Genomic DNA, 57,671 nt, shown 5'->3' on the forward strand with positions numbered 1-57,671 from the left:
AATGCCGGCAACGGCCGCATCGGCATCGCCGCGATGATCGACGCCGGCATGGTCAAAAAGATGATCTGCTCCTTCCCGCGCTCTTCCGATCCGCGCGCTTTCACCGACCGGTATCTGGCCGGCGAAATCGAGCTGGAACTGGTGCCGCAGGGCACGCTTGCCGAGCGCATCCGCGCCGGCGGTGCCGGCATTCCGGCCTTCTACACCCCCACCGGCTTCGGCACGGAACTGGCTGAAGGCAAGGTCATCGCGGAATTCGACGGCCGGTCCTACGTGCAGGAACGCTGGCTGAAAGCCGATTTCGCCATCGTCAAGGCCGAGCTTGGCGATACCTATGGCAACCTCACCTACAACAAGGCGGGCCGCAATTTTAACCCGCTGATGTGCATGGCCGCAAAGACCACCATCGCGCAGGTCTCGAAGATCGTGGCCGCCGGGGAGATCGATCCGGAGCATGTCGTCACGCCCGGCATTTTCGTGAACGGCGTCGTGGAAATCCCCGATCCCCAACAGGAAGAAGTTCTCATTCGCGCGGGAGTAGCCTACGCATGACCCAGACCATCGACACCCGCGAAGACATCAAGCTTTCCAACGCCCAGATCGCATGGCGCGCGGCGCAGGACATCGAAGACGGCGCTTACGTCAACCTCGGCATCGGCTTTCCGGAAATGGTGGCGCGCTACCAGCCGCCCGGCCGTCAGGCGATCTTCCATACCGAAAACGGTATCCTGAATTTTGGCGAAGCGCCGCCGGAAGGCGAAGAGGACTGGAACCTTATCAATGCCGGCAAGAAGGCCGTGACGCTGAAGCCGGGTGCGGCCTTCTTCCACCATGCCGACAGCTTCGCCATGGTGCGCGGCGGGCATCTGGATGTGGCGATCCTCGGAGCCTATCAGGTGGCGCAGAATGGCGATCTCGCCAATTGGCGCGTTGGCTCCAAGGGCGTGCCGGCCGTCGGCGGCGCCATGGATCTTGTGCATGGCGCCAAGCAGGTCTTCGTCATCACCGAACATGTGACCAAGAACGGCGAACCGAAGCTCGTTGAAAAATGCGCTTTTCCGCTGACCGGCGTTGGCTGCATCACCCGCATTTATACCAGCCATGCTGTCATTGACGTGGTGGATGGCCGTTTCGTGCTGCGTGAAAAACTGCCGGCGATGACCTTCGATGAATTGCAGGCCATGACCGGCGCGCCTTTGGCGGTCGATGGCGAGGTTGCCGATCTCGTCGCCCCGGAACTTTGAGGAAAAACCGATGACCGACGCATTCATCTGCGACTATATCCGCACGCCCATCGGCCGCTTCGGCGGCGCGCTTTCTTCGGTGCGGGCCGACGATCTCGGCGCGGTGCCGCTCAAGGCGCTTGTCGAGCGCAACCCTTCCGTCGACTGGGAAGCCGTCGAGGATGTGATCTTCGGTTGCGCCAACCAGGCGGGTGAGGATAACCGCAACGTCGCACGCATGTCGCTGCTGCTCGCCGGCCTGCCGGTTTCGGTGACCGGAACGACGATCAACCGGCTGTGCGGTTCGGGCATGGATGCCCTCATCGCAGCCGCCCGCGCCGTGAAATCGGGCGAGGCGGAATTGATGATCGCCGGCGGCGTGGAAAGCATGAGCCGAGCGCCCTTCGTTCTGCCGAAGGCGGAGAGCGCCTTTTCGCGCAATGCCGAAATCTACGACACCACCATCGGCTGGCGTTTCGTCAACCCGCTGATGAAGGCGCAATATGGCGTCGATTCCATGCCGGAAACCGGTGATAACGTCGCCATTGACTATCAGGTCTCCCGTGAGGATCAGGACGCCTTCGCCGTTCGCAGCCAGCAGAAGGCGGCTGACGCGCAGGCCAATGGTCGTCTTGACAGGGAAATCGTGTCCGTGACCATCCCGCAGCGCAAGGGCGATCCGCTGGTGGTATCGAAGGATGAACACCCGCGCGCCACGAGCCTTGAAGCGCTGGCGAAGCTGAAGCCGGTCAACAGGCGCGAGGGCGCGACGGTGACGGCGGGCAATGCGTCCGGCGTCAATGACGGCGCGGCCGCACTCATCGTCGCATCGGCGGAAGCTGCGAAAAAATACGGGCTGACGCCGATTGCCCGCATTCTCGGCGGTGCCGCCGCCGGTGTGCCGCCGCGCGTCATGGGCATCGGTCCGGCCCCAGCATCCGCGAAGCTGCTGGCCCGGCTCGGGCTGAAGCAGGAGCAGCTCGACGTAATCGAGCTGAATGAGGCTTTCGCCAGCCAGGGCCTTGCGACGCTGAGGCAGCTCGGCATTGCGGATGACGATGCGCGGGTGAATGCCAATGGCGGCGCCATCGCGCTCGGCCATCCGCTCGGCATGTCCGGCGCGCGCATTGCCGGCACGGCGGCGCTCGAACTTTCGCTGACCGGCAAGCGTCTTGCCCTCGCCACCATGTGCATCGGCGTCGGGCAGGGTATAGCCGTGGCGCTGGAACGGGTCTGATTGTCTGGCGGCATTCGGCATCGCCAAAACGTTGCGAATGCCGCCGTAAAACGGTACGAATGCCCGCTGCCGCAGCTTCCTTACGTGTGACAGTGGCCATTCAGGTTACTCGGCAGGTGATTTTTCGCTCTGACACATCCCAGCCCCCTCATTCCTGTGCTTGTCACAGGAATCTAGCCGGCGCGCGTCTGCGCGGCGCAGAGGGTCTTTTCAGCCCAAGGACTTGGGCTGGCTGGATCTCTGTGACAAGCACAGAGATGAGGGAGGCAACGGCATTTTAAAATGCCGATCTCGCAAATGGCGCGCCTGCCTGATATTCACCTCCATAGCCTTCCCTAACGAAATCCTCCTGCACATGTTGGATTCCATCATAATCCGTGACATGTTTTGCGAGATATGACAGGAATCTTTCCGTCTACGGGGTGCCCGCATGAAACGTCCGACCATCACAGATGTTGCGACAGCCGCCGGTGTCAGCGTCGCCACCGTCGACCGGGTGCTGAACGGTCGCCTGCCGGTGCGGGAGGAAACCTCCCGGCGGGTGTTCGAGGCGGCGGAGAAGATCGGTTTCCATGCCACCAACATCATTCGCCAGCGCATGCTGGCCGATCTGCCCTCCTATAGTCTCGGCATCATCCTGCGCAAGGAACGGCACGCCTTCTACCAGACCTTCGCCGACGAGCTGGAGCTTGCGGCGCGCAACGTCCGGGATCGCCATCTCAATCTGCGCATCGAATTTGCCCAGTCGGGCGAGCCGAGCGAGCTTGCGGCCCTTCTGGCGGGCATGAAGGGCCGCGTGCAGGCCGTGGCGGCCACGGGGCCGGACCATCACGATGTCACCGCCGCCGTCGAGGCCCTGAAGGCGAAGGGCATTCCGACATTTTCGCTGCTTTCGGATTTCGCGCAGGGGGTGCGGGAAGCTTATCTCGGCGCCAACAACATGAAAGTCGGGCGCACGGCGGCCTGGATGATCTCTCGGTTGGCGCGCAGCAGGGGCAAGGTGCTTTTGCTGCTCGGCGGCCACCGTTTTCACGGTCACTCGCTGCGCGAAACCGGCTTTCGCAGCTATATGCGGGAATATGCGCCGGAATTCGAGGTGATGGATGCGCTGATCACGCTGGAAACCCGGCGGCTGACCTATGAGCTGGTGATGGACACCATCGCCAAGCACAAGGATCTGGTCGGCATCTATTGCATCGGCGGCGGCATGGAAGGCGTCATCGAGGCCCTGCAGCAGGAAAACCGGCAGGAGGCCATCGTCTGTCTTGTGAATGAACTGACGCCCGAATCCCGTCAGGCGCTGCTGGAAAAGCGTATCAGCGGCATATTCCAGACGCCGCTCCGTGAATTATGCACGGACCTCATCGCCACCATGGTTCACAGCATCGAACATGGCATGGCGGAAACGCCGGGACAGCGGTTTGTACCCGCCCATCTGTGGGTTCCTGAAAGCCTTTGATGGTTTGATAGATTCTATCATAAATTCGGCGTCTCTTTCTATCAGCCTTGATGGTTTCGGTTGCCGCTGACCCGTTGACGCCGGGCCGGGACTGGGAAATCTTGCCTGCGTGTGGAGCGGGCAGGAGGCTGATCCACGATAATAACGATGTTTCTGATTGCTTCAGGCTGCGGACTTGTCTTCGCGGCGACGGGTACTTTTTGCCGGCAAACGGTGGCGGCGCGATGGGCGCTGGACCGTGCAGCCGGTTCTTTTCAAGGGTTTTGGAGGAGAACGACATGAAAAGACATTTCGCGATTGCAGCGCTCGCCACCATGCTGGCGACGACCGCCTCGGCGGAAACCATCGGCGTTTCGATGGCCCTGTTCGACGATAATTTCCTGACCGTGCTGCGCAACGGCATGATCGATTATTCCAAGGGCATGAGCGGCGTTTCGCTGCAGATCGAGGATGCGCAGAACGATGTCGGCAAGCAGTTGAGCCAGGTGCAGAACTTCGTCGCCGCCGGCGTCGACGCCATCATCGTCAACCCGGTGGATACGGATGCGACCGTGGCGCTTTCGCAGGCTGCCGCTGCCGCCGGCATTCCGCTCGTTTATGTCAACCGCCAGCCGGTCAACCTCGACAGCCTGCCGGAAAAACAGGCCTTCGTTGCCTCCGATGAAAAGCAGTCCGGCACCCTGCAGACGCAGGAAGTCTGCCGCCTGCTGAAGGCCGCCGGCAAGGCGGAAGCGAAGGCGGTGGTGATGATGGGCGAGCTTTCCAACCAGGCGGCCCGCATGCGCACGCAGGATATCAAGGATGTGGTGGCGACGCCCGATTGCAGCTTCATCAAGCTTGTCGAGGAGCAATCCGCCAACTGGTCGCGCACGCAAGGCTCGGACCTGATGACCAACTGGCTTTCGGCCGGGGTCCAGTTCGATGCGGTGATTTCCAACAATGACGAAATGGCCATCGGCGCCATCCAGTCGCTGAAGGCGGCAGGCCGGTCGATGGACAGCGTCATCATCGCCGGCATCGACGCCACGCAGGACGCGCTTGCCGCCATGGCGGCGGGTGAGCTGGATGTGAGCGTTTTCCAGAATGCCGCAGGGCAAGGCAAGGGCGCGGTTGATACGGCGCTGAAACTGGCAAAGGGGGATGCGGTGGACAAGAAGGTTTTCGTACCCTTCGAACTGGTCACACCCGCAAACCTCAAGGACTATCAGGCCAAGAACTGAGGCCGTTCGGACCTGAGAACAACGTGACAGACCGAAGACGCTGGAGGCGGGGGGAGGATATTCCGGCTTCAGCGATATCAGTGCGATTGAACCAGCGGAGGTTTTCCGCGGGAGGAAAGACTTTGAAAAACCTGTTGATGGCGACTGCGCTCTGCATTTTCGCAACGCCTGCCCTTGCCGAGACCCGTGTTGCGGTCTCCATGACTTCGTTCGACAATCCGTTCCTGACGATTTTGCTGAACGGCATCAGGGCTGAGGCCGGGCGTGACAAGAACATCGAGCTTCTGGTGGAGGACGCCCAGCTCGATCCTTCGAAACAGCTCAATCAGGTGCAGAATTTCATCGCCAATGGTGTCGATGCGATCATCGTCAATGCCGTGGATGGCGATGCCACCTCGGCGATCACCAAGGCCGCATCCGCCGCAAAAATCCCGCTCGTTTATGTCAATCATCCGCCGGCAGAACTGGAAACCGGCCTGCCTGACGGCACGGCCTTCGTCGGTTCCAACGAACTCGATTCCGGCACGATGGAGGCGGAAGCCGCCTGCAAGCTGATGGGCGGCAAGGGCAAGGCCGTGATCCTGATGGGACCTTTGGAAAACCATGCGGCGCTGGTGCGCACCAAGGATGTGGAAACGGTGTTTGCCCGGCCGGACTGCAAGATCGAAATCCTCGAAAAGCAGACGGCGAATTGGAGCCGCACGCAGGCGCAGGATCTCGTTTCCTCCTGGCTGACGGCGGGCATCCAGTTCGATGCCGTCATCGCCAATAATGATGAAATGGCGATCGGCGCCGCGCAGGCGCTGAAGGCGGCGGGCGTTTCCATGAAGGATGTGGTCATCGCCGGCATCGACGCCACGCCGGACGGCCTTGCCGCCATGCAGGCCGGCGACCTCGATATCACCGTCTACCAGAATGCGACGAAGCAAGGCGAGGTCTCGGTTCAGACGGCGGTGAAGGCCGCTGCCGGGCAAGGCACCGAGAAGACGCTTTGGGTGCCCTTTGAACTCGTGACCCCGGAAAACATGTCCGCCTACGCCAAATAAGCGGGGGCTTCGACCCGGTCCATCTATCACTCCACTGGAAACAGCCATGAAACATACGCTCGATCCCCACATGTTCCGACACCTTTCGCTGGCCGAGACCTGCCGCAAGGTTGCCGAACTCGGTTATGATTACGTCGAACTTTCACCCCGTCCGGATTTCCTCTCCTGGTGGACCCGGCCGAAGGTCTATCCCGAACGCGTCGCCGAATTCAAAAAGGCGCTGAAGGACCATGGTGTCGGCCTTGCGACGCTGCAGCCCATGTATCGCTGGGCAAGCCCCTATCCGGACGAATGGGAGGTCGCGATCGACAACTGGAAACGCGCCATCGAGATTGCCGTTGAGATGGAATGCCCGATGTTCGTTTCGGAATTCGGCCGCGGCGGTTCGCCGGATCGCAGCCTTAACGACCGTTCCGGCCTGCATCGGCCGGAAACCTGCGAAGCGCAGTTCTTCCGCGCCATGGATATTCTGGTGCCGATCCTTGAACGGGAAGGTCTGGTGCTGTCGCTGGAGGCCCATCCAGAAGACTGGATCGAGGAGATCGCGCCGGCCATCGACATCATCAAGACCATCAATTCCAAGGCGGTAAAGGCCTCCTTCATCGCGCCGCACACGTTCTTTTACGGGCCAGACATGGTGGCTAACCTGCGTGCCACCGAGGGCCATCTGGTGCATGTGCGCCTTGCCGATACCTATGACCACAACAAGTCGTCGCAGCTGCGCTACATCGTTAATCCCCCCGGTTCCAAGGTCAGGGTGCACCAGCACACCGATTTCGGCCAGGGCGAGATCGACTGGGAAACCTTCTTTGCGACGCTCGCCGACATGAAATTCGACGGCGTGCTCTCGAACTGCGTGTTTGCCTGGGAAGATCGTGTCGATGAAAGCGCGCGGTTCATGCTCAGCGAAACCCGGCGATACGTCGCCAAATACTGGAAATGAGGTTTTTCAAATGACTGTCAGAATTGGTGTCGTCGGCACCGGCGCAATCGGGCGTGATCACGCTCGCCGTATCAACAAGGTTCTGGGCGGCGCGAAGATCGTTGCGCTGAGCGACGTCAACCGCGCCTCGGCCGAGGCGGTCAAAAACGACATCGCCCCGGATGCCGTCGTTTTCGCCACCGGTGAAGAGCTGATCGCATCGCCGGATGTGGATGCCGTGCTCGTCACCTCATGGGGCGCAACCCATGAGCAATATGTGCTGGCGGCAATCGCCGCCGGCAAGCCGTGCTTTTGCGAAAAACCGCTGGCAACAACGGCGGAAGGCGCAAGACGCATCGTCGACGCCGAGGTGGCGCATGGCAGGCGGCTGGTTCAGGTGGGCTTCATGCGCCGATATGACGCCGGTTACGTGGCGCTGAAACAGGCCGTCGATAGCAGGATCGGCGCGCCGATCATGGTGCACGCCGCCCACCGCAATCCCGCGGTTCCGGAGCAATATGTCACGCCCATGGCGATCCATGACACGATGATCCATGAGATCGACGTGCTGCGCTGGCTGCTCGACGATGACTATGTTTCGGCGCGGGTTCTCTTTCCCCGTTCGGCGGCCAGAAGCCATGCGCGGCTGAAGGACCCGCAGATCGTCATTCTGGAAACGGCGAAGGGCACGATCATCGACGTCGAAATCTTCGTCAATTGCCATTATGGCTACGATATCCAGTGCCAGGTGGTGGGCGAGGACGGCATTGCCAGCCTGCCGGAGCCGATGTCGGTGCAGACCCGCCTTGGCGCCAAGCTGCAGAACGATATCCTGACCGACTGGAAAGACCGCTTCATCGCCAGCTACGATGTGGAATTGCAGGACTTCATCCATGCGGCGGCGAAGGGCACGGCATCGGGACCCAACGCATGGGACGGCTACGTGGCCGCCGTCACCTCCGACGCCTGCGTGGCCGCGCAGGAAACGGACGGGGCAGCAGTTGAAATCAAGCTTCCTGCCCGTCCCGCCCTTTATCAGTGAGGTCTTTCATGCGTTTTGCCATCAACCACATTACCGCGCCGAAGCTTTCCCTCGAGGCGTTCTTTGCGACGGCCCGCGAACTCGGCCTGACAGAAGTCGAAATCCGCAACGACCTGCCTGATATCGTCGGCACGGTGGATCCGGCCGAGGTAAAGGCGGCGGCCGAAAAGGCCGGTGTGACGATTATCTCGATCAATGCGCTTTATCCCTTCAACGTCTGGTCGGGCGACCTGCCTGCGCGGGCCGTCGCCATGGCCGATTATGCGGCGGCAAGCGGTGCGAAAGCGCTGGTCATGTGCCCGCTCAACGACGGTACGCCGGTGTCCTTTGACGATCTCGTCACGGCGCTGAAGGCCATGAAGCCGATCCTTAAGGAACGCGGCCTGATCGGCTTCGTCGAGCCGCTCGGTTTCCCGGTCTCTTCGATGCGCACCAAGGCCGAAGCGATCAGGGCCATCGATGCGGCCGGTGGCGGCGATGTCTACAGGCTGGTGCACGACACCTTCCACCACCATCTTGCGGGCGAGACGGAGTTCTTCCCCGAACGCACCGGCCTCGTGCATATTTCCGGCGTGATCGATCCTGCCGTCTCCGTAGCCGACATGCTCGACGCCCACCGCGTTCTGGTGGATGGCGGCGACCGGCTGGAGAATATCGCCCAGATCAGGACACTCGAGGCGGCCGGTTACAAGGGACCTTACAGCTTCGAACCCTTCGCGACGGAAGTGCACGAGCTGAAGGATCCGGCCGCTGCCGTAAAGAGCAGCATCGACCATATCTCCCAGGCGCTCTGACCGCCTCGCCGCCCGCGGTTCGCTGCGGGCGGCGTTTCTTGCGAGGGATTAAAAACCCAGAGAAATCAATTCCGCATTTACGGATGATGCTGTAGTCTTCGAGCGACGAGAGAGCAGCAAACAGGCACGGGTATTCTTCAGATCGACTGCGCGAGGCAGGCTTTCTGCCCGCACCGTCCGAAGTAGAGTGGTTGAATTTCCCCTTTATGAAAATAGACAGGAAAACGACGCTTAAGGACGTGGCGCGGGAGGCGAATGTTTCGCTGAGCACGGCTTCGCACGCCATCAACGGCACGGCGCCCTTGACCACGCAGGTTCGTGAGCGGGTGCTGGAGGCGGCCCGCACGCTCGGTTATCTCGAAAACCGGCGGCAGAAGGCGACGATCGCTACTTTGCGTGTCGTGCTTCTGGCCATGACCAATGATGCCGCACCGCAGAGCGATCTCAACATGGTCAGCTGGACCATGCTGAACGGCTTCCGGCGTGAATGCGAGCGGCGCGGCATTCGCATCGTTCCCTATGTCAGCACAACGAGCAGGCTTGACCCGGTTGCGGTGGCGGCGGCGGCGGATGCCGACAATGTCGATGGTATCGTGATCCTGAACGATGACAGGCCGCAACTGGTCGAGGCGCTGTCTGCGCTTGCGCGGCCGGTGGTGCTGATCAATGGCGAGGACCCGGCCATGATCGTCGATACGGTGACCGCCGAGAACCGTTTTGGTGCGCGGCTCGGTATCGAACATCTGCTCTCCCTCGGGCATCGCAATATTCTGCATATTACCTGGAAAGGGCGCACGACGATCCGCCGCCGATATGACGGTTATAGCGACGCGTATCTCGCGGCGGGTCTCACTGTTCCCGCCGATATGGTCATCGAGGTGGAGAGCTATGAGCCGGAATGGGGTGAGGCCGCCATCCGCCGCCTGCTGGCCGAGGAAAAACCGCTCAGAAATGCCACGGCGATCTTCTGCGCCGCCGATAATCTGGCGCTCGGTTGTCTGAAGGCCCTGACCGAGGCCGGAATCCGGGTGCCGGACGATGTTTCGGTATTGGGGTTTGACGATATCATGCCGGCGGCCTTCAGTGCCCCGCCGCTCAGCACCATCCAGTTGCCCGCCGACAGGCTGGGCGGCGCGGCGCTCGCGCTGCTGGAGCAGCGGCTTGTGGCGGCCGATCCCACCCGCCCGGCGCACCGGCTGGAACTCGGTTGTCGGCTGGTGTTAAGGGGCAGCATCGCGCCGCCGCCGAAGTAGGATCATAGGTCGTCTCTGCGGGGTGGTGGCAGAGTGCCTGTTGGGCGGCTAATTTTCTCGCCGTCATGCCGGACTTGATCCGGCATCCAGCCGACGCGCGTCTGCGCGGCGGAGAGACCCTTTCAGCCCAAGGACTTGGGCTGGCTGGATACCGGCTCAAGGCCGGTATGACGGGGTGGAGAGGTCTCGGTACCACATCATCCAACAGTCGATGCGGCTATGCTTCAAAGCGAGCATCCTCAAACCCCACGTCACTTCATGCCCGTGCCGGCAATGCCTGTCGTTATGTAGCGCTGCAGGAACAGGAAGACGACGGTGACAGGTGCCAGGCTGAGGAAGGTCATGGCGAGGATATAGTGCCATTGCACCGAGAACTCGCCCTGGAAGGCGTTCAGCCCCACCTGCAGCGTGAAGTTTTCACGGCTGCTGAGAACGATCAGCGGCCAGAGGAAGTCGTTCCAGCGCCAGAGCACCGAGAAGATGGCGAGAACCGCGAGCGCCGGGGCCGTCAGCGGCAGGATGATGCGCCAGAAGATGCGGAATTCGCTTGCCGCATCGACGCGGGCCGCCTCGATCAGCTCGTCCGGGATGGTCAGCATATATTGCCGGAGCAGGAACACGCCGGTCGGCGTCGCAACCGTCGGGATGATGACGCCCCAGAGATTGTCGACGAGGCCGACGCCGACGATGACGAGATAGGCCGGCACCATGACGACGGTGAGCGGGATCATTAGGGTGGAGATGATCAGCACGAAGATCGCCTTCTCGCCGCGGAAGCGGTACTTCGACAGCGCAAAGGCGGCCATGGCATTGACGATCAGCGTCAGGACGGTTGCGACGAAGGTGACGAAGACCGAGTTCTTGAGGAAGGTCAGGAAGCTGAAGCGGGTGAGCGGATCGGTGAAGTTCTCCGTCGCGATAGTCAGTTTCTGGACGGGTGTTATTTCCCGCGTATCGACGCTGACCGGTGGGCCGGGATTGGCGGGGTCGACCATCTGGGCTTTCAGGCCGATGCGGCGGACCATGGCCATTTCCCGCTCCATGCCGTCGATGGGGGCTTTCCAGAGGCTGAGCGGCTTGTCGTAACCCTGCACGTCCACCTGCACGGCGGCGCGCGGCAGAAGGCTCGGCGGAAACCGGGTGATTTCGGCTTCCGGTTTCAGCGATGACATGGCGGCCCAGACGACCGGGATGAGGACGGCGAGCGTGCCGCCGATGAGCCAGACCCATGACAGGATATCGGTGAGACCGATCCGGCCGGGGCGGCGGGTGCGCGTGAGGAAGGAGACGGCGTTGGACATGGTCAGGACTCCATCTTTTTGCCGAGGCGCAGTTGCACGAGCGTCAGCGCGAGAAGCACAAGGCCCATCAGAACCGATGCGGCGGACGCAAGGCCGAACAGCCTCAGATCGCTGCCGAAGGCCATCTGGTAGATATATTGCACGACGAATGTATTGGCCGTGCCCGGCCCGCCGCCATTGGTCAGAACCCATGCCTCATCAAAGATTTGCACCGAGCGGATCATCAGGAGGATGAGCACGACGAGCAGGTTGGGGCCGAGAAGCGGCAGGGTGATGCGGAAAAGCGTGCGCCGGGGCGAGGCGGCGTCGATGGCGGCGGCTTCATAAAGGTCCTTCGGGATGGCCTGAAGGCCGGCCAGCAGGATCAGCGTATAAAAGCCCATGTGGAACCAGACCGAGACCACCACGACGAAGAAACGCGACCAGCCGACATCCAGCAGGAAGATTTCCGGCGGCACGCCGAGCATCTGGAAAAAGGCGTTGAGCAGGCCGTTGCGGTCGAGGAACCATTTCCAGATGAGGCCGATGACGACGGGCGACAGCAGGACCGGATAAAAGAACATGGCGCGGAAGAAACCGCGCGCGGCAATCGCCCGGTTGAGGATGAGGGCGGTGATGAGCGCGACCAGCAGCGTGGCGACGACGTTGAAGCCGACGAACCACAGCGTGTTCCAGATCGCGGTCCAGAACAGCGATTCCCGGCAGCTTCCGGGGTCCATGTAGCTCTGGCAATCCAGCAGCTTGCCGAAATTTTCCAGCCCGACGAAGGGGCGGTCGGTGATGAGAAGTTCGGTGCCGCCGGTGAAGGCGTAACCGACGGCAATGGCAATTGGCAGGAAGGTGAAGATGCCGAAGAGAACGAGGTTCGGCATCAGGAAAATATAGGGCATGCGCCTTTTGCCGATCAGCCGCTCGATGAAGTTGAGCGGCACTTCGGCAATCGCCATCACGGCATCGAGCGCACGGTCGGACAGTCTCGCAAGCGTCGGATTGGCCATGCTAACCTCTCCCTTCGCTGTTCAGGCGCGGCAACGCCAGTTCGGTGGCGGGATCGAAGACATGCACCTTTTCCCGTGCCGGCATGATCCTCAGCACCGAGCCGGAAGCGGGGGCGAAATGGCCCGCCTGATGCACGATGATCTGCTCTTTCTCGCCCTGGAGATTGCCGTAGAGATAGGTCTCGGTGCCGAGACTTTCGTGATACTGCACCTCGAGGGGCAGGCCGGCATTGTCGGAGATGGTGAAATGCGAGGGGCGGATGCCCGCGAGAACCGCCTGCCCGGAGCTGACGGCTGCCGGATCGACAAGGCAGGGCAGGGACACACCGTAGCCGGCGTCGATGGCGATGCTACCGTCGCTGCCCTTGGTGATCGTGCCCTTCAGCATGTTCATGCGCGGCGAGCCGAGGAAACCGGCGACGAAGAGATTGCGCGGATTGTCGAAAAGCTCAAGCGGGCTGCCCACCTGCTCGATGCGCCCGGCGCGCAGCACCACGATCTTGTCGGCCATGGTCATGGCTTCCACCTGATCGTGGGTGACATAGATCATCGTCGTCTTGATATCGCGGTGCAGGCGGGTAATTTCGGCGCGCGTCTGCACGCGCAGCGCCGCGTCGAGGTTCGATAGCGGCTCATCGAACAGGAAAATATCCGGCTCGCGCACGATGGCGCGACCGATGGCGACGCGCTGGCGCTGGCCGCCGGAAAGCTGTTTCGGCTTGCGGTCGAGATAGGGCTCGATGGCGAGCATACGCGCCGCCTCGTTGATGCGGCTTTCGATTTCCGCCCGCTTGAAACGCAGGTTTTCGAGACCGAAGGCAAGGTTCTTGCGCACGCTCATATGCGGATAAAGCGCATAGGACTGGAAGACCATGGCGATCTTGCGCTCGGCCGGCGACAGCGCGCTGACATCGCGCCCGCCAATGCCGATTGTGCCGGAGGTGACGTCCTCGAGACCGGCGATGATGCGCAGCAGCGTCGATTTTCCGCAGCCCGAAGGGCCAACGAAAACGACGAATTCGCCGTTCTCGATCTGAAGATCGATGTCATGCAGCACATGAACGGCGCCGAACGCTTTATTGAGGTTTTCGAGTTTCAGACTTCCCATCACCTGCTCCCTTCGGACAAGTTCGTCGTCGCGACGATCTCTTGGCTGTTCCAGCCCTCGGGCAAGGGCGTCGTTCTTTTGATGGCGACATCGCGGGCCGCAAATCCTTCCACGCCGACAAGATAGACCGCCGGCATTCCGCCGGGATAATCCTCCATTCCGACGATCCTGCCCTCAGCATCCTGCGTCCAGGCATTGGCGCGGCCGGCGGCATGGGGGCTTGGCGCAATATCCGCATGGGTTGGGCGCAGATCGTATTGCAGGCCGGTGCCGAGCTTGCCGGGTTGCTGCGACAGCGTGATGCGCTCCAACCGGACATTGTGAATGCCGGCCTTCGATGTGGCGACGAGGTTGATCGCGCCTTCCATGGAGCCGCTCAAGTCTTCCACGACCAGATTGTCGACGCTGCCGGCCTGACGCTCGGGGCGGCGGTCGACGACGGTCACGGTGACCGCTTCGCCCGAACCCCAGAAGCCGCCCGGCGTTTCGTGGCATTCGGTCTCGATACGTGAAAAGCGGATGTTGCGCATCGCGCCGCCATCGCGGGAAAACAGGCCGACGCCGCGATTGGACTGGACGATTTTGCAATCCTCGAACACGACATCGGTGAAATCGCCGAAGGATTCCGTGCCGAGCTTCAGCGCGCAGCTCATGCTGGAAACGGTGCAGCGGCGAACGGTGATATCGGCGCAGGCTCCGACGGCCTTGCCGTCCGGCCCGGCGCTGGTCTTCAGGCAGATGCCGTCATCGGCGGTCGAGATGAAGCAATCCTCGATCAGGGCGCGCCGGCAGGCATCGAGCACAACGCCATCGGTATTGGGCAGGCGGCGGTCGTTTTCGATGCGCAGATTGCGGAAATGAAGGTTTTCGCAATCGACCATATGCAGCGTCCACATCGGCGAACCACTGACGGAGAGGTTTTCGAGGCGCACGTTGTGGCAGCTTTCCAGCACCATCACGCGTGGGCGCTTTTTCGCCGGGACATAGGTGCCCATGGCCTTGTCGTCGCCGACGATGAAGTTTTCACCGCCAGCCTCGATACGGCCGGGGCCGGTGACGGCGATGTCATGCGCCCCCCTGGCGATGATCATGCCGCGATCGGAGTCTTCGGCAATCACCGAAACCCGGGTGAGGGCATAGGCGTCGTAATCGGAAACGGGGGCAAGCACCGCATCTTCGGCAAGGTGCAGTTCCACGCCGCTTTTGAGATGGAGGCCGGCGCTGACATGACGCCCGGCCGAGAGAGACACGCGCCCGCCGCCTGCGGCTGAAACGCTGTCGATAGCCTGCTGGATGGCCGCCGTGGCATCGAGGCCACCCGCCGCGACTGTGATGTCCTGACTGATGTTCATGATGCTCACGATGCCTTTGGCCTTTTCAGAAAAACGTCGATCAGGAGCAGCATGGTCAGCGCCTGCCCGTAGGGTGTGGGCAGATTGGGAATGCGGCGGTAGAAGTCGAGATCGTGGCCCATCGGCGTGCCGTCGGAGACACCGTGGACGACGCCTTCATCGTCGATATTGCCAAGCACCGCCTTCAGCGCGCGCTCCGCATGCGGGCGGTTTTCTTCGCCGAGAATGCCGGCCTCTATGCCGCGCAGAATGCCATAGGCGATGCCGGCCGTCGCCGATGTTTCCACCGGCGAGGTCGGGTCATCGAGCAGCGTGTGGAACATGCCGTCCTCGCGCTGATACTGCCTGAGCGACCGCACCTGGCTTGCCAGCACATTGGCGAGGAAACGCCTGTCCTTTTCGCCAAGCGTCGGCACCAGTTCGAAAAGCTCGGGAATGGCGACGGTGATCCAGGAATTGCCGCGCGCCCAGAAGGCGTCAGCGAAATTATGACGTCCGTTGAAGGTCCAGCCGTGATACCAGAGCCCGGTGACGGGGTCCGACAGATAACGCGTATGGATCATGAACTGGTAGACCGCCTCGTCGATCCAGTCCTGGCGTTTGCAGACGACGCCGGCGCGGGCGAGGAACAGACATGCCATGAACAGCGTGTCGTCCCAGAGTTCGCCCTCATTCAGCCGCTCCTTGACGACATGCTGGAAGCCGCCATCTTCGGTTTTCGGCAATTGATGCACCAGCCAGTCGGCCCAGTCTTCCACCAGCGCGCGGAAATCCGGCCGGTCGACATGTTCGGTGAGGATGACAAGCGGCAGCATCGGCGCGGAACTGTTGATCTGGCGCGGCGGCAGGCCACGGTCGATCTGCCAGCCGTACCATGTCACGAGGTCATCCAATGCCTTCTGGTCGTTGGCGGCGAGCGCCCGGCGCAGGAAACCGTAAAGGCCGACACCCACTTCCCAGTCCCATTCATCGAACTGGATCTTGCCATCGGAACTGCCGCTGACCAGACCTTCCTGAATGCCCTTAAGGCGGCTGAAGGCGGCGGCGACATTGTCGATTGTCGTCCTGAGAGTGTCTTTTTCCATGCTTGGCTGGTTCATCTGTCAATTCCGCTTAGGAGTAGAATGGTTGTGCCGCGCCGCCCGATGCGGGGTCGGCACTGTCGAAGGTGATTTCCGGCTGGGGCTGGCCGTGGTCGAAGGCCATGGCCTGCCCGCCAATGGTGAATGCGCCGTCCCAGGTCAGGGTAAGCTCAGCTCCGCCCGGCGGCGTGACCGAGAGCAGCCGGCTTTCGGCATCGAAGGTGATCTGCGTGGCGAGGATTTTTTCCCGAAAACGGGAGAAGGCTTCCATATCCCCGCAGCCGATGATGCCGACCCAGCCGGCGCGGCGGCCGGGCGATCTGATCTCGCGATTGGCGGTGGCGCCGGTGGTGATGGGCTGAAGCCCGTTCGTCGCATAAAGCGCGGCAAAGCCTCGGCCCGAGCGGGTGATGAGCCAGTTGCCCTCCACCAGCACCTCCTCCAGCCCGTCGCGGCCGAGATAGGCATGGGTCCAGTCGTTGCGGTGATCCTGCGTATCGAAGATCAACATCGCCAGATCGCGATGTTGCGCCACGCGCGGCAGGATGCCGCTTCCCGCCCAATAGGAGGGGCGCTGGGTGCCCCACGGATCGTCTTCGCCCGGATGATTGACCCAGAGCCGCGCCATCGGGTGGCCGGCAAGCTTGATGTCCATGACGTGCTGCTGATGGCCCTTGCGGCCGGTCTTGTGATCGACAACGGTGGAAAGCTGGGCGGCCTCGTTCTTGAAGAGCACGAGCTTGCCGGGCTCCAGACCCTGCGCATAACGCGCCTCGACCATGCGGCCGCCTGTCAGTTGGGAAAGGGAGGCGAGATGCGCCGGTGGCAGGTAATCGCCGCAGCAGAACATCGGCAGCGAGGCAACGCCATTGTTCAGCCAGCCCTGACCGAAGGCGACCTGCGCAAAGGGCGCCAGTTCCGTCAGCGGCCCGGCGCGCAGCTCCTTGTCATAAGCCCGCCCTTGCGAACCGGAGGGAACGCCGCCGAGCGTGTGCAACGCGATCATTTCGAAGATGAGATCGATCTGGTGGCGCGCGCGGGCGGCGAGCTCCGGTCCCGCCCAATGTTCGATGGCGAGAAGGCCGATGAAATCCACCGGATAATAGGCGGCCGAATTCCATTCGGCGAGGCCATGCGCCTCGACGCTGTCGAACCAGCGCTCCAGCCGCTCAGTGGCCAGCGCCGCCTGTTCTCTGCCGGTGCGGCCGGAGGCGGTGAATACGGCATCCGGCAGATATTCGCCAGCCAATAACTGGCTGGTGTGGAAGCAGAGAACATGGTTCTCGCTCCAGAACCACATGACGTCATTGCCCGGTTCGTCCACCCAGTAACGATAGCCGAGAATCGAGGCGTCGATCCGCGCCCGCATCTCGGCCGGCAGGCGGTCCCCATAGGCGCGCACCAGCCACAGAAGCGGGATCATGACGAAATCGGAGCAGTCTTCCCGCCGATCAATGGAATGCAGCGTCGCATCGACGATACCGCCGATCGTCTCGATGTCATCGCTGCCGGTGGCGACCATCGCCAGCGCCCGGCCGATGCGCCAGGCGCCGAAACGGGCGCTGAAGGAGAGAGCGGCTTTTTTTCGCTCGTTGATACCGGCATCGGATGCTTCCGGCGCGATATCATGCATGAACGCCGCGTCGATGACGCGGGTTACCGTTCCCGCTCCCGAACCCATGGTGATTTTGACACCGTGATATCCGTCCGAAATCCCTGTCGTTTCAGGGATCGTCAGCGAGGATTGCCCGGCCTTCAGCACGGTGTCGACTTCCGCAAGCGAAGCGCGCTCATGCCCATGGCTTTTGACGGCAATGTGCACCGGCAGGTCGTTTGCGGGTGCCGCCCCGAAGACCAGTTCGAGGGCTGTGCCGGAAAACACGTCCCGCGCCGGGCGAACATCGCGCACCAGCGCGGCGAGACGCTTCGTCTCTTCTCGGACGAGCGGCACGGGCAGCACGACGGTCAGCGGCACGGCGTCGACGACCTCAAGTTCGAAGAACCAGATGATGTCGCGTTCCGCCAGATCCTCGCAGAGCAGCAGCACCTCGTTATCGCCGGCTGCGAGATCGAGCGTGACGTCGCGGCTGCTTTCGACATTGCGGATGAAAGGTTCGAAACGGACCTGTTCGACGCCGCCTACCCAGATGCGGACGCCGCCGCAGGTGCGCAGCCGAAAATGCGCCTGTCTTGCCGCATCGCTGCGGAAGGTGCCCTTCAGCCAGCGCTGTACATGGGTGGGAACGTGCCAGAAACCGGTGAATTCGACGCGGCGATTGGAGCCCGGCAGGTTGAGGTGCGATACCGGCCAGCTGGTATCGGGTGCGATATCGCGGCCGATCATGGTCTGCTGGAAGGCCTTGCGGCAGGGCAGGTCGCCCACATCCACGAAACCGTTGATGAAGCGATAGTTCACACGGTCTTCGGCGGGGGCTGCGGTGCCGGGAAACGACGTCTCCACCAGATCGGAGACGATCCAGGCGGTCACCGTTTCGCCGTTTGCGACGGTATATGTCGGCTGCGACGCGTTGGCCGCAAATGGTCCATCCGTCATAATGGATCGCCTCCCGTCGATCTTTATGAAATTATTTTCACAAACCGGTTTTCGCTTTTCTGCGTCAATTTGTGCGATTTCTATAAAACAAACAGCTTGACGTTTATTCTGTCAAGCCGCAAAACATTATAAATCGAATTAAGCAGAGGAGCTTCCGTTCGATTTATGAAAATATTTTCATTGGGAGGATGAGCATGATGAAATTGTTTTCGGGCGTCAGCGCCCTTGTGGTAGCCTCTGTCGCCGGTCTTGCGACGGCCCAGGCCGAGACCCGCACGATTACTTTCCTTTTTACGGATGACGACCAGGGTTATGTGCAGCGCATGTCGGAACTCAGCAAGGAGTTCGAGACGGCCAATCCGGGTGTGAAGATCAATTTTGTGTCTTCGGGTTATGACGCGGTTTCCAAACAGCTGCCGGTGCAGCTGGCGGTGGGCGAAGGTCCTGATATCGCCAAGATCACCGACTGGCAGCTTGCGCCCTATTATCTCGACATGCGCCCCTATATGAAGGATGCGGAAGCCTTCGCGAAGCTGCACGGTTCCAGCCTCAACCAGCTTCGCCTGCCGAATGTCAACGATCCGCAGTCGATCAACGGTTACATGGCGTCGCAGACGCTGAACCTGCCCTTCGTCAACAAGACGCTGTTCGAGCAGGCGGGGGAACCCTTGCCCGGCCCGACCGCGAAATTCAACGAGATCGTCGAGGCTTCCGCCCGTGTCGCCAAGGCGACCGGCGTGCAGATTCCCTTCACCATGGACCGTTCCGGTCACCGCTTCTCCGGCGGCGCCTTTGCTTATGGCGCGACCTATGTGAAGGACGGCAAGTTCAGCTTCCCGGACGACGCGGCGAAAAAATACATCGCCGATATCTATTCATGGACGCAGAATGGCAGCTTCCCCAAAGAGATGTGGGGTGCGGCCGGCGGTTCGCAGTACAAGAACATGGGTGACGAATTCGTCAACGGCAATGTCGTGACCTATCTGGCCGGCAACTGGATGGTCAATCCGTTCCAGAACAAGATCGGCGACAGTTTCGAATGGACGGCGATCAATGCGCCCTGCGGTGAGGCCGGATGCTACGCCATGCCCGGCGGCACCGCCATTGTCGGCTTCAAGCGCACCAAATATCCGGAAGATGTGGCGCACTTCATCGAATTCCTCGGCTCCGAAAAGGTGCAGCGGGAAATCGCCGAGAACTACGTCATCCTGACCGGCGCGGAGATCGTCGATCCGCAATACAAGCTGAAGAGCGAAGACGCCAAGGCGGCGATGAAGGTCTTCCTCGACAACAAGAAGAACGTGCCGCAGGCCGCCCGAGAGTTCGAGCGCGCCAAGGGTGGCAGCGCCATGTATCAGCAGATCGTGCAGCGCATGAGCCAGCTCATCGTCGGTGAGTTGACGCTCGACCAGACCTACAAGGTTCTGGAAGATGACGTCGCCAAGATCAACGAGGCTGTCGCGGTCAAGAAATAACGGCCCGACCGTCCGCCTCCGGCGGAACGATGAAGTTCTCGAAGGATATGCCCGGAGTGGCGCTCCGGGCATATCGCGCCGTTTCTTTCCGAAGACGGCGCATTTTCGCTGAAGGAATTGCCGCAGGGAGCCGTTCCCGGCAACCCATCGAAAAACTGAAATACGCTCCGTTTAAACCTGACGATGAGGCGCGCGGAACGCTGCGCCGCCTGTTTTCGTCACGCGTCACTCGCTGAAAATCATAGGATTCGTCATGGCCAGACTGAAGATGTCGTCTTTCTTTTCCGCACGCTCGAGCCTGCTCGCCTCCGTCGCATTGCTGGTTCTGGTTCCGGGCGCGCAGGCGTTCGGCACCGGCCCGGCAGGTGAGGGTTATGCCATAACGGTGCCGGAACCGGCGGCAACATATCCGCTGCCGCTTGCCGACAATTATCGCAACCAGACCGGCAAGAATGAGAAGGGCGAGGCGGTTCGCGCCTATGATGACCGGGACAACCCGATCATTGAAATCCTCACCGGTTTCAATCGCATCTGGACGCTTGGCGATGAAAAATGGGCGGATGGCGGCGCCAATGGCGATGGTCCGGCGGATTTCAGCCATGTGAAGATAGTCGATCCCACCGTCTGGCAGGAAAACATGCGTTACGTGCTGTCCGTGACGGGTGAAAACCGCACGCGCGCTGCCGCTTTCGAAGCCTATATGAATGATCGCCGTTCGCAGGGTTACAGCGTCATCGACGGCATGGGGCCGCTTGCCGCCTGGTATCGCGAAGGGGCGGGCGCGACGACGACGATCAATCATACGCTTACGGATTTCGACCCGAACGAGGTTATCACCCGCAAGGAAGACGACAAGGGCACCGAGGCAGGTGCAGCCGATAGCGAACTGAAGGATTTCGTCGCCTTCATGAAGGTGATCCGCGGCCCGGAGGGCACGACGTCGCCGGCGAAATATTTCTATTCCTCACCTCGGCCCTGGCGCATGAACGACAAAGGCGAAGTGATCGAGACCGGCAAGGAGACGATTGGCGACCGCAGCTTCGAAAGCCATGACAGCGATCCGGGCGTTATCGTGCCGGCGCTGAAATATGCGCGGGAAAATCGCGGGCGCGGCAAGGATGGCGGTTTCCCGAGCGGGCACACCAATGCCGCCTATCTTGCCGCCATCGCCTATGCCTATGCGGTGCCGGAGCGCTTTTCCGAATTACTGACGGCTGCCTCCGAACTCGGCGAGAGCCGCATCGTCGCCGGCATGCATTCGCCGCTCGACGTGATCGGCGGCCGCATCACCGCAACCGCCATGGCCGCGGCCATGTTGCAGGACCCGAAAAATGCCGAGGTGAAGAAGGCCGCGCGTGCGGCCTTGCAGGCCTATTTCACTAAGCGCCTGCCGCAGGGCCAGTCGCTCATCGATTTCGCCCATGGCGCAAAGCCGGATGTCGACCAATTTGCCGATGCGACGAAGAACGGGGCGGATTATCGTAGGCGCATGACCTATTCCTTCAGCCGCGACAGGGCCGCAGGCGATGCGCCGATGGTGGTGCCGAAGGGGGCGGAGGTCCTGCTGGAGACACGTTTGCCCTATCTCGATGCCGCCCAGCGCCGCGCCGTGCTGTTTTCCACCGGCATCGAGGCCGGTTATCCGCTGCTGGATGACAGCAATGGCTGGGGCCGCATCAATCTGGTCGCTGCCGCCAGCGGTTACGGCGCGTTTGACGGCGATGTCGAGGTGACGATGGACGCTGCCGCCGGCGGGTTCAATGCGGCGGACAGATGGACGAACGATATTGCCGGGGCAGGGCGTCTCGTCAAATCCGGCAGCGGAGCGCTGACGCTTGGCGGCCATAACAGTTATGGCGGCGGCACCATTCTCAGGGAGGGAACGCTGGTGGCATCGTCCGCCGATGCGCTTGGAACCGGCGGCGTGCTGGTCAGCGGCGGCACGCTTTCGCTTGGCGGAGAGACGGATCTTGTCATCGGCGGCGATTATACGCAGTCAGGCGGGACGCTGGCGGTCGACCCGCAGAAGGCTGCGCTTCGGATCAAGGGCAATGCGGTGCTGGACGGCGCGACGCTGAAGCTCGCTTTCGATGGCGACGCGCCAGCCACCGGCACGCGGTTCGACGTGATTTCCGCCAACGGTCTGACCGGGACATTCGCCACGATAGATGCGGGCAATGTGAAGCTGCGGCCGGTCTATACCGGTTCGGCACTGTCGGTGGTGGTCGAATAGGCCGATGCAAGAGGCCTGCCGGGCGCGGTTGAAGCCGCCGCGCCCGGGGCTTCGGTTCATGAATTCTGCCGTCGCATCAGTAGGAAGATGACCGGTGCGGCGAGCACCGAAACGATGGCGGCAATGATGAAGGAGGCCTGATAGCCGAATTTTTCGGCGATCGCGCCTGCGCCCAGCCCGCCGATCATGCCGACAACGCCATCCATGCACTGGAACAGGGTGAAATCGACCCCGGCCTGCCGGGGGTCCGACCAGCCCATGAAGCAGGCGTAAAGCGCGACGAAGCCGATGGACATGATGCCCGACGAGCTAGCCACCGCAACCGCCATGACGACCCATTGCGAAATATCACGATGAACGCTGAAATAGGCGAAAAGGCACAACAGCGCCGTCTGCACGAAGATGGCGATGAGCAGGATTCGGGACGCCCCGTAGAGGCGCACCAGCGTGCCGCCGAGCAGCGCGCCGGCGAAACCGACGATCATGCTGCCCACGCCATTCAGCGCGCCGATGGTGGCGAGGTCGAAACCGTAATCGACCAGGAACGGGCCGAGCATTGCCAGACCCCATTTCTGCGCCGCGACATAAACCGCCGCGACCAGAAGGCCGGTGCGGACTTCCCGTCGCTTGAGCGCGTTTTTGATCGATGGCAGGTGGTCCCGTGTTTGCGTGACCGTTCTTGCCGCCGGGCCGAACAGGAAGGGGAGCGCGAGCAGGATGACGAGCCCGGCCATGACCAGCGTGGCGCTCGTCCAGCCGGCGCGCTCCACCAGCACCAGAAACAGGCCGGCGCCGATGGCGGAGCCGAGATAGGAGCCGCCGACCTGTGCGGCATTGCCCCAGCCATGATGCTCTTCCGCCAGCGTTTCGACCGCATAGCCGTCGCAGGCGATGTCGACGGTCGCCGTCACCAGCGCGATTACCGACAGGATGGCGATTGCGACGGAAACCGGCGACGGGCCGGTGAAGGCAAGAACAGCGAGGCCGCAGGCGCAGGCGGCGATGCCCGTGCCGACGATCACCCGCGACCGGTTCCTGCCGACGGGCGGCAGCCGGTAACGCTCCACATGCGGCGACCAGAGGAATTTCAGCGCCCAGGGCAGAACGACGAGATAAAGCAGGCCGATCTGGTCCAGCGGCAGTCCGGCGGTTCTGAGCACCGCCGGCAGGCCGAGAAAGGTCAGCCCGCCAATCACGCTCTGGCCGACATAAAGCCCCCCGACCGCCACGAAGACGGCGGCCGGCGAGGGCTTGGTTGTGGCAGGGTTCTGCTGCAGCATCAGAAGCGATACCGGATGCTGCCGACGACCTTGCGGCCTTCGTCATAATAGCAGAAGCCCGTGGTGCAGACCTGTTTCACCTCGTCGAGAAGGTTGGTGGCGTTGATCTGCAGTTTCACGCCTTCCAGCGAGGGCAGGGCCTTGCCGAGATCGTAGCGCAGCGAGGCATCGACGAAGGTGCGGGCCTCGTTGTCGAGAATGGGCGTGTGCTGGTTGTCGCCGAAGCTCGACCCGACATAACGCAGCCCCGCGCCGATGCCGAGGCCTTCGAGCGCGCCGCTCTGGAACTCGTAATCGGCCCACAGCGAGAAGGTGTGATAGGGCGATGAATTGAGCTGCTTGCCCACGGTTTCCGACGTCAGTTTGGTGATTTCAACGTCGTTATAGGAATAGGAGCCGATGAGGCTCCAGCCATTGTCGAGCGAGGCCGTGGCTTCGAGTTCCACGCCGCGCGAGCGCAGGTCGAGCTGGCGCAGCAGGTTGATGCCGGACGAGGTCTCATAGACCGTCGCATTGTCCTGATCGAGATTGAAGAAGGCGGCGCTCAGCAGGACGTTATATTGCGGCAGGGCATATTTCACGCCGAGTTCATATTGCTTGCCGACCGTCGGCTGCGCCTGGCCCGTTACCGTTCCCGTGGTGATGATGACGCCCGGATTGGCGACGAAGGAGGTGCCGTAGCTGACATAGGGCATCATGCCGCTGTCAAAGACATAACCGAGGCTGGCGCGGCCGGTCGTCTTGGTTTCATCGCCGTCATAGGTGGGAGCCGTTGCGTCTCCGACGGTCTGAGCCTGATATTCGGTGTCCAGCCAGTCGTGGCGGATGCCGGCCGTCAGGCGCCAGCGGTCGATTTCGACCTGATCCTGCGCATAGATGCCGAGCGTGTTCATCCGCTGCTTCAGTATCAGCGACACATCAGGCACATAGGTGAAGGTGTCGGAGAAGGGGCTGGCCCCGTTGCCCTGTTTCGAGGTGTAGGACATATGGCTGAAGTCGATACCCGTTAGCAGCGTATGTTTCGCTGGGCCGGTGTCGAATTCTGTCTTCAGGTAATTGTCGGCGGAGACGCCTTCATTGTCCTCGATGGTGATGCCGGGATAATTGGCGAAGACCCATTGCTGGTCGGCCGAAAGGGCCGAATAACGCGCCTTGCTGTAGAAGGTGACGTTGTCGTTGATTTCATGCTCGAACTCATAGCCGATACGCCATTGTTTCTGCTCGAAATCATTGAAACGGGAATCGCCGCCATAAACCGGCGTTGCGCCGATCGACTTGCCGTCGCTGCCGTAATTGTTGATGTATCCCCAGGTGCCGCCGGTGGTGCTGTCCATATATTCGCCGAGCAGCGTCAGCTTGGTGCCGGCATCCGGCTGGAAGGTGAAGGCCGGCGCGATGAACAGCCGGTCGTCCTTGATGGCGCTGATTTCGTTGCGGCCGTCGCGGGCCACCCCGGTCAGGCGGTAAAGCATGGTCTTCTCGTCATCGACGGCGCCGGAAAGATCGAAAGCGCCCTGAACGCGGCCGAAGGAGCCATATTGCAGCTCCACCTCGCGCAGCGTCTCTTCGGTCGGGCGTTTCGAAATGATATCGACAATGCCGCCGGAGCTGCTGGCGCCATAGATGGAGGCGGCGGGGCCGCGCAGGATGGAAACCGCTTCCACGCCATAGGGCTCAAGCCGGGCGCTGCCGTTCTGGCTGCTGACCTGCCGCAGGCCGTCGCGGAAGATGCCGGTGGTGCTGAGATCGGTGCCGCGCACCTTGAAGGCGTCGAAACGCGGCTCCGCGCCATATTGGCCGATGCGCGCGCCGGGCGTGTAGTTCAGCGCTTCCGAGAGGTTCTGCGGCTTCAGGTCATCGAGCTGCTTGCGGCTGACGGTGGTGATCGATTGGGCGGTTTCGGCAACCGGCGTATCGGTCTTGGTGGCGGTGCGGCCGGATTTGCCGACGTAGCCATTGCTCTCGATGATGCCCCTGGCGCCTTCAAGGCCGGTGCCCTGCACGGTGATCGGCGCAAGCAGGGTGCTGCCGGCGGCAGCCGAACCGCCGCTTTCGCCGGTCTGGCTGGCGGTATCGAAAATGCGGACGGTGTTGCCGCCGGCCAATGCGTAGTTCAGTCCCGATCCGGCCAGAAGCCCGCTGACGGCCGCCGATACGCTGAGCGTGCCCTTGACGCCGGCCGTGCTGCGGCCCCTGGTGATCGCGGAGGGGTAGACCATGCGCAGATTGGCCTGACGGCCGAAGCTGAGAATGGCGTTTTCCAGCGGCCCTGCGGGAATGGAGACGGTGACGGTGGCGGGTGCGCCGCTTGCGGCGGGCTGTGTCTGCGCGCTGGCGGCCGTGGCGCCCGGACCAGCGGCGACGATGCCCCCGATGATCGCCGTCGTCGTCAGCCAGAACCAGCCGCGTGCCTGCTTGCCCAAATTCATGTCATTCCCTCTCACTCGTGATCTCATGCCCCCCGCTTAAACGGGTCCTGATTGCCTAGAGTGAAAAGGCGGGCCGACTCCTGACGTCGGATCTGCGAAAAAAGTTATTTTATCGCGAGCGGACGAAAACCAGCATTCCGGAAAGTCGCGATACGGAAACGGGAAGGCTTTCTTCGAGAATGGTGAGCGCCTGATCCGTGTCCTTGAGGTCGAAGATGCCGGAGACGTGCTGCCTCGCCGCCGCCTCATCGAGGATGACGATGCGGCCCCGGCGATATTGCGAGAGAATATCGAGAACCTCGCGCAGCGGCTGGCCGGAAAAGACGAGCTTGCCTTCGCGCCAGGCCATGCTGTTGGCGACATCCTTGCGGGCGCGCACCAGCCTGCCGTCGCCACCAAGGGTCACGGCCTCTCCGGGTGTCAGCACGGCGATCTCGGCGCCTGTGGTCACCTCCACCCGGCCTTCCTCCACCTGCACCTCCTGCGGCAGCGCGCCATTGCCGGTGCGCACCGAATAATGGGTGCCGAGCGCCTTTGCCGTCAGCGCTCCATCCTCGACGATGAAGGGCCGCTCCGGGTTTTTGGCGACATCGAAATAAGCTTCGCCGCGAAGAAGGGTGATGCGCCGTTCCTTTTGCGAATAATGAACGGCAATCGCCGTGTCGGTGTTCAGGCTGATGCGGCTGCCGTCTTCCAGCGAAAGCATGCGTGTTTCGCCGATTTCGGTGTAATAATCCGCCTGCCAGCGGTCCTTCAATCCGCTTTTCTCCGCAAACAGCGCTGCAAGCCCGATGAGGCAGAGACCGGCAATACCCGCCAGCATTGCCCGTCGAGGTCCGCGCCGTTTTCGCTGCTCGACCGGCGCAAGCTCGATATCGCCAAGCTCACCCCAGAGGCTCTGCATGTCCTCATAGGCGCTGGCATGGGCGGCATCGGCCCGCAGCCAGACATGAAACACCTCGCGCTCCGCTTCCGTCGCGTCTGCCGATTGCATGCGCGCCACCCACAGCGCGGCCTCTTCGGCCAGACCGTCATCGGTCAAGCCGTTATCCTTCAGACCGTCCGGGCGCTTGTTCATGTCCTGATCTGCCGTTTGTTGCGTGCTGAGATGTGGTCCTTTTCCCTTATAGAGTGAAAAAGGATGCGAACACCTGATGCCGGTCTACATTTTTATGTGCGCGCGGACCTGACGGCAGTGCAGCAGCGCCTTGATGATGTGTTTTTCCACCATGTTGCGGGAAATGCCGAGACGGGCGGCGATTTCGCCATTGGAATGGCCATGCAGGCGGCTGAGCACGAAGACCTGCTGGCAACGCTTGGGCAGGGCCTCGATGGCCCGCGCCATTAAAATAAGGTGCTGGCGCCCGGCGACGATCCGTTCCTGCCCCGGCTCTTCGCAGGCAACGGCAAAACCCGCTTCGTAAGGTGCGAATAACGGCCGCTCGCGCGACTGGCGAATGGCGGTCAGGCGGGCGACGGACCGGGCGATCTGGAAGAGATAGGCCTGTGGATTGTCGATCAGCGTCGCATGAGAAACCTCCAGCGCCCGCAGCAGGGTTTCCTGCATGGCGTCGGCGGCGTCATCCCGGTTCTGCAAGCGCCGGCGGAAAAACCGCATCAGGCGGCTTTCCTCCTCGGCATCGAGAACCTGTAACAGGGCTTTGCTCATCAATCGACCCGGTGGCGTATTGGCTTGGCGCATGAAGCAGCCGGATATGCTGCGTCATGTCGCGATAAACATGATATTTCTAATCATATTTATCGCCTTCGGATGCAAGCTGCCAACCAGTAAAAAACCGGAGGCGAAATCAGGCTCACGTTTCCGTGATGATTGTTGCGGGATTACATCAGGCCGTTTGGGCTGAGTTACAGGAAATAACGCACCCTGAGCGGCAGCAGCGCCGCGCCGAGAGCCGAGGGATCGCCCTTAGCCTCGCCAAGAACCAGCTTCGCCTCCTTCGGGCCGACACCATAACGATGTTCGCGCCGGGAGGGCATGTGCGTGCGTTCGATCATCATCCGGCCCAGCGCACGCGGCAATTGCCCGCCAAAGACGATGGCCTGCGGATCGAGAACCGCGATCAGGCTCGCCACCAGCCTGTCCACCTGCGGCATCGTCTCGGCGAGCCACTCCTCGACGCCCGGCCATGCGGGGTCGAATTGCTGATAGAGCGCTTCGATGGAATGGATGTCGACGCCGTTTTTCTGGAGCGTGGCGATCAGATATTGCAGGGCCGGGCGTTTGGGCGATTCATCCGGGCTGTATATGCCGCTGAATTCGCCGGCATTGCCATGAAAGCCGTGAAACGGCTGGCCACTGAGGATCAACCCGCCGCCGAAACCGTAATTGAACGACAGATAGGCAAAGGTCTGGCACCAGGAGCCGACACCGCGAAGGCTTTCTCCGATCGCCCCGGTGGTGGCGTTGTTCTCCAGCCAGACCGGCAGCCGGAACCTCTCTTCGAGGATCGGCTTCAGGTCCATCAGCGACCAGTCGCGCAGGGGCTCCGGCGCATTGAAGGCGCGGTCTTCCGACACGAAGAAGCCGGACATTGAAAAGCCGAGGCCGAGCAGGCGCTCCCGCGGGATGCGATGTTTCGAGAGCAGCCTGTCGAGGGCCAGAGACAAAGCGACAAGCGTCTCCTCCCGGTCTTCCGGAAGCATCTTCAGTTTTTCCTCGACAATTACGTCGCAGCGAAGATCGGCGATACAGATCACCACGGAGTCGGTGTTGATGGAAATGCCAAGCGAATAGGCCGCTTCCGGCACCAGTTCGATGGTGGGGCTCGGCTGGCCGCGCGTGCCCTTGAGCGGCGCGCCGGTTCGCAGAAGCCCGCGCTCCAGCAGACCTTCGATCAGCCGATGCACGGATTGCTGCGTCAGGTTCGTGTGACCGGTGATCGATGCGCGGGCGATGGGCCCATGGCGGCGCACGATATCCAGAATGAGACGCTCATTCTCGCTGGCAAGCGGCTGGCGATCGAAGGTCTGGTGCGGCGTCTGATCTGTTGTCATGGCCTTGGATAACGGCTGTGCGGGGCAGCGGCAACACGGGGCATTGGTTTGCGACGGCATTTTTCACTGGACTGTCACAAATATTACACTTAGAGTGTATTAATAAGGGGCCGGTCTACAACGGGTCCCCAGGAGGAACCATTCAATGCGCATGAAATTTCTTGCGATCGCCACGCTTGCGCTGGCGACGACGGCAGCGCCGTGCCTTTCCGCTGACAGCAATATGAAAAACCTCGACTTCGATCTTTCGAAGGTCACGCGCGACAATTTCTACGACATCGTCGTTCCCGCCGCCAAAGCCGAGGGCTCGGTGACGATGTATAATTTCGCCGGCAGTTTTGCCGATACGTGGAAGGAACTGATCACCCGTTTCGAAGCCAAATACGGTATCAAGGTCGCCTATAGCGACGTGAAGGGCGATCAGGCGAACCAGCAGCTGATCGCGGTGCACGCGGCAGGGCAGGATTCGCCCGTCGACGCTTATTTCGCCGGTGGCGGCAGCTATCCGCTGCTCTCTGCCAAGGGTGTTGTCGGCAATATTGCGCTGACGAAAATCCTGCCGAACATGGCCAACTACAATCCGGAACTGGCCGAAACCGTCTTCGGCAAGACGCATGGCGGCAGCTTCCCGCTGGTGCATCTCAACCAGACCGCAATAGGTTACGATTCCGCCTTCGTGAAGGCCGAGGATGTGCCGAAAAGCTTCGAGGATCTTCTCATCTGGGCTGAAAAGAACCCCAAGCGGCTTGGCGTCACCCTGCCGGCCAAGGGCGGCTCGGGCGGCGGTTTTATCTATTCGGTGGCTCTCAATTATCTCACCGGCGACTGCCGCAAGCAGCTGACCGACTATAACCAGACGCTGCAGCAGGCCGAAGACTGGGCGATGGAGTCCGAGTGCCTTACGCCTGTCTGGGACTATTACCGCCGTCTTCTGGCCGTGGCTGAGCTGACCAATGGCAATGCCGATACGCTCAACCTCATCAACAATCAGCAGCTTTACATGGGCACCGTCTGGGAAGATCAGGTCATGAGCTTCCTCGGCACCAAGCAATTGCCCGACAGTTTCCGCGTCACGCTTCTGGAAAAGGGCCAGGTTGGCTCTGGGGACGCCATGTTCGTGCCGGCCAACGCCAACAATGTCGCTTCGGCGCTGCTGCTGATCGATATGGCCATGAGTAAGGAATTCCAGCTCTGGAAGCTGGAAAACAAGGCCTCCCGTTCTCCACGCGCCGATGTCACCAACGATTTGATGCCGAAGGCTGTGCAGGAGCATGTGCTGCCCCAGAGCGTCTATCCGCGCCTGTCGCTGCCGGCTTTCTGGGACATGTCGACAGCGCTTGCCGAAGCGCTCGATGAAAAAGTCCTCAACCAGTAACGCGACAAGGATTGCCGGATCGTGTGCCGCAAGTGGCTGCACGGTCCGGATAGCCTTGGTCAAAAATATGAGGGAGGCTCGCCATGAGCGAACTTGAGATCAGCAATATCTGCAAGGACTACGGGGCGAGCCGGGCGCTTCATCCCGTGTCGATCGCCGTCGAGCGGGGCGAATTCGTCACCATTCTTGGGCCCTCGGGTTGCGGCAAGTCCACGCTTTTGCGCATCCTCACCGGTATCAGTCAACCTTCGGGCGGTGAAATCCGGCTCGGCGGCAAGCGCATCGATCAGGCGCCGCCGGAAGCGCGCGATATCGCCATGGTGTTCCAGTCCTATGCGCTTTTCCCGCATATGTCGGTCGCCAAAAATCTCGGCTTCGGGCTGAAGATGAAGAAGGTCGCGAAGGATGAGCGGGTCCGCCGCATCGCCCATGCGCTTGATATCTGCAATCTCACCGGTCTGGTGGATCGCATGCCCCGGCAATTGTCCGGCGGCCAGCAGCAGCGGGTGGCGCTGGCGCGCGCCATTGTCATGCAGCCGAGCCTGCTTCTGTTCGACGAGCCGCTTTCCAATCTCGATGCCAAACTTCGCGATACGCTGCGCCATGAGCTGACCGAGCTTCACCGCCGCATCGGCGCCACCAGCCTTTATGTGACGCATGATCAGGCCGAAGCCATGGCGATGTCGGACCGGATCGTCGTCATGAATGCCGGTCGGGTGGTTGAGATCGGCACGCCGCTCGAGCTTTACCGCTCACCCAAACACGCCTTTACCGCCGGCTTCCTCGGCCAAACCAATCTTTTGCCGGTCTCCGCTGAGGGCCAGCAGGCGCAATTGCCCTGGGGCCAGTCCGTGACGCTTGATCGGGTTGCCGCCGGCAATGTCCAGATTTCCGTTCGTCCGGAAAACATCCAGATCCGTGCCGATCAGGCCGGTGAGGGCACGGTTTCCGCTGTTTCCTTCATGGGCGCCAATGCGCTCTATACGGTCGAGATCGGCGGCCGCCAGATAAGGGTCAGCCAGTCCGGCGCGGAAACCCTGATCGACGCCGGGCAAAGGGTGGCCCTGCAATTTCCCGGTTCGGTCCATCTTCTCGATGACAGGATGGCGGGGGAGGCGGCATGATGGCCGGGCTCCTTCGAAACAAGCGCGCCCAGCTTCTATTCCTGCTTTTGCCGGGCGTTGGGTATCTTCTGGTCTTCTTCGGCGGGCCGCTGCTGTCGGCGCTGATCGGCAGCTTCAGGCAGGAGGATGGCAGTTTCACGCTGATGTTCTATGAGCGGATTTTCACCCGCGCGTCGATGATCCGTGGTCTTACGACCTCCATCTATTACGGCGTCATGCCTGTCATCGTCTCGCTTGCGGCCTCGGTGCCGCTGGCGCTTCTGATACGCAAGAGCTTTCTCGGGCGAAAACTGTTCAGCGGCCTTTACAAGCTGCCGATGGCGGTGCCGGGCATCATCGTCGGCCTGATGGTGATCGTCGTTTTCGAAAGGGGCGGGTTCCTCGACCGGTTGGTCGCGCCGCTCGGGCTCGAACTGCCCAAGCTCGTACGCGACGACTGGGGCGTCGGCGTCATCCTCGCCAGCGTCTGGAAGCAGATACCCTTCATGACGCTGATCATCACCAGCGCCTTTGCCGCCATTCCCGAGGATATACGTTACGCCTCGCGCACGCTTGGCGCTTCGCGGTTGAAGACATTCTTCTTCGTGGAAGTGCCGCTCGCCATGCCGGGCATCACCGCCGCCGTTCTTCTGACCTTCATCGGTTCCATGGGCTCTTACGCCATCCCCGACATCGTCGGTCCGCCGACGGCTCGGCCGCTTTCGGTGCTGATGGTCAAGGAATTCAACCAGGGACGTTTCAACCAGGTCTATGCCATGGGCATGGTGCTGAGCCTCTTCGCGGTCTCTGTGCTTATTCTTTATTATTCCCTCACATCCCGCATCGGCCCCGGGCAAAACCGAGGAGACGCATGATGAGTGTTATCACCATCGACCCCGCCATCACTCCCCGCCGCCGCGCCTTCACGCCCGAGGACCGGATTTTTGTCTCGATCGGGCTGTATGGCGCGCTGACGCTCGCCATCGCCGTGCCGCTGGCGCTGATGTTTCTCTGGAGCATTGCCGACGGCTGGTCGCCACCGCTCATCGTGCCGAAGGATTACACCACGGCGCGCTGGGCGAGCATCCTGAGCGATGGCAGCCTCATCCGCGCTGCGGTCAACAGCATCCTCATCGCCATCGTCGTCACCTTCCTGACTGCGGCCATCGCCTTGCCCACCGCCTGGGCCATGGCGCGTTTTCCCTTCCGGCTGAAACGGCTGGTGGAAATCTTCATTCTGGCGCCGATCATCATTCCCGGGCTCGTCGTCGCCGTTGGCATCGGTCAGGTATTCCTGCTTTTCGGTCTCGCCTATTCGGTAACGGGGGTCATTCTCGTGCAGATCGTCGGCACCCTGCCGCTGATGATCCGGCTGATGACAGCGGCGCTGGAGACCATTCCCGACGATCTCATCCATGCCGCGCGCTCGCTCGGCGCGGGCACAGTCGGCATCGTCATTCACATCATATTGCCGCTTGCGGTGCCCGGGCTTTTGGCCGGCGGGCTAATGTCGTTCATCGGCAGCTTCGAGGAATTCGACAAGTCCTTCATCGTCGGCGCGCCTGTCGTCGAGACCCTGCCGATCAAGCTCTACATGTATCTCGATCCCTATTCGATGCAGCTGCCGCTCGCCGCCATCGTCTCTTTTATCCTGCTTCTTCCCGCACTCGTCGTTTTCATCATCGCCGGCCGCATCCTGCGCGACGATCTGATGGCGGCGGGCATGGGAAAAATCTGATCCGGGCAGCCAAACCCGGTAATTGCAACGTCCGAAAGTGAAAACCATGCACCAGACCCTTGCCACCTCCCGAAAGACCTCCAATCCCTGCAATGTGCTCGCACTCTGCTCGCGTGACAATCCGGCCATCCTGACCATCGCCCATCGCGGTTTCTGGACGGCCACTGCCGAAAACTCGCTTGCCTCCGTCCGCGCTGCGGTCGCGGCCGGCGTCGAGATGATCGAAATCGACACACAGGCGACGGCCGATGGCCGGCTGGTCGTCATTCATGACGAAACGCTCGACCGCACCACGACGGGCAAGGGAACCGTGAGCGCGCTGTCGTTCGAGGTGGTCCGCGCAGCGAAGCTGAAGGCCGGTGCGGGCGGCGATGCGGCTGACGTGACCGATGAATGCGTGCCGACGCTGGAAGAATTGCTGGAAGAGGCGCGCGGCAGGATCACCGTCAATATCGACACGAAATTCACCCGCGATCTGCCGCAGGTCATGGAAACCGTGCTGCGGCTTGGCGTCGAGGATCAGGTGCTGGTCAAGACAGATATCGATCCCGAAGCGGGCCGTTTCGAGGTGCTGGATGCCGACTGGTTTGGCAAGATCCCGCATATGCCGATGTTCCCGGTGCGGAAGGGCAAGTTCGCCGAAGATTTGCGCCGTATCGAGGCGTTGCGTGCGCCGATGATCGAGGTGAAATTCACCGATATAGCCGATCTGGCCGAAGGTCGTGCCGAGATGGAGCGCCAGAATATCCGTCTCTGGATCAACACGCTCGACGTCTCCCATTGCCTCGATTTCAACGACACGCGCGCACTGGCAGACCCAGAAGCCGTGTGGGGCGCTCTCGCCGAGGCCGGCGTCGGTGCGATCCAGACGGATGAGGTGGAAGCCTTCACCGGCTGGTTGAACGCGGGTGCGGGTGTGACAGGCAGAGCGTGGGCACGATGAGCGAACGTCTTGAAGGCGCAGTTGCCATCATCGAGGAGGCGATGGGCCTTGCCCTTCGCTTTTTTGAGGCGCGCGATGCCATCGCCACCCGGACGAAGGGTTTTCAGGACTTTGTCTCGGAAGCCGACACTACGGTCGAAAGACTCATCCGCGAGCGGCTGGCCGCGGCGTTTCCGGGCGAAGCCGTGCTGGGCGAAGAAATGGGCGGTGTGGCCGATGATGCCTACTGGATCATCGATCCCATCGACGGCACCGCCAATTTCCTGCGCGGCTCGCCGCTCTGGGGCATTTCGCTCGGTTTCGTGCGCAGTGGCCGGCCGGAACTCGGCATTGTCGCGATCCCGGTCTTCGGGGATATCTACGCGGCGGCTGATGGGACCGGGCTGATGCTCAACGGCAAACCGCTTGCCCGCCACGTGCCTTTCGAGGATGTGCAGGTCATGTCGCTCGGAGACAGCGCCGCTGCCGATGCCGCGGAGGTGGCGGCCCTCAACGTCGGGCTTCGGCATGCGGGCTGGGTAGTGGAATCCATCCGCTCGACATCGATCGGCCTTGCCTTTGCCGCACGCGGCATCTTCGACGGCCATCTGCAGAAGCTGACCACCATGTGGGATATCGCCGGCGGCGTCGTTCTCGCAAGGGAAGCGGGTCTCGATGTCCGTATCGGAATACGCCCCGGTAGCGGCATCCCGTGGGTCGCCGCCGCAACGCCGGCATTGATGGCGGTGACGGAGGGGTTGTGGCCTGAGATTACGGGAAGAGTGCTGGCGGAACCTGCGTGACCTTTGGTAAAGTCGATGGCAGATGTGCTGAAACATCTGCCATCTGCATATCGCCGGCTGAAACGCCGCAACCGAGCAATGTCCGGTCAGGCCGCTATCGATCGTCAGTTCGCCCGAGACAGCGCAATTGCGTCAGGACCTGCGGGAAAACGAAGCTGGCCGGATAGGTCAAGGACGGCGCTCCAGATCGCTTCGGCAACATCGCCTTCGCTGGTCGTCATGGCCCGTTTGGCGAAGCCTTCGAGGATTGGCCTGCAAAGTCCATGTAATCGTCCGGCAGCAGCTGCTCCAGCGGCAGGATGGCGTTCGTCGTGAAGCGGGTGGTCGGGGCATAGCCCGGTTCCACCAGTTTCACCCGGATGTTGAAATGACCGAGCTCATGCGCGAGCGAGCCGGAGAAACCCTGGATTGCCTGCTTGCTGGCGGTGTAGGCGGCGGCGAGCGGGAAGGAGGCGAGCGTGGCGCTGGATGTGACGTTGATGATGGTGCCTGATCGGCGCTTTCGCATCTGCGGGATTATCCCCTGCGTCATAGGGACCACCGAAACTATTGGTGTCGAAGATCGTGCGGATTGCCGACATGGGGTCGCTTCAAAAGCGCTCAGGCGTGGCGTGATCTGACCAATAGCGAACGTCAGCTCATTGAGCTGTTACTGGCAAAAAGGGTTTCTTGTAGCGGAAGCTCTACGCAGTCAGCTGGAAACAGCGAGAGTGTCAGCTATAGACACAGAAGGTAGCCTCCTGTTTAGGGTGTCCGGCCCACTCGCCAATTTACAACAGCGGCTTCCCACGGAGGGATATTACTTTGATGCGGAAGGTGTGGATTATCGTCCTGCCGTGAATGTCCTTCTGCATGTCGTAGAGGGTAAGCTCCATGAGTTGGAAGTTTATAAGGATGATGGCTCAGCAATTGAGACGTCGCTTGATTCAGTGGACATAAGCCAGTTCCATCTCCTTTGAGAGTTCGATTCGGAAACGAGAAGTGCTGTAGGCTATCACCGGTCCGCTATCTTCCCATAGATCAGCTTCGGGCGATCCACCTTGCGTGAGCGGAATACGAGGACTGTGCCTGCGAAGTATTTGTACAGCTCGTTCTCTACAAGCGCCGCTAAGCCGAGCCCCCTCAGTTGCGTTGGAAGGAATGCTCACGTCGATACGGTCCAGCTTTTTTGCGAACGCGATTTTTAATGGTGATTATATGCGTCTTTTTCTATCTCCCGGTCGTTAGCGGCCTGAGTGATCCCAGTGCCATTCGCTCATTACGCACAAAGTCGCGCGTTTAATCTCCGTTGTCTCCAAATGCGGCGCGGATTATTAAGAGAAGAGGGGCGTCAACGTCTTCAACCCAGTTGCGTGCAATTTTTTCGACGAATTGCTCCGGCGCATCCGGCCAGCCATTTGCAATCAGTATTGAATTAAACTGCCTGAGCAGTACTCCCAATGCCGGAACGTTATAACCGTAAACCGCACCCGAGTTTATCGCGCATTGCTGATCCTCGAATAGCATGCTTTCGTTGCCTCCTGCCCGAAGCATTTCTCGGTACCTGTCGACAGTTAACCCCAACATATTTTCAATCGTGTTGAGCGGAAGATAGCTTACGGGTTTTTCAGGTCCAAGTTGAACATGCCCTTGCAAAATGGCAGCCTTCATTGCTTCTTTGTTGATGAGACTACCGCTCCAAAGTGATCCCTCTTCCATATCCTAGTGCCATAACCTGTTGGTAATCTAAAACGCTCTTAATTTGACTGGAATCTGCTTTTTCAATGAGTAATTTAGCAATGTATCCATCGTACTGAAGCAGATCAAATATTACTGGCACGCCGTCAACATCATAGATCGAGCCACTTCCAAGGACAGTGTCATGAGTTTTAATTCTATTGCCTCTAACGGGTTTGAGTTCTAACCCTCCATCCTCCACTTCATCGGCGAGACAGCCCTCCAACTGTTTTTCAAATTCTACGGCAAACGGCGGTCGCTCTCCAACCAACGTGCGCAAAAGCTTTTTTTCTTCGTCGCTCAAGTCCCGTGACATACAAGTGCCCTACCTCATCTCACAATGGGAAAGTACGTTCCAACATTTACGTAACTACCGAGGCCATAATACCTAAATTCATACGGTTGACCTCCATAGTATATCACGCCCACACCATATATCCCCATCGGCATTGTCTGTGGGAGCGCTCTACTGATCGCACTCTGCAGGCCCGGGACTATTGCCGGATTAACATGCCTTGATCCATGCCCAAACTCGGCTGCAACGTCGTAGCTTGCCGCGCTTAATCCAAGGGGATCCACCAAGTTGACAGGATCATTTTTAACATAAATATATAGATTAACGTCATCATCAGTTCCAATCGGATCCGGTTGTAGGAATCGCCCAAGCGTAGGTGAATAAAACCGCGCACGATTGTAGTAGATCCCGGTCTCCAGATCCAACCGCCGTCCCGCAAATCGGTAAGCAGCAGTGTTCGTGCCGGTTACTTTCTCAATACCATAGGCTGTATAAGCGTGCTTCTCAACGACCTGACCCGCGGAGTTTGTCAGCGCGATCACCGATCCGAGCGCGTCGCTAAATTGGTAGGTTGGAACGTTTGATGTGCTGAAGCTGGCGATGGGCTCATCCAGCCCCACCCCATAGGCAAAACGCCGATTGATAGAGATCGTGCCAACGCCGGAATATTCGGCCATTTCCTGATCCCCGACAGAAAGCCAGCCTGTCGTCGTTGTCGTGGAACCGACGGTCACATGTTTCAGGAAGCGTCGACCGAGGGCGTCGTAAGCGAAGGTTATGGTCTGGCCGGAACCGGTCGCGGTCGCCAACTGATTTTCAGTATTGTAACCGAAAGTCCATGTGCCGTCGGACGTCAGATTGCCGCGTGAGTCATATGTGTGGGTTGTTCCCGATACGACGCTATACTGGTTGAGAACATTCGACGTGTAAGATTTTGTCAGCGCCGCAAGCCCGGACGGTAAGAACGTGTCGTCGGTCGCCGTCAGACTTTTCCGCTGCTGATCCGCATTGTACGCGTAGGTAAGACCAAGCGTCGAACCATTCCATGTATAATTGATAGTTGCGGGAAGGCTGACGGCGTTAAAGGTCGCGGACGTCGAGCTTACCGGAGCCGAACTCGGCCCATATGAAGAGGCAGAGCGCCGGCCGACCGTATCGTAAGTGTAACCGACGACACGATTGGCCGCAGATACCGTGCCGTTATAGACATTCGTCAATCGGTTCAGATTATCGAACTCATACGAGAAAACGTTGGCGGTACCGACCGAGGTGGGCAAAGTCAATCTTGTTCGATTTCCGTTGGCATCCAAAACAAACGAACTGGTGCTGAAGAGACCACTCACTTCGCTGGTTTGCCGCCCTGCTGTATCATAGCCGAATGTCAGAGACGAACTCGAACTCGATCCGTTCGTCGCTGCAAGCATGCGCCCACTATAGTCATATCCATAGCTTATGGTGGCCGCGCTTGTCGGTGCCTTGCTCAATCGTCTGTTCAAAGCGTCATATGTGTACCAGATCTGGGAGCCACCGCGACGCTGGAAGGCAAGCAGGTTGTCGGCCTTGTCATAGACAAGGAATTCGTAGTCAGCCGGAACGGTTGCGATATCGGGATAATTTATCCGCGCCTGCCGCTCGAAGCCATCATACTGATAGGTCAGCGTGTTGTTTTTGCCGTCTTTCAGAGTCGCAAGCAATCCACCCTGAAAGTATGTTCGTGTTTCTCGCACGACCGGTCCGAGGTTGGCAGTAATCGACGGGTCGAGCGCTCCAGAAACCTGATCGGTAATTTGTGTAATGCGTGACACGGCATCGTAGGCCGTCAACACTTGTCGTCCGGACGATGACGTGACTGTTGAAACACGACCAACCACGTCATAGGCCGTCGTCGACGTACTACTATCGGGTTTGGTGACGACTGTTGGCTTGTTCGCGGCATTGTATGCGGTCGTCGTGGTGAGCCAAGGGCTTCCGGAAATACCCGTTGCCTGCTTTACATCCGTTCTGTTTCCATTCGTGTCATAGACATACTGCGTCAGGCTCGCCGCGAATGGAGACGGTGGGGTGATCTGGGTGAGCCGTCTTTCATTGTCGTAACCATTGGTCGTCGTGTTGTTCTTCGCGTCCTTTACGGTGATCTGGTTGCCAACCGTGTCATAGGTATAGGTCGTTGTCAGGTTCAGTCGGCCAGTCCCGGAATCCTCCACCTTCGTCAGCAGGTTGAAGTTCGTCGTGTTGTAGGTGAAGGCGGTCACCCGGCTTTCGGGATCGGTGATCGTCAACGGCAGACCACGCGCGTTGTATGTCGTCGTTGTCACAGGTTGAACTGTGCCGGAAACACCGGGCTTGGAGACGGCAGGCTGAGTGACGGTGAGTTGATTGCCATTGCTGTCATAGGTGTAGGTCGTCACACCGCCGCGTGGGTCTGTATAGGTATCGGGCTTTGAGAGAGCCGTGTAAGTCCAGCTCTCGGTTATCGGAGTCATTGGCAGCCCGGTCAGTGGGTCTAGTGAGCCAGGAATCGGCGTTTTTGTCTGGTTCAGGATGTTTGATTTCGTATCATATGTGTAGCTCGTATAGTTCCCGAGCGGCCGGATTGTGCGAATGCGCCTGCCAACGCCATCATATTTGTAGATGTAATGGCCCCCGGCTTGATCGATGTCGTCGGTAAGGTTTCCATTTCGGTCATAGTACAGGGCCCGGGTATTCCCGAGGGGATCGACCTCCTGCCCCCGGAAACCATTGGCAAACATATAATACCAGACGTTATTGAGCGCATCGGTCTGGGTGAGGATTTTGCCGGATGGATCATAAGCATTGGTAACGAAGGGCGATGCCGGAAATGCCGGGTTGAAGACCTTGGTGAGAAGCCCAAGACCGGCGGTATAATCATAGGTCGTCGTGGCGGTTAGGGCGTTCTTGAACGTGGCCAGATTTCCGGCAGAATCGTAGGTATAGTTTACTGTTCGCGTTCCGTCGGTAATTCCCGTCAGTTGATTTGAGCTGTTGTAGCTGAAAGTCAGCGTGCGACCCATGCCGTTTGCGACGGTGGATAGCCTCTTGCTCGCCCCCGATCCCGCATAGGTGAAAGTGACTGTGTTGTTGTTCTTGTCCTTCCACGAAGCGATAAAGCCATCTGTATCAAAGGTTGTGACGATGCCGTTTTTATCAGTGATGACAGCCGCATTACCTGTCGCGGGCAGAGTCAATGTCGAACCGTCGCCGGGTGGGGGAACATAGGTGAACGTTCCAGACGCGGTTGGAATTCGCACAAACCGTCGTGTTCCTTCATTGGTCTCAACGGTAACGGCATTTTCAACCAACTGATCCATCAGCCAGCTGGCAGCTAGCGAAGCCGTGACAGCGCGGGTTATCTCAGGCGTGGCTGTAGAGCTATGCACGTCACCGATGACGTAGGATGCTGCAACCGTCGTCACCGCGGCCAGCGGGTTGCGATCTCCAAAAGCTTCGTACGGATCGCTGTCTCTGTAAGCAGAAAGCATGAAATTGTGTCGCCAGCCATATCCCAGGGCTGTTTTGCTAGTGCGGCGACCAGAGTCATAGTTCCGTGACACTGTCAGCCCGAAAGGAAAGGCGCGCGAGCCCACGAAAATATCATCGTGGTCGTAATAGAAACTCCCCGAACGAAGATCTATCGGATCTAAAGACGACGGCGGCCGGAATTGTGTCTGGTTTGTCAATGCGCTCGCAGCAAAGGAGTTTCGCAAAGACGTCTGTACAGAAGAGTAACCTCCTTTATAGCCGCCTGCGATCCTCGCTGAATACGCACTTGAGACATAAGTGCTGCCCGAATACACCTCTTCCTTCTGGTAGTAGCCATTCCCGACCCACGCGTTGACGGTTCGGGAGCCATTTTGCGGAATTACGAGCGTCCTCACCCCGCTGCTCGGTGCTGCGAAGAACGCGTCGATGTTGTTTAGATCGGCAGTCGCCCATCCGCTGAGGAGCGGTCTGACAACCGAAAGCCAGTTCGAGTCGTTTGCCTCAATGAAGCCCGCGCCGGCTCCATTCGTGTAGTCGAACATACGCGGCGTCGATACCGCTTCGACGGACTGCATCTGTTTAACCGTGGAGGATTCAAGCGTGGCAATACGCGTTGCGGCAGCATAAAAAAGGCCAGCCCATGTCGCATCGGACACGCTCGCCTTCTTCTTGTTGGAACTTCCAAGGCTCGCACGAATATCGATATACGCGCCGCTGTTCCAGCCGACGATACCCATATCAGCATGGGCAGTTCTTGCGATGTTGAACAAGGTGTCGGCCACCCTCGAGCTCTCATAGGCTTGCGCAAAGAAAGCTGCGCTAATGGTCGCAAGGTTTCCGCCCATTACCTCCTCGGATGTGGATGCCGCACCACTCGCTACCGCCGCTGAAACCTTTCTCTGAAAACGCGTCACTGCGTCTCGACCGATCTCACCGGCCGAGAGCACCAGAACATATGCATAAGTGGTACCGACGGACACTCTTCCCGTGACGCTGTAATTGTTGAACAGGGTGGCATATGGCATCGAGACGGTGAAGGTAATGGTTTGGGACGTTGCAGCCGTCGCGGTGCCGGTGCCCACTGTTGTTCCGTCGAGTTTCAGGATCGGTTGTTTGGACGAACTGTAGGTTAGCGTTAGCCTTTTGCCAGCGATTTCATCGGTGAAGTAGGTCTTCGTAACCGTCGGGCTCGTACCATTGTCCGAGATTGCGACCGTGATTGCAGTGCGGAGTGAATTCGTCGCTGGTCCGCAGGCTGATATCTCGCTGCACGTCGAGGTCAGCGGGTCGAATGTCGAGCCATAGTTGGTATTTGTGATAACGCGGCCGCCGAAGATTTCGGCCATTGATGCGGCAGCGTGATTGGTCCCGATATAGCTGGCGAGCGTAGCTGCGTATGTGTTCAGTTGAGTACTGATATTCGTCTTGTTGACGTTCTTGAGCGAGGTGACACCTGCAGGCAAGCCCGAGACGGTCGAAGATCCGGCTGTCGCCGCAGTCAGAAACGCCGAACGGTCGTAACCCATCGCCGCCGCGACATCTATCGCCTGATAGTACTGGAAAGACTTGAATGATGGATCAAGTCTGTACGTTGTCGTGCCCACGGTCGCTTCCGTGTTCAGCATCGTAAGCGTGACCTGTGCCGGGTTGAGTCCCGATGTCACACATGCGCCGCCAACCGTCATGCGGATGCAATTGGGAATAGATCCGTTTCCGAGCGCCTGATCAATCAATGCCGCGTCATCATCGACGCCGAGCAGATTCGAAACTGCTGCTCCGGAAAGATTGGCATTGCCATAACGGAAGTTTGCCGTGATGCAGGACTGACGCAAAAGCGTCACGAACAGCTGGTTCTGGTCCGCATTGTTTCCCCGCTTGTCGAGAAGCGTTTGTAATGCCCCTTTTTTGAGCCCAAAGGTCGGCGAGAACTCGATGTTGTAGTAAATGTACTCGTAGATTTGACTTAAGTTGTAATTCAACGCCCGGGCCAGTTCCGCGATTTCGGGATCGGCTGCCGGTGGCGTGCAACTTAGCGTGACGACGCCGGGAGCCGCCCGGACTGGTTCTGTCGGGATCAGGAACGCTGTCACGAAAGAGGTAATGGCCAATACGAACGCGAGCATTAATCTTCCGCATGAAAAGGCACAGCTTCGCATCGCCGGAACTCCAACGTTGAGTTAGACAGGTCTGATGATCTTGAGTGTTGATAAGTCTGCGGGATCGGAACGAATTGGTTAGGGCAGCCCGATTACCGGAGGCTTTTCCTCAACGGCGGTCCCTGCAGGCAGGGGGCGCATGATAATGTCAGGGCCTAGCGCATCGTTGCGCAGTTTGCTTTCCAGCGCTGGCGCGTCGGGTGAAGCAATAGCGAAATCGGCGCGCTTCATGCCGTGTGGCGTCGTATCGCCTTCCGGCAACTCATGCCCAAGTATAGCTTTGATATTAAATTTCATGAGCGGCTGATTGCCCGTTCGCGACTGAGCCGCGACAGGCACTGGGTCAATTGGGGGCAGTTTTCGAGATTTGAGAACCTCTTCGGCCTGCTCCGGCGTCATCGACGGCATCTTCAGGTTGCCGATTAACGGTTGATCGGGAATTGATGCCTGTTGTGCGGATGCAGTGCATGCCCCCGTCAACGTGACGGCGACAAGCATGGCTCGTGCTTTAGCATGGAGTGTCATGTACTATCCCCCAAAGTTCATTAGTACATGATCATACGGTGTCTGATGACGGAAGCGTTGTCAATCCTTAGTTGATTTTTTATTTTGAGGCCGCGAATTCAATATTCTTTGAGCTAAAACACAGGATCAAGAAATATTCAAAAATTACTCGAAGTCTCGCAGCAACTAATTGATTTAAAATATAATTTTTCCGAATCCGCCAGACAAATCGTGTGGCGCGTATTTAGAGAAAAGAATATTAAGTTAGCGACTACACGGATGGATTGAATTTCACACATTTCCGGACTATGATCGATGCCTGATCTCAAATGGCAATATTTGTGAGAGTTCCGCGCTAACTTCGGGAGTTCGCATGACCCACTGTGCCTCAGTGATCCGGCAATATTTGCCCTACCTTACGTGCACGGCAGCGGTCGTGACTGCGGCTGTGAGCTATCTTTTTCTACCTACGCCTAAACTCGCCGAAGCTGCGACACCGGGAACGATAACTTATACATACGACAGCGTCGGCGGAATTCGAGGAGACGCCAATCCTACGGGCAACTCCGGGATCTACCAGTATGATAACGCCGGCAACCGAACCTCCATGACACTCAACTAGCTGACAAAGGCGGCGTGTTCAACAAATCCACGGTTCTTCTCCTCGGAAAGCTTTTTATACGCTACGCTCCTGATTTGGACAAACCAACAGGACGAAAATCAACCTCGATGGATGAATACGGCTGAGCAAACTGGACGAGGATTTGGCGCGTCTGCCCGACCAAGAACGTCGCTCTGTCGAATGTCCAGCACGTATCGAATTAATGGTCTCCGAGCGCTTGGCCGTGTGGGCCACCATAAGCCTCGTGAAACTTCTCTAACTCTTTGAGAAAAGAGTTTGCATAAAACCCTGAGCGGACCGGGAACGCTCGACCATCGAATAAAAAACTCAACACAGGTGACCGTTCGGGCTTTCGGTTGGGATGCCATGTAACGACTGGAAAGAAACCCCGAATATATATGGTATGAACTGACTTCACATCCTGCCACGCGACAAAAACAGGCTTGCTTAACACGCGCCGAACCGTGAACCCTTCTGGCGCGAGGGTGACCTTGGAGCGTCTGAATATGCTAGAAAGGTAAATCGTCGAGAACCAAGCAAACATCAAAGACAGCAGACCGAAGAAGACACCTGAAATATGACTCAACGTCGAAATAGAGAATAGGACCCATGTCATAGGAAGTAAAATTGCCGCTCCAAAAATGGAAAACCACCGGCTTGAATAATAAGTTTTCGTGTCCAATTTGCGCGCTCAAAAACGGTTTGGCTTCTGTTCGGATCATATGCCCAAACGTCAAACATTGATATTCCGAATTCTCTCTATTTCATTGGCGATCCTCAGGCGTACGCGCTCCGGGACCTTTTCAGTCTGCGACATAACCAATGCGCGGTCGAAGTAATCTTCTGCTTCATTCGAACCATACCGTTTATGCGCGTCTGCCAGCGTCAAACTGAGTGTGATACGAAGATAGTGCGTTTCGAGACGGCCATCGGTGTTGTTTTGCAAAATCGCCTCTGTGGCCGTCAGTCGCGAAATCGCAATGGACAGGGCTTTTTTATTGGATGGCATCCGGGCGAAAATGCAACTCGCCAATCCGGCTTGAGCTTGGACGTTTCCGATAAACTGTGCCGAACAATCCTCGTAAAATTCTGTTGCGGTATCGTGGTCCAATCCGATCAATGCCGTCAGTTTGAAAATACAAAAATCAGTTTCACCCGAGACGGATGGCAGCTCACGTTCCATAATTTCGATGATTTCAAGCGCCTCGTTAAAATCTCCGAAGGCAAGTCTGTCAAACAGATCCCGGCCCAATTGGAGCTTTCTGACATCGCTGGTGGCCACCCGTGATGCCCATCGTTCCCTCGCGGCATCGACATTCCAGCTTCCGTCGAAGATGGATGGAAGATCCGCTTTTAGATCGTTCGGGTCTCCCATCCAGATAATTGAGTTCGAGCTGTCGATCACAAAACCCGCGGGTAGGCCGCCTTGTCCACTCGCCTCCAGCCACGTCCTCGTGACCAACCCTCGGAATAACGCCGAACTCTGCGAGCCGGGTTGTTCCAAGGCAAGTATCGCTTTTGACGCCCCTTGCTCGATAGCCAATGCGCAAGCGTTCGTATCCCGTACCATTACCGCGACACCGTGACACGGCACGTTATGTTCAGCACCGATCTCAGCGAGTTCCTGGACGATAGGAAGGCATCCGCCGCAGTCAAGATTCCACAAAACTACGAAGCTCAATCGATCGAATTTTGTCAGAACGGCGGCGGGGCCACCTACTCTTAACGGCGGAGCCTGATCCTTCGGCAGAAGTCGGGTAGCTTGCACGGGTCGCTCCTGCAATTCAGCACTCAAAATAAGCAAACGTTCCCATATGGCCTACCACTGGGAACACAAAAGCAATCGACGGTCATGCCGCAATTAATAGACCAGTGGCAGGGCTGGCCTTGCGGGCACAAAGCCATCGCTCTTGGCATGTCTTCGTCTTCCTGTTGAACATCGACATCGGAAGAATCATCTGAGCGCGCCGCTACATTGTGAACCAGTGATCCAGAAGCGACCAAAATACCTGGTCCCTTCAAAGGTGACGCAATCAGTTGCTCTCTCGGTGCTGCCCTCTGACTTCCCGGCACGTGGGGCAATTGTTTCAGGTTGTTGACGCTATAGGAAATCACGCCGCCATCATTTTGCGTATCGACGAGCCACATTTTCTTGTCCAACTCGGCCGACAAATTCAGGTCACGATAGTTATCAGTCAGGCCGTATTTTACCCTCAGCGCTGATATTTCGCCTGAGAAACCAATGGGGCCGCCGATCTGGGTATAAATAAGGATGTTGTTGCTTACGCTTAGGGTAATCCCCTCATCGAGACGGATCTCTCGTTTTCCGTCAGTTTCAAAACGATAAGTTCGGATGGTCCCGTAGAAGTCCAGTGTTCGTTGAACCGTGTACTCGCGGTGACCGGTCGAGTTCGGTTTGGAATATGAGAGCATGAGCTATGTCGTTCCGGGAAGTCCCTTTTCCCATTTTTTCCCTGTCGTTCTGCACTTGGAAATGGTATTTTGCGCGCAGAACGGAGAAAATCACAGTTTTGCAATTTGTGAATGCATTTGTTCGCGGCCGTTCACAGATTGGGTTTAAATACATGAGTCAAAAAGGAAGAGGGCGGAGCATCCCGGCTGGCGCGTCTGATCGAGTTGCTGGCGGAAGAATGCACGCGCGAGGATGCGGGCAAAGAACTGATCATCCGGCGTATGCTGGAGGTTTTGCTGGTCGAAGTGCTGCGTCGGCCGAATGCGGCCAACGAGGCAATTCCGGCGGGACTGGTGAAGGGAATGCGTCTGCCGGGGCTTGCGCGCGCATTGTCCGCCATGCACGCCAATATCCGCGCGAACTGGACTGTCGCCGAACTTGCCGGCATCGCCGGCATGTCGCGCTCGGCCTTCGCGGCGCGTTTTCATGAAATGCTCGGCTGCGCGCCGATTGAATATCTGGCCCGCTGGCGGATGGCGCTTGCCAGGGACGCGCTGATGCGCGGGCGGAAGTCGCTCGACGATATTGCGGATGATCGGTTATGAATCCGCCAGCGCATTCAGCACCGCTTTCCGCAGGAGAACGGGTGTCGCTCCGGGCAGCTTTGCCCGTGCGAACAGCGACAGGCACTGACTGCGCGGATTTTCTGCAGCCGTGCCGGTCATGGCGGCGGCGGGAGCCTTTTCGGACCATCTAGAGAGAGTGACGTTGATCCGTGCCGGTATAGGCGCGCTCGCTCCAGAGCAGGGCTCTGTGCAGCCGGTCCGACATCGCTTCGGTTATGGCGCCCACGAACAGGATATGGTCTGCGGCATCGATGGAACCGACAAGTTCGCAGTCCATGGACAGAAGCGCATCGGCAAGTCTGGGGCTTCCTGACGGCCAGGCATCCCAGTCTCCGATGCTGAACCGGTCCGGGTGATTTCCCTTGCCCGCAAAGACATCGGCAATCTCCTCCTGTCCTCTGGCCAGTGCCGCAACGGAGAAGCGTCGGCTCGCTGCGATGAGATCGACCATGCGGCTGCTGGCGTCGATGGAGATCATCAGAAGCGGCGGTTCTGCGCTGAGCGGCATGAAGGAGGTGATGGTGCGCCCAACCCGCTCTCCGGCATGGCAGGTCGTGGCCACCGCCACTGTGAAGGTTAGGCCGGCCATTGAATCCTTGAATTCACGCGGGGAGATCATCGGAGAGGCGCAAGCTTTCAGCGGAACATGCGCGTGATTGACCACACCGCCATCGATCAGCCTGAGATTATGAGACATGATGTGCCGGGCTAACCGCCCGCTCCCGGATTTTTCGAAAAAATGGACATCTTCGCCGCAGCGCCATTCATGATGTCGGCATTGTCAGGCGGTGACTTTTTCTGGTGCACTCGTGGCCAGATGCCGGAATAGTGGCGGTTGAGGTCGAGCCAGACATGCAGCCCCGCTTCGGTATCCGGCCGGATCGCGGCGGCGGGACATTCGCCCTCGCAAATCCCGCAGTCGATACATTGATCGGGGTGAATGACGAGCATGTTCTCGCCTTCATAGAAACATTCGACCGGACAGACTTCCACGCAGTCCATGTATTTGCAGGCGATGCAGTTTTCGGTGACGACATAGGGCATTGAGACGCTCGAAGGGAGTTGCAGCCGGACGGCGGCTGTCCGGCTGCGCCTGATCCGGCCGGCCACCCAGGGCAGCGGGACCGGCCGGATCGGTGGGGCTCAAATCAAAGGCGGGTGGCGACCGCCTGCCAGTTCACCAGATTGTCGAGGAAATTTTCGAGGTAAGCGGGGCGCTTGTTGCGGAAATCGATGTAATAGCTGTGTTCCCACACATCGCAGCCCAGAAGCGCCTTCTGCCCGAAGCAGAGCGGATTGACCCCGTTTTCGGTGCGGGTGATCTTCAGCGAGCCGTCGGTATCCACCACCAGCCACGCCCAGCCCGAACCGAACTGGGAGGCGCCGGAGAGGGCGAAATTCTGCTTGAACAGCGCGACCGAGCCGAAGGACTGCGTCAGCGCATCTTCCAGCACCTTGGGGATCGCATGATTTTCCGGCCCCATGATTTCCCAGAAGAGATTGTGGTTCCAGTGCTGGGAGGCATTGTTGAAGATGCCGGATTGCGCCACTGCACCCTTCTCATAGGTGCCCCGGACGATCTCTTCGAGGCTCCTGTTTTCCCATTCGGTGCCGACGATCGCCTTGTTGAGATTATCGACATAGGCCTTGTGGTGAAGATCGTGATGGAACTTCAGCGTCTCCTCGGACATGCCCGAGGGGGCGAGCGCATCATGGGCATAGGGGAGGTCGGGAAGCTGGAAAGCCATGGGGTGTCCTTTGTCAACTGTTCGCTCAAGAGCATGGAAAGAGCCTTGCGAAAACAAGGTGACAGTACTTCTAGGACCTCAACCATGGTTCAGGTCAAGAGGTTTTTTTAAGGGCCACGGAACGCTGACGGGCAAGCGGGAAGAAAGCGCTTTTGGATCTGGTAGAGCGGCTCCGGCAGAGCAGAGCCACTATGCTCCACCGGTCTTAATGGCCTCTAAGACTGCCGTTCTGCTTGATATTTTGGCAGCGACTGCGCAGCATGCTTTCCGTTATCGAGGAGAGGGAGAAAGTCTTGGCCAGAGCCGTTGGAATTGGTGGCATATTCTTCAGGGCAGCAGATGCTGCCGGTCTGGCCGAATGGTATGAAAGACATCTCGGCATCGACGATCTGCATAAATCCGTGTGGCATCAGGAGGCCGGAATGACGATTTTTGGGCCTTTCGATAGAAATAGCGAATACTTCGGTCGTGCTGAACAGCAATGGATGATTAATTTCCGGGTGGATGATCTCGATGCTCTTATCGCGAAGCTGACGGCAGACGGCATCGAGGTTGAAACCCGCGCCGAATGGGATTCGGAGGTGGGACGCTTCGCAAGGATACATGATCCGGAAGGTAATCCGGTGGAATTGTGGGAGCCCGCTCGGAGCTGACGATATTTGTGCCCCGCCGGATCGCCTCGAAGGTCAGTGCTTTACCTGGCGTCAGGGTTGACGCCGGATCGGTGGCCGCGCTGTTTCGACATGGGCTTCCGAGGAGGGCGGTCGCTCAGATTGCGATAAGCACAGGTCTGATTGACAGATTCTGATCCCTGTCCGGCGCGTCATGCCTTCTCAATCAATTGCTCATATGCCTTGCGGCACGATCGGCGCCCTCAAAGCCCGAGGAACTTGAAGGGTTTGGTGTCCTTCAGGCTCTCATTCGCCATACCCGAATAGATATGGATCTGATTGGGGCCGAGATCGAGTTTCTTGACCGCACCGGTTTCTTTCGAGAGATCGAGTTTCGTCATGTCGATCCAGAAGATATTCGGCGTCAGAGCCGATTCGAAGAAATAGAGTTTGCGTTTGTGATCTATCACCGTGCGCCAGCGGGTTGAGGAAATATTCGGCTGGTCTGGTGTGGTAATGCCGTAGGGAACGGAGACGTTGCGGATCACGCTGAAGACGCTCGCGATGGCTTCGACAGGGTTCTCGCTCTTTGGAATGGCGTTGGCGTAGAAAGAGGCGCGGGCAAACCGGTCCGATGCGCGGTTGGTGCCCGGCAGCATGACAGTGCCGCCGATCTGCTGCCAATATTCGTTGAGCGCCAGCTGGTGGTCGAAGGTCGGCGAATTGGTCATCACCTGAAACTGACGCCCGTGATGGATGACCTGCTTGCCATCGATATATTCAATGATAGCGCTGTCGCCGCTCGCATCCGAAAGGGAAAGGTGCAAAGTTGCCAGACGCTCTTCGCCGGGCACATTGTCGGTCACGATTGTGAAGGGGTTTTTCTCGAGCGCAGCGACTGCCTCTTCCACCGTCGCGAAATTGTCGAGTGCATATTGCGCCCAGGCCGCGATAGACAGACCCGGCGATTTGCCGTCATAGGCGGGATAGCTCGACTCAACCAGCCAGAGGACGTTTGCAGCAAGCCCAGCCTCATTCATGCCGTCCGTTGTGGAAATATCATAGCCCGATGCAATGACGCTGCCGTATTTCGAAGTCCATTTGACCGAATTCGGCCCAGCCTCGCCAGAGCGCTCCATGCCGCGCGGGAAGACCCAGATATTGGTTCCTACATCCGTTTTCCAATCCATCGACCGGGCCGTCATCACCTGATCATTTTCGCCCAGATAGACGAACCGCGTGCAGGCCTGCGCGACAGAGGTTGTGAGCGTCGCGATGGAAAAGATCGCGGCGGTGCAGGCGGAAATAAACGGAAGGGTGTTCAGGGGCATGGGAACGTCTCCGGGTCTCGCGGTACAAATACAGCGTATGATAGAAGATCGGACTTGTTGGGGCGTGTCAAATAGGTTTAGCTGCAGGCGATCGGTTGGGGAGAAGTCATTGCTAAAATTACCAGCTTTTGCCGCCCTTATGGCTTTTTCTGCAAGCGCGGCCTCAGCCGCGGATCAACCCGGCTCCCTGCCCGCGAGGGTTGACGGCGCCGATTGGGCGTTTCAGGCAACGGGTTATCTGTGGGCGACGGGTTTGAACGGCAACATTTCGCCGTTCCGTCGCGCACCGACGCTGCATGTGGAAAAATCCTTCTCCGACGTCATGGACGATCTCAACTTCGGCGGGTTCTTGAACATCTGGGGCCGTTATGACCGCTTCGTCCTGTCCGGCGATCTAATGTACGTCGACACCACGGACAGCAAGGCGGCCGGGCCGCTGCCGGCGCTGCAAATCCCGGGTTTGCCCACCCTTCCGGCTGGCGCCGCAATCGATGCGAACGTCGATACGCAGGAATTCATGGCGACATTACAGGCCGGTTACCGGATCGTGGATGCAGATGGATTTTCGCTCGACGCCTTGGCGGGAGCCCGCTTCTGGCATATCTCCAACGCGGTGGCGGTCACTGCCAGTCATCGCCTGATCGGCAGCGTATCCGCCACCTATAAGGAAAGCTTCGGGTGGGTTGATCCCGTGATCGGCGCGCGCGCCTTTTTCAACCTCACGGATAAACTCTCCGTGCAGGGGCAGGTCGATATCGGCGGCTTTGGAGCGGGGGCGGATCTCACCTGGTCTGCGCTCGCGACGGTGAACTACATCTTTACGGACACACTGTCCGTTTCGGCGGGCTACAAGGTACTCGATGTCGATTACTCGGATGACGGGTACGTTTTTGATTCCCGATTGAGTGGGCCTGTACTGGGGCTGACGTACCGGTTTTAGTTATTGATTCGCGTCATCTTATCGACTTTGCATACCCCTATTGGGGACGCAATTTTAGCTTCCCCTTAATTTTGGTCGTCCTCTGGGTCTTGCGGACAGGTGCGCAATCCGCACCAATTATCAGGAGATGCAAGAGAAAACCTTTGCCGGTGTTACGGTTTCCGTACACTGCTGGACAAGTTGCCGAAGGTGCAGCACGAGTTCTCTGCTTTCGGTAAGGGTGATGCATTCCAGATTATCTTGCTGGCCGGTCGCTGAGGAGCGCTAACAATGCCGGATTGATGTAGAGATTTTCCCGACCGGCTTTGATTTCGTTGAGCAGACCGTTCTCGGCCAGTGCCTTGAGATACGCAGATGCGGATTGTCGTTTGGCAATCCCGGCCTCTACCAGGTCACCGATGCGGCAATAGGGGTTCACAAAGATCACCTCGGCGAGTTCTCGTGAATAGATTTTTGGAAGATCGCGCCGTATACGTTCGGCGGTCTGATCCAAAAGATCGCGGATGGCACGGATGCGGGCTGTTGACCACTGGGCTGTGTCTCGCACCGCTTCTAGCATGAAGATGATCCAATCTTCCCAGGCGCTGTCAGCCGTCACGGCAAGAAGCCTATCATAATAGGCGCGCTTGTTACCGATAATGTAGCGGCTGAGATAAAGTACCGGAATATCGAGCAGTCCCTTGTCCACCAGGTAGAGCAGATTCAGGATGCGGCCGGTGCGGCCATTACCATCAGTGAAGGGATGAATGGCCTCAAATTGGTAGTGCATTACCGCAAGCCGGATCAGCGGGTCGATTTCCTCTGCCTCATGAATATAGCGTTCCCAATTGGCGAGTTTTGTCCGCAGCAGTTCTTGTCCTTCCGGCGGTGTGTAAATCACTGTACCAGTTGTCTCATTCATCAGCGCGGTACCCGGCGTTGATCGAATGTCGAGATTGACGCCTTTGATCGTTCTACACACGGCTACAGCCGTTGATGTCGAGACTGGCCGGTCTTGAAGCGACTGGAACCCTTCGTTGAGAGCTGTGCGATAGCGCAGGGCCTCCTTTGTCGCCGGATCTGCTTGGTTTCCAGCTTCCTTCGCAAAACGGAAAAGTTTGTCCGTCGTCGTGACGATATTTTCGATCTCTGAGCTTGCCTGTGCTTCGAGCAGTGGGATCGAATTGATCAGGACTGATTGATTTGGAATGAGTTGCCCGGACACCCGCAGTTCTGCGAGTGCGGCTCTCGCAGCGATGCAAGCCTTCAGTACTGTCTTGGTTTCGACGTCGTTGCGTGGTGGAAGTGCCGGGAGATCGTTGTAGGGACGGTTAGCGAGGAAGGACATGTCGATGTTTCCTTATTTGGTCGACATGTGGGATTTAATATGTCGATGCAATCGACATATTTCTATGTAATGTCGATGAAAAGTAATTTTATCGACATATATCTACCACTGCAAGAGGTTGTGCTTCCTGAGAGTAGTTTATGGCCCCGTCGGCCCCGGTCTTTTGTTCCCTAAACTACGAACCGATCCATCAGGAAATTGGGGCGAATATCATATCCAGCGGCAATTCCATCCAGTTCAGCATCGGGGTGCTCTGCGAGGATGCCGGTCCTGACAAGGCATGACGCAAGACCCGCGCCGGAAGCCCCCGCAATATCATGTTCCAGCCTATCGCCAAGTCGACCTCCGTGCTGTCGGCGCTGAACCGCCCCAAGTTTCTGGACCTGCGGATGGTAGAGTCGCCGGCCTATCGACTCAGTCCAAGCCCCTGTGACCGGTTAAGCTGCCGTCTGAGTGCGTGGTCATGGCTAAGCTCGGCCATGTGCGTTTGGTTCACGATACGGGCGGTAATCTGGATCTGCCCGGCCTGTTTTGCGAGCTCCGGGCGTGTCTCCAACTCCTCGGCGAACCTGCGAGGATCAGAACTACCAAACCGCCGCGTGAGTGCATCGACCACCAGCCTGGCCTCATCAAGCGCGGCTCGGCCCTCAGGTGACGATCGCAGTTCCGCGATAAATTTGTCCCGCTTTTCGACCGGCATCTTTTCGACCTGGGCAATGATCTCGGTGCTGCGCGGCGTGAGGCCAGGTACCTCGATCACGTCACGCCGTTCCCGCTGCCATTGTTCGCTTTGACGCTCTTCGCCAAGCCGGCGCTTCCATGCCTCGGACACATAGCCAATATGGAAAGAGAGAGATCTGGCATATTGTAGCGCCTCCTTCCGCTCCTTGTTGTTTCCGAACATCCCCGACCTGCCGCGTAGCTCCCCGAAGCGCTCTGGCTGCTCGGCCATGGCCTGTCCGCCATCAACGCCTATGAGACAGAACTGGTTTAATTGAGAAGAGAGGATTTTCGGCTCATCGTAGCTCATTCAAAGGAAGCGAAGATGAGACAGAAAACCGGGCCGCAGACATCGTCGGCCGAGAAGACGATCAAGGATATTCGCCGCGCGACGCGCAAGCTGCATTCGTCGGAGGAGAAAATTCGCATTGTGCTGGAAGGTCTGCGCGGTGAAGACAGTATTGCCGCGATCTGCCGCCGCGAAGGGATCGCCGAGAGCCTGTATTATAGCTGGTCGAAGGAATTCCTCGAAGCTGGCAAGAAGCGGCTTGCTGGTGACACCGCCCGTTCGGCCACCAGTGACGAGGTCAAGGCGCTGCGCCGTGAAAGCCGCGACCTGAAAGAGGCGCTGGCCGACCTCACCCTGGAAAACCGCCTGCTTAAAAAAAGCATGATCGCGGATGGGGGCGACGAAGAATGAGATATCCCGCCACCGAAAAGCTCGAGATCATCCGGCTTGTCGAGGGGTCTCATCTGCCAGCCAGGCAAACCCTCGACAAGCTCGGCATTCCAAGACCAACCTTCTATCGCTGGTATGATCGCTTCCAGACCCACGGTGTTGAGGGGTTGGAAGACCGGACATCCGCGCCGTCACGGGTGTGGAACCGTATCCCCGACGATATCAGGGATCGCATCATCACACTCGCGCTCGATCATGCCGATCTGTCGCCACGCGAGCTGGCGGTGAAGTTCACCGACATGGAAAGCTATTTCGTCTCAGAGGCTTCGGTCTACCGCCTACTCAAGGCCCATGACCTGGTCACCTCGCCAGCCTATATCGTCATCAAGGCCAACAACGAGTTCAAGGACAAGACCACGCGGCCGAACGAGATGTGGCAAACCGACTTCACCTACCTGAAGGTCATCGGCTGGGGCTGGTTTTACCTGTCGACCATCCTCGACGATTATTCCCGCTACATCATTGCGTGGAAGCTGTGCACCAGCATGAAAGTCGATGATGTCACCGACACGCTCGACCTGGCACTGGCCGCCTCAGGCTGCGACAAGGTCAAGGTCGAACATAGGCCGCGCCTGCTGTCCGACAACGGTCCGTGTTACGTCGCTTCCGATCTCGGTGAATGGCTTGAGAAATACAAGATTGACCAGGTCCATGGCGCTCCCGGCCATCCGCAAACACAGGGCAAGATCGAACGCTGGCATCAGACGCTGAAGAACCGCATCCTATTGGAAAACTACTTCTTCCGGGAAGACCTCGAAGCTGAGATCGCGGCTTTCGTCGAGCATTACAACCATCGCCGATACCACGAGAGCCTCGACAATCTCACGCCCGCCGACGTCTACTTCGGACGCGGCCAAACAATCCTGCTCGAACGTGAAAGGATCAAACGAGAAACCATCAGACAGCGCCGCTTGAACCACCAGGCCAAAGCGGCTTAAATTAACCAGCTAACCGAGCCGGAAACTCCATTCTTCCAAAGCCCAAAAAGTCTCAAATCATTCGACGACGGACAACCTGTTGGCCTCATCGTGCATGGCGCGCGCGAGATCAGCAATTTTTTGCATGATGGCCAGTACTTCTTCGTCGACCTCGCCCGCGAAGGCGTTGTTCTTTATGAATTCGACGACAGGCCGCTGGCAGAAGCGAAACCGCTCAGCCCTTCCGATGCACTCAGGGTGGCCGAGGAGCATTTCCGCAGGCATTTTCCTGATGCACAAACTTTCATCAAGTTGGCTGGCCATGCCCTGCAGGATAACAATACCAACATTGCTGCCTTCCAACTGCATCAGGCAGTAGAGACTGCCTACAATTGCTACCTCCTGACACTGACAAACTATTCGCCCGCGTCGCACAATCTCAAATTCCTGCGTGGACTTTCCGAAGGTCGTGACCACCGTCTGATTGACATCTGGCCGCGCGACCGTCAGCGATTTACCACTTGGTACAACATCCTGAATGAGGCCTACGTCAAGGCACGCTATTCGAAGCGTTTCGAGGTTTCCGAAGAGGCGCTCACATGGCTTCAGGAGCGGACGGCGGAACTTCACAAGCTGGTTGAGACGCTCTGCCGTGAGCACATCGAAAAGCTCAAACAGGCCGCGGGACAAGCCGCCGACTGAGCCTTACCGGTGACAGAATAATCCTGAGCTCAGGCAGCAGCCACCGCGGCGTCATGAACCACAGGGTCCAACAGACTCTCACAATCGCAATGTCGATCTCCTTATAGAAACAGGTCTGTCTTCCAGGAGCAAAGCCGTGGTCAACAACGGCAGTTCCGGTGCGACCGCAATCGAAAGGAACAATCGTGGCAAGGAAAACCATCGAACAGCGCCTGGCTGAACTGGATGCCCAACGGTCCGCGCTCAAGGCCCGTCTTTCGAAAACCGAGCGCAACAACGATATGCGCCGCAAGGTCCTGATCGGCTCACTCGTTCTGCGTTACCTCGAAACCTCGGATGATCAGGAGTTCAGCAAACAACTCGGTGAATGGCTGCGTCGCGAACTGCCGGGCTTTCTGACACGCGACAATGACAAGGCGCTGTTTGCCGACCTGATCGGACAAGGACTGACGGACAAGGGAGAGAGTGGCGACAGCGGGCAGGGTGCTCTATGACCCGAATAGGACTTGCTTGGGCCGCATTCAAGAACATGATGCGCGCTGCCGCGCAGGATCCGATTTGGGCATTTCTGGCTTTGCTTGCCATGCCCTTCCGGATCTGGAAACAGCTCGCCGGATTTCTCTTCATCCTTATCATCGTCACGTTTGTGATCGGCATGGGTGGCCGTCATTTCCTCGATCAAATGGGTTTCGGTCACGGCTCGCCTGTCTACATCATCCCAGGTGTCTTAACCCTGCTGGCGCTTGCCGTTATCACCTTCTGGTTCATTACCGTTCCACTGATTTTGCATTTCGGGGACAGTGACGATGAGACCCATGGCTCCGCCCGCTTTGCGACAGACAAGGAGATAGCTGCTCTTACCTTATCTGCTTCCGGCCTGTTGATCGGTCGTGATGTCAAATCGGGTAAGCCTTTACGCTATGATGGCCCGGCCCATCTCCTCACCATGGCGCCGACGCGTACTGGCAAGGGCGTAGGCACGATCATCCCGAACCTGCTGACTGCCGACCGTTCCGTGATCTGCGTCGATCCAAAAGGCGAAAATGCGAGGATCACTGGCCGTGCCCGCCAGAAATTCGGGCCGGTCCATGTGCTCGATCCTTTCGGGGTCACCGGCAGACGCTCGTCAGCCTTCAATCCCCTGGCCCTGCTTGATCCCCACAGCCTCGATGTCGCGGACGACGCCAGCACCCTTGCCGACGCTCTCGTGTTCGATGAACCGGGAATGGCGGGAGAGGCGCATTGGAACGAGGAGGCAAAAGCACTGATTGCCGGATTGTTGCTCAAGATTGTTGCGGCGGAACCTTTGCGACGCCGGCATCTTGCGACACTTCGCGACTATCTCACCCTTGCTCCTGAACAGTTTGCAGCGCTGCTCAAGCGGATGCAGGACAGCGATGCTGCGGGCGGTCTTGTTGCGCGCGCCGCAAACCGCCACCTCGGAAAATCCGACCGCGAAGCCGCAGGCGTGCTGTCGGCCGCCCAACGCCATACGCATTTTCTTGATTCACCGCGCATGACGGCCGTGCTCAGCCGCTCTGATTTCCGGTTTGCGGATCTGAAGCGCAACAACATGACGGTGTTTCTCGTCCTTCCCCCTGACCGCCTCTCGACCTATTCGCGCTGGCTGCGCCTGCTTGTCTCACAAAGCCTGATCGAAATGGCCCGCGATCCGGCAAAGCCGGCGGCACCGGTGCTTTATCTGCTCGATGAGTTCGCATCCCTTGGGCATCTGGCCCCTGTCGAACGTGCGATGGGTCTAATGGCGGGTTACGGTGTCCAGCTTTGGCCCATCCTTCAGGACATCCATCAGCTGCGTGCCACATATGGTCATCGCGC

47 protein-coding genes and 4 pseudogenes (2 of these 51 only partly in view) are annotated in these 57,671 nt (G+C 59.1%); 26 read left to right on the top strand and 25 right to left on the bottom strand.

The features are described from left to right. The 10 genes from PIB16_RS11195 to PIB16_RS11240 all read left to right on the top strand — a co-directional run. A protein-coding gene (locus PIB16_RS11195) for a 3-oxoacid CoA-transferase subunit A (protein WP_065655334.1) crosses the window boundary here: on the top strand, nt 1-552 show its 3' portion. The gene continues 156 nt to the left of window position 1, outside the view; the window shows 552 of its 708 coding nt (coding positions 157-708); its start codon lies beyond the left edge, outside the window; the stop codon is at nt 550-552. Next, nucleotides 549-1,244, top strand: a complete 696-nt coding sequence (locus PIB16_RS11200; protein WP_059758412.1) for a CoA transferase subunit B — start codon at nt 549-551, stop codon at nt 1,242-1,244. Before PIB16_RS11195 ends, PIB16_RS11200 begins: the two co-directional genes overlap by 4 nt. 10 nt (nt 1,245-1,254) lie before the next feature. Beyond that, nucleotides 1,255-2,460 (top strand): 3-oxoadipyl-CoA thiolase, encoded by a 1,206-nt coding sequence (pcaF, locus tag PIB16_RS11205; RefSeq protein ID WP_065655333.1) that lies wholly within the window; start codon nt 1,255-1,257, stop codon nt 2,458-2,460. A gap of 430 nt (nt 2,461-2,890) precedes the next feature. Beyond that, complete coding sequence (locus PIB16_RS11210) at nt 2,891-3,919, top strand: LacI family DNA-binding transcriptional regulator (protein WP_065655332.1); 1,029 nt, start codon at nt 2,891-2,893, stop codon at nt 3,917-3,919. A gap of 278 nt (nt 3,920-4,197) precedes the next feature. Beyond that, nucleotides 4,198-5,139: a sugar ABC transporter substrate-binding protein gene (locus tag PIB16_RS11215; protein ID WP_065655331.1), complete on the top strand. Its 942-nt coding sequence runs from the start codon at nt 4,198-4,200 to the stop codon at nt 5,137-5,139. A gap of 137 nt (nt 5,140-5,276) precedes the next feature. Beyond that, nucleotides 5,277-6,185, top strand: a complete 909-nt coding sequence (locus PIB16_RS11220; RefSeq protein ID WP_065655330.1) for a sugar ABC transporter substrate-binding protein — start codon at nt 5,277-5,279, stop codon at nt 6,183-6,185. Nucleotides 6,186-6,231: 46 nt separating this feature from the next. Continuing rightward, a complete protein-coding gene (locus PIB16_RS11225) occupies nt 6,232-7,128 on the top strand; it encodes a sugar phosphate isomerase/epimerase family protein (protein WP_003519788.1) in 897 nt (298 codons plus the stop codon). 10 nt (nt 7,129-7,138) lie between these two features. After that, on the top strand, nt 7,139-8,149 hold the full coding sequence (locus PIB16_RS11230; RefSeq protein ID WP_065655329.1) for a Gfo/Idh/MocA family protein: 1,011 nt from the start codon (nt 7,139-7,141) through the stop codon (nt 8,147-8,149). Nucleotides 8,150-8,157: 8 nt separating this feature from the next. Beyond that, entirely contained in the window at nt 8,158-8,943 is a 786-nt protein-coding gene (locus PIB16_RS11235; protein ID WP_065655328.1) for a TIM barrel protein, read from the top strand. 206 nt (nt 8,944-9,149) lie between these two features. Next, entirely contained in the window at nt 9,150-10,196 is a 1,047-nt protein-coding gene (locus tag PIB16_RS11240; RefSeq protein ID WP_174000566.1) for a LacI family DNA-binding transcriptional regulator, read from the top strand. 251 nt (nt 10,197-10,447) lie between these two features. Here PIB16_RS11240 and PIB16_RS11245 read toward each other — a convergent pair whose 3' ends face one another. The 6 genes from PIB16_RS11245 to PIB16_RS11270 are packed head-to-tail and all read right to left on the bottom strand — an operon-like array spanning nt 10,448 to nt 18,591. After that, on the bottom strand, nt 10,448-11,497 hold the full coding sequence (locus tag PIB16_RS11245) for a carbohydrate ABC transporter permease (protein ID WP_020808844.1): 1,050 nt from the start codon (nt 11,495-11,497) through the stop codon (nt 10,448-10,450). 2 nt (nt 11,498-11,499) lie between these two features. Continuing rightward, nucleotides 11,500-12,495 (bottom strand): carbohydrate ABC transporter permease, encoded by a 996-nt coding sequence (locus PIB16_RS11250; protein ID WP_020808843.1) that lies wholly within the window; start codon nt 12,493-12,495, stop codon nt 11,500-11,502. Nucleotide 12,496: 1 nt separating this feature from the next. Continuing rightward, nucleotides 12,497-13,603: an ABC transporter ATP-binding protein gene (locus tag PIB16_RS11255; protein ID WP_065655325.1), complete on the bottom strand. Its 1,107-nt coding sequence runs from the start codon at nt 13,601-13,603 to the stop codon at nt 12,497-12,499. Further along, a complete protein-coding gene (gene pglB, locus PIB16_RS11260) occupies nt 13,603-14,955 on the bottom strand; it encodes a polygalacturonase PglB (RefSeq protein ID WP_065655378.1) in 1,353 nt (450 codons plus the stop codon). Before pglB ends, PIB16_RS11255 begins: the two co-directional genes overlap by 1 nt. 5 nt (nt 14,956-14,960) lie before the next feature. Continuing rightward, nucleotides 14,961-16,055: a beta-galactosidase BglB gene (gene bglB, locus PIB16_RS11265; RefSeq protein ID WP_065655324.1), complete on the bottom strand. Its 1,095-nt coding sequence runs from the start codon at nt 16,053-16,055 to the stop codon at nt 14,961-14,963. A gap of 13 nt (nt 16,056-16,068) precedes the next feature. Continuing rightward, on the bottom strand, nt 16,069-18,591 hold the full coding sequence (locus tag PIB16_RS11270; RefSeq protein ID WP_065655323.1) for a hypothetical protein: 2,523 nt from the start codon (nt 18,589-18,591) through the stop codon (nt 16,069-16,071). A 194-nt stretch (nt 18,592-18,785) separates the two neighbouring features. On the opposite strand from PIB16_RS11270, the gene PIB16_RS11275 reads away from it, so the two are divergent. Both PIB16_RS11275 and PIB16_RS11280 read left to right on the top strand, forming a co-directional pair. After that, nucleotides 18,786-20,066: an ABC transporter substrate-binding protein gene (locus tag PIB16_RS11275; RefSeq protein ID WP_065655377.1), complete on the top strand. Its 1,281-nt coding sequence runs from the start codon at nt 18,786-18,788 to the stop codon at nt 20,064-20,066. 253 nt (nt 20,067-20,319) lie between these two features. After that, nucleotides 20,320-22,299 carry a phosphatase PAP2 family protein gene (locus tag PIB16_RS11280; RefSeq protein ID WP_065655322.1) on the top strand — a complete coding sequence of 660 codons (1,980 nt, stop codon included), beginning with the start codon at nt 20,320-20,322 and terminating at the stop codon, nt 22,297-22,299. Nucleotides 22,300-22,355: 56 nt separating this feature from the next. On the opposite strand, the gene PIB16_RS11285 is transcribed toward PIB16_RS11280, so the two are convergent. The 5 genes from PIB16_RS11285 to PIB16_RS11305 all read right to left on the bottom strand — a co-directional run bounded on the left by PIB16_RS11285 (nt 22,356) and on the right by PIB16_RS11305 (nt 29,023). Beyond that, entirely contained in the window at nt 22,356-23,579 is a 1,224-nt protein-coding gene (locus tag PIB16_RS11285; protein ID WP_174046411.1) for an MFS transporter, read from the bottom strand. Beyond that, on the bottom strand, nt 23,579-26,008 hold the full coding sequence (locus tag PIB16_RS11290; protein WP_271045624.1) for a TonB-dependent siderophore receptor: 2,430 nt from the start codon (nt 26,006-26,008) through the stop codon (nt 23,579-23,581). Before PIB16_RS11290 ends, PIB16_RS11285 begins: the two co-directional genes overlap by 1 nt. Nucleotides 26,009-26,117: 109 nt before the next feature. Further along, nucleotides 26,118-27,086: a FecR family protein gene (locus PIB16_RS11295; protein WP_271045625.1), complete on the bottom strand. Its 969-nt coding sequence runs from the start codon at nt 27,084-27,086 to the stop codon at nt 26,118-26,120. 84 nt (nt 27,087-27,170) lie between these two features. Further along, nucleotides 27,171-27,677 carry an RNA polymerase sigma factor gene (locus tag PIB16_RS11300; RefSeq protein WP_271045626.1) on the bottom strand — a complete coding sequence of 169 codons (507 nt, stop codon included), beginning with the start codon at nt 27,675-27,677 and terminating at the stop codon, nt 27,171-27,173. 197 nt (nt 27,678-27,874) lie between these two features. After that, nucleotides 27,875-29,023: an ROK family transcriptional regulator gene (locus PIB16_RS11305; RefSeq protein WP_271045627.1), complete on the bottom strand. Its 1,149-nt coding sequence runs from the start codon at nt 29,021-29,023 to the stop codon at nt 27,875-27,877. Nucleotides 29,024-29,168: 145 nt separating this feature from the next. Here PIB16_RS11305 and PIB16_RS11310 point away from each other — a divergent pair, with 145 nt between their 5' ends. From PIB16_RS11310 to PIB16_RS11335, 6 genes are all read left to right on the top strand, one after another. Continuing rightward, entirely contained in the window at nt 29,169-30,398 is a 1,230-nt protein-coding gene (locus tag PIB16_RS11310) for an ABC transporter substrate-binding protein (protein WP_125146022.1), read from the top strand. An 83-nt stretch (nt 30,399-30,481) separates the two neighbouring features. Then, nucleotides 30,482-31,522, top strand: a complete 1,041-nt coding sequence (locus PIB16_RS11315) for an ABC transporter ATP-binding protein (protein WP_080857954.1) — start codon at nt 30,482-30,484, stop codon at nt 31,520-31,522. Further along, complete coding sequence (locus PIB16_RS11320) at nt 31,522-32,376, top strand: ABC transporter permease (RefSeq protein WP_174000603.1); 855 nt, start codon at nt 31,522-31,524, stop codon at nt 32,374-32,376. The genes PIB16_RS11315 and PIB16_RS11320 overlap by 1 nt, the downstream gene beginning before the upstream one ends. Then, nucleotides 32,376-33,239 (top strand): ABC transporter permease, encoded by an 864-nt coding sequence (locus tag PIB16_RS11325; protein ID WP_125146020.1) that lies wholly within the window; start codon nt 32,376-32,378, stop codon nt 33,237-33,239. Before PIB16_RS11320 ends, PIB16_RS11325 begins: the two co-directional genes overlap by 1 nt. Before the next feature lie 46 nt (nt 33,240-33,285). Next, on the top strand, nt 33,286-34,182 hold the full coding sequence (locus tag PIB16_RS11330; RefSeq protein WP_080857957.1) for a glycerophosphodiester phosphodiesterase family protein: 897 nt from the start codon (nt 33,286-33,288) through the stop codon (nt 34,180-34,182). Beyond that, nucleotides 34,179-34,964, top strand: a complete 786-nt coding sequence (locus tag PIB16_RS11335) for an inositol monophosphatase family protein (protein ID WP_125146019.1) — start codon at nt 34,179-34,181, stop codon at nt 34,962-34,964. The genes PIB16_RS11330 and PIB16_RS11335 overlap by 4 nt, the downstream gene beginning before the upstream one ends. A 104-nt stretch (nt 34,965-35,068) precedes the next feature. Here PIB16_RS11335 and PIB16_RS11340 read toward each other — a convergent pair. Beyond that, nucleotides 35,069-35,548: pseudogene (locus PIB16_RS11340) on the bottom strand (SDR family NAD(P)-dependent oxidoreductase); the annotation flags it as partial. Nucleotides 35,549-35,713: 165 nt separating this feature from the next. Between PIB16_RS11340 and PIB16_RS26770 the strand changes: the two are divergent. Further along, the gene (locus PIB16_RS26770) at nt 35,714-35,923 is read left to right on the top strand and encodes a hypothetical protein (RefSeq protein ID WP_420868492.1); all 210 of its coding nucleotides are present in this window, start codon (nt 35,714-35,716) and stop codon (nt 35,921-35,923) included. A gap of 319 nt (nt 35,924-36,242) precedes the next feature. Here the strand turns inward: PIB16_RS26770 and PIB16_RS11345 are convergent, their stop codons facing one another. The 6 genes from PIB16_RS11345 to PIB16_RS11370 all read right to left on the bottom strand — a co-directional run bounded on the left by PIB16_RS11345 (nt 36,243) and on the right by PIB16_RS11370 (nt 46,191). After that, a complete protein-coding gene (locus PIB16_RS11345; RefSeq protein ID WP_125146018.1) occupies nt 36,243-36,662 on the bottom strand; it encodes a hypothetical protein in 420 nt (139 codons plus the stop codon). After that, complete coding sequence (locus tag PIB16_RS11350; RefSeq protein WP_125146017.1) at nt 36,634-36,984, bottom strand: DUF6984 family protein; 351 nt, start codon at nt 36,982-36,984, stop codon at nt 36,634-36,636. Before PIB16_RS11350 ends, PIB16_RS11345 begins: the two co-directional genes overlap by 29 nt. Before the next feature lie 26 nt (nt 36,985-37,010). After that, nucleotides 37,011-42,599, bottom strand: a complete 5,589-nt coding sequence (locus tag PIB16_RS11355) for an RHS repeat-associated core domain-containing protein (RefSeq protein WP_174000577.1) — start codon at nt 42,597-42,599, stop codon at nt 37,011-37,013. A gap of 111 nt (nt 42,600-42,710) precedes the next feature. Then, entirely contained in the window at nt 42,711-43,157 is a 447-nt protein-coding gene (locus tag PIB16_RS11360) for a hypothetical protein (RefSeq protein ID WP_162934232.1), read from the bottom strand. Nucleotides 43,158-44,491: 1,334 nt separating this feature from the next. Next, entirely contained in the window at nt 44,492-45,526 is a 1,035-nt protein-coding gene (locus tag PIB16_RS11365; RefSeq protein ID WP_174000579.1) for a hypothetical protein, read from the bottom strand. A 23-nt stretch (nt 45,527-45,549) separates the two neighbouring features. Further along, the gene (locus PIB16_RS11370; RefSeq protein ID WP_174000581.1) at nt 45,550-46,191 is read right to left on the bottom strand and encodes a hypothetical protein; all 642 of its coding nucleotides are present in this window, start codon (nt 46,189-46,191) and stop codon (nt 45,550-45,552) included. A 168-nt stretch (nt 46,192-46,359) separates the two neighbouring features. On the opposite strand from PIB16_RS11370, the pseudogene PIB16_RS11375 reads away from it, so the two are divergent. Then, a pseudogene (locus PIB16_RS11375) lies at nt 46,360-46,864 on the top strand (helix-turn-helix domain-containing protein); the annotation flags it as partial. Between the two features lie 60 nt (nt 46,865-46,924). Here PIB16_RS11375 and PIB16_RS11380 read toward each other — a convergent pair. The 3 genes from PIB16_RS11380 to PIB16_RS11390 all read right to left on the bottom strand — a co-directional run bounded on the left by PIB16_RS11380 (nt 46,925) and on the right by PIB16_RS11390 (nt 48,545). After that, the gene (locus tag PIB16_RS11380; protein WP_271045628.1) at nt 46,925-47,494 is read right to left on the bottom strand and encodes a flavin reductase family protein; all 570 of its coding nucleotides are present in this window, start codon (nt 47,492-47,494) and stop codon (nt 46,925-46,927) included. 11 nt (nt 47,495-47,505) lie between these two features. Further along, nucleotides 47,506-47,841, bottom strand: coding sequence for a ferredoxin FdxA (fdxA, locus tag PIB16_RS11385; RefSeq protein ID WP_269829284.1), 336 nt, complete (start codon nt 47,839-47,841; stop codon nt 47,506-47,508). A 104-nt stretch (nt 47,842-47,945) separates the two neighbouring features. Next, on the bottom strand, nt 47,946-48,545 hold the full coding sequence (locus tag PIB16_RS11390) for a superoxide dismutase (RefSeq protein ID WP_271045629.1): 600 nt from the start codon (nt 48,543-48,545) through the stop codon (nt 47,946-47,948). Between the two features lie 293 nt (nt 48,546-48,838). Between PIB16_RS11390 and PIB16_RS11395 the strand changes: the two genes are divergently transcribed. Then, nucleotides 48,839-49,198 (top strand): VOC family protein, encoded by a 360-nt coding sequence (locus tag PIB16_RS11395; RefSeq protein ID WP_271045630.1) that lies wholly within the window; start codon nt 48,839-48,841, stop codon nt 49,196-49,198. Between the two features lie 221 nt (nt 49,199-49,419). Here the strand turns inward: PIB16_RS11395 and PIB16_RS11400 are convergent, their stop codons facing one another. Next, nucleotides 49,420-50,487: a linear amide C-N hydrolase gene (locus PIB16_RS11400; RefSeq protein WP_271045631.1), complete on the bottom strand. Its 1,068-nt coding sequence runs from the start codon at nt 50,485-50,487 to the stop codon at nt 49,420-49,422. Nucleotides 50,488-50,626: 139 nt separating this feature from the next. Between PIB16_RS11400 and PIB16_RS11405 the strand changes: the two genes are divergently transcribed. Then, nucleotides 50,627-51,427, top strand: a complete 801-nt coding sequence (locus PIB16_RS11405) for a hypothetical protein (protein ID WP_271045632.1) — start codon at nt 50,627-50,629, stop codon at nt 51,425-51,427. A gap of 235 nt (nt 51,428-51,662) precedes the next feature. Here PIB16_RS11405 and fic read toward each other — a convergent pair whose 3' ends face one another. The 3 genes and pseudogenes from fic to PIB16_RS11420 all read right to left on the bottom strand — a co-directional run. After that, on the bottom strand, nt 51,663-52,754 hold the full coding sequence (fic, locus tag PIB16_RS11410) for a protein adenylyltransferase Fic (RefSeq protein ID WP_174000587.1): 1,092 nt from the start codon (nt 52,752-52,754) through the stop codon (nt 51,663-51,665). A gap of 170 nt (nt 52,755-52,924) precedes the next feature. Further along, a complete protein-coding gene (locus PIB16_RS11415; RefSeq protein WP_078053220.1) occupies nt 52,925-53,164 on the bottom strand; it encodes an HAD hydrolase-like protein in 240 nt (79 codons plus the stop codon). Next, nucleotides 53,161-53,712: pseudogene (locus tag PIB16_RS11420) on the bottom strand (BID domain-containing protein); the annotation flags it as partial. The pseudogene PIB16_RS11420 and the gene PIB16_RS11415, both read right to left, overlap by 4 nt. Before the next feature lie 87 nt (nt 53,713-53,799). Here PIB16_RS11420 and PIB16_RS11425 point away from each other — a divergent pair. From PIB16_RS11425 to PIB16_RS11440, 4 genes and pseudogenes are all read left to right on the top strand, one after another. Continuing rightward, a protein-coding gene (locus PIB16_RS11425; protein WP_111794956.1) for an IS3 family transposase occupies nt 53,800-55,151 on the top strand; the annotation gives its coding sequence in 2 pieces (ribosomal slippage) (nt 53,800-54,136 and nt 54,136-55,151; 1,353 coding nt in all). A gap of 75 nt (nt 55,152-55,226) precedes the next feature. Continuing rightward, a pseudogene (locus tag PIB16_RS11430) lies at nt 55,227-55,832 on the top strand (HEPN domain-containing protein); the annotation flags it as partial. 185 nt (nt 55,833-56,017) lie between these two features. Next, the gene (locus PIB16_RS11435; protein WP_174000591.1) at nt 56,018-56,326 is read left to right on the top strand and encodes a mobilization protein; all 309 of its coding nucleotides are present in this window, start codon (nt 56,018-56,020) and stop codon (nt 56,324-56,326) included. Continuing rightward, nucleotides 56,323-57,671, top strand: partial view of a type IV secretory system conjugative DNA transfer family protein gene (locus PIB16_RS11440; RefSeq protein ID WP_174000593.1) — the 5' portion only. 316 nt of this gene lie beyond the right edge of the window; only the first 1,349 of its 1,665 coding nucleotides appear in the window; its start codon is at nt 56,323-56,325; its stop codon lies off the right edge, out of view. Before PIB16_RS11435 ends, PIB16_RS11440 begins: the two co-directional genes overlap by 4 nt.

It is taken from the genome of Agrobacterium sp. ST15.13.015 (assembly GCF_027871645.1).
GTDB lineage: Bacteria > Pseudomonadota > Alphaproteobacteria > Rhizobiales > Rhizobiaceae > Agrobacterium > Agrobacterium leguminum.

Bases quoted from the DNA above. Each gene is read 5' to 3' on its own strand.
- PIB16_RS11220 (WP_065655330.1), top strand. From the start codon at position 5,277: ATGGCGACTGCGCTCTGCATTTTCGCAACGCCTGCCCTTGCCGAGACC.
- fdxA (WP_269829284.1), bottom strand. From the start codon at position 47,841: ATGCCCTATGTCGTCACCGAAAACTGCATCGCCTGCAAATACATGGAC.
- PIB16_RS11255 (WP_065655325.1), bottom strand. From the start codon at position 13,603: ATGGGAAGTCTGAAACTCGAAAACCTCAATAAAGCGTTCGGCGCCGTT.
- PIB16_RS11210 (WP_065655332.1), top strand. From the start codon at position 2,891: ATGAAACGTCCGACCATCACAGATGTTGCGACAGCCGCCGGTGTCAGC.
- PIB16_RS11380 (WP_271045628.1), bottom strand. From the start codon at position 47,494: ATGTCTCATAATCTCAGGCTGATCGATGGCGGTGTGGTCAATCACGCG.
- PIB16_RS11280 (WP_065655322.1), top strand. From the start codon at position 20,320: ATGGCCAGACTGAAGATGTCGTCTTTCTTTTCCGCACGCTCGAGCCTG.
- PIB16_RS11310 (WP_125146022.1), top strand. From the start codon at position 29,169: ATGCGCATGAAATTTCTTGCGATCGCCACGCTTGCGCTGGCGACGACG.
- pglB (WP_065655378.1), bottom strand. From the start codon at position 14,955: ATGAACATCAGTCAGGACATCACAGTCGCGGCGGGTGGCCTCGATGCC.
- PIB16_RS11240 (WP_174000566.1), top strand. From the start codon at position 9,150: ATGAAAATAGACAGGAAAACGACGCTTAAGGACGTGGCGCGGGAGGCG.
- PIB16_RS11390 (WP_271045629.1), bottom strand. From the start codon at position 48,545: ATGGCTTTCCAGCTTCCCGACCTCCCCTATGCCCATGATGCGCTCGCC.
- PIB16_RS11325 (WP_125146020.1), top strand. From the start codon at position 32,376: ATGAGTGTTATCACCATCGACCCCGCCATCACTCCCCGCCGCCGCGCC.
- PIB16_RS11295 (WP_271045625.1), bottom strand. From the start codon at position 27,086: ATGAACAAGCGCCCGGACGGTCTGAAGGATAACGGCTTGACCGATGAC.
- PIB16_RS11300 (WP_271045626.1), bottom strand. From the start codon at position 27,677: ATGAGCAAAGCCCTGTTACAGGTTCTCGATGCCGAGGAGGAAAGCCGC.
- PIB16_RS11355 (WP_174000577.1), bottom strand. From the start codon at position 42,599: ATGCTCGCGTTCGTATTGGCCATTACCTCTTTCGTGACAGCGTTCCTG.
- PIB16_RS11360 (WP_162934232.1), bottom strand. From the start codon at position 43,157: ATGACACTCCATGCTAAAGCACGAGCCATGCTTGTCGCCGTCACGTTG.
- PIB16_RS11330 (WP_080857957.1), top strand. From the start codon at position 33,286: ATGCACCAGACCCTTGCCACCTCCCGAAAGACCTCCAATCCCTGCAAT.
- PIB16_RS11405 (WP_271045632.1), top strand. From the start codon at position 50,627: ATGGCTTTTTCTGCAAGCGCGGCCTCAGCCGCGGATCAACCCGGCTCC.
- PIB16_RS11235 (WP_065655328.1), top strand. From the start codon at position 8,158: ATGCGTTTTGCCATCAACCACATTACCGCGCCGAAGCTTTCCCTCGAG.
- pcaF (WP_065655333.1), top strand. From the start codon at position 1,255: ATGACCGACGCATTCATCTGCGACTATATCCGCACGCCCATCGGCCGC.
- fic (WP_174000587.1), bottom strand. From the start codon at position 52,754: ATGTCCTTCCTCGCTAACCGTCCCTACAACGATCTCCCGGCACTTCCA.
- PIB16_RS11215 (WP_065655331.1), top strand. From the start codon at position 4,198: ATGAAAAGACATTTCGCGATTGCAGCGCTCGCCACCATGCTGGCGACG.
- PIB16_RS11245 (WP_020808844.1), bottom strand. From the start codon at position 11,497: ATGTCCAACGCCGTCTCCTTCCTCACGCGCACCCGCCGCCCCGGCCGG.
- PIB16_RS11315 (WP_080857954.1), top strand. From the start codon at position 30,482: ATGAGCGAACTTGAGATCAGCAATATCTGCAAGGACTACGGGGCGAGC.
- PIB16_RS11400 (WP_271045631.1), bottom strand. From the start codon at position 50,487: ATGCCCCTGAACACCCTTCCGTTTATTTCCGCCTGCACCGCCGCGATC.
- PIB16_RS11305 (WP_271045627.1), bottom strand. From the start codon at position 29,023: ATGACAACAGATCAGACGCCGCACCAGACCTTCGATCGCCAGCCGCTT.
- PIB16_RS11275 (WP_065655377.1), top strand. From the start codon at position 18,786: ATGATGAAATTGTTTTCGGGCGTCAGCGCCCTTGTGGTAGCCTCTGTC.
- PIB16_RS11370 (WP_174000581.1), bottom strand. From the start codon at position 46,191: ATGCTCTCATATTCCAAACCGAACTCGACCGGTCACCGCGAGTACACG.
- PIB16_RS11230 (WP_065655329.1), top strand. From the start codon at position 7,139: ATGACTGTCAGAATTGGTGTCGTCGGCACCGGCGCAATCGGGCGTGAT.
- PIB16_RS11225 (WP_003519788.1), top strand. From the start codon at position 6,232: ATGAAACATACGCTCGATCCCCACATGTTCCGACACCTTTCGCTGGCC.
- PIB16_RS11320 (WP_174000603.1), top strand. From the start codon at position 31,522: ATGGCCGGGCTCCTTCGAAACAAGCGCGCCCAGCTTCTATTCCTGCTT.
- PIB16_RS11270 (WP_065655323.1), bottom strand. From the start codon at position 18,591: ATGACGGATGGACCATTTGCGGCCAACGCGTCGCAGCCGACATATACC.
- PIB16_RS11335 (WP_125146019.1), top strand. From the start codon at position 34,179: ATGAGCGAACGTCTTGAAGGCGCAGTTGCCATCATCGAGGAGGCGATG.
- PIB16_RS11250 (WP_020808843.1), bottom strand. From the start codon at position 12,495: ATGGCCAATCCGACGCTTGCGAGACTGTCCGACCGTGCGCTCGATGCC.
- bglB (WP_065655324.1), bottom strand. From the start codon at position 16,055: ATGAACCAGCCAAGCATGGAAAAAGACACTCTCAGGACGACAATCGAC.
- PIB16_RS11200 (WP_059758412.1), top strand. From the start codon at position 549: ATGACCCAGACCATCGACACCCGCGAAGACATCAAGCTTTCCAACGCC.
- PIB16_RS11345 (WP_125146018.1), bottom strand. From the start codon at position 36,662: ATGGAAGAGGGATCACTTTGGAGCGGTAGTCTCATCAACAAAGAAGCA.
- PIB16_RS11290 (WP_271045624.1), bottom strand. From the start codon at position 26,008: ATGAATTTGGGCAAGCAGGCACGCGGCTGGTTCTGGCTGACGACGACG.
- PIB16_RS11285 (WP_174046411.1), bottom strand. From the start codon at position 23,579: ATGCTGCAGCAGAACCCTGCCACAACCAAGCCCTCGCCGGCCGCCGTC.